The organism is Rhizobium sp. 10N414 (genome assembly GCF_056394785.1).
The window spans coordinates 1-56,694 of record NZ_JBFTIN010000012.1 but is presented as its reverse complement, the minus strand read 5'-3'; the positions used below and the strand labels follow the sequence as shown (position 1 = coordinate 56,694).

The 56,694-nt window shown below is 59.7% G+C and carries 54 protein-coding genes and 3 pseudogenes (1 of these 57 only partly in view); 25 read left to right on the top strand and 32 right to left on the bottom strand.

What is annotated here, in order from left to right:
• From AC1DE4_RS13525 to AC1DE4_RS13510, 4 genes are all read right to left on the bottom strand, one after another.
• On the bottom strand, positions 1–866 hold the 5' portion of the coding sequence (locus AC1DE4_RS13525) for an ABC transporter ATP-binding protein (RefSeq protein ID WP_477881627.1). 235 nt of this gene lie to the left of the window's left edge; 866 of the gene's 1,101 nt are visible here — the first part of the coding sequence; its start codon is at positions 864–866; the stop codon falls past the left edge of the window.
• 13 nt (positions 867–879) lie between these two features.
• Positions 880–1,710, bottom strand: coding sequence for a carbohydrate ABC transporter permease (locus AC1DE4_RS13520; protein ID WP_018857924.1), 831 nt, complete (start codon positions 1,708–1,710; stop codon positions 880–882).
• Positions 1,710–2,618, bottom strand: coding sequence for a carbohydrate ABC transporter permease (locus AC1DE4_RS13515; RefSeq protein WP_477881625.1), 909 nt, complete (start codon positions 2,616–2,618; stop codon positions 1,710–1,712). The genes AC1DE4_RS13520 and AC1DE4_RS13515 overlap by 1 nt, the downstream gene beginning before the upstream one ends.
• Positions 2,619–2,696: 78 nt before the next feature.
• Positions 2,697–4,061, bottom strand: a complete 1,365-nt coding sequence (locus tag AC1DE4_RS13510) for an extracellular solute-binding protein (protein WP_477881623.1) — start codon at positions 4,059–4,061, stop codon at positions 2,697–2,699.
• Between the two features lie 274 nt (positions 4,062–4,335).
• Here AC1DE4_RS13510 and AC1DE4_RS13505 point away from each other — a divergent pair, with 274 nt between their 5' ends.
• Complete coding sequence (locus tag AC1DE4_RS13505) at positions 4,336–5,373, top strand: LacI family DNA-binding transcriptional regulator (RefSeq protein ID WP_477881621.1); 1,038 nt, start codon at positions 4,336–4,338, stop codon at positions 5,371–5,373.
• A gap of 29 nt (positions 5,374–5,402) precedes the next feature.
• A complete protein-coding gene (locus AC1DE4_RS13500) occupies positions 5,403–7,340 on the top strand; it encodes a DUF5054 domain-containing protein (RefSeq protein ID WP_477881619.1) in 1,938 nt (645 codons plus the stop codon).
• 3 nt (positions 7,341–7,343) lie between these two features.
• Here the strand turns inward: AC1DE4_RS13500 and AC1DE4_RS13495 are convergent, their stop codons facing one another.
• Positions 7,344–7,745: a DUF4172 domain-containing protein gene (locus AC1DE4_RS13495; protein WP_477881617.1), complete on the bottom strand. Its 402-nt coding sequence runs from the start codon at positions 7,743–7,745 to the stop codon at positions 7,344–7,346.
• 407 nt (positions 7,746–8,152) lie between these two features.
• Between AC1DE4_RS13495 and AC1DE4_RS13490 the strand changes: the two genes are divergently transcribed.
• Both AC1DE4_RS13490 and AC1DE4_RS13485 read left to right on the top strand, forming a co-directional pair.
• Entirely contained in the window at positions 8,153–8,407 is a 255-nt protein-coding gene (locus tag AC1DE4_RS13490) for a type II toxin-antitoxin system prevent-host-death family antitoxin (protein ID WP_025661968.1), read from the top strand.
• The gene (locus AC1DE4_RS13485) at positions 8,404–8,826 is read left to right on the top strand and encodes a PIN domain-containing protein (RefSeq protein ID WP_477881614.1); all 423 of its coding nucleotides are present in this window, start codon (positions 8,404–8,406) and stop codon (positions 8,824–8,826) included. The genes AC1DE4_RS13490 and AC1DE4_RS13485 overlap by 4 nt, the downstream gene beginning before the upstream one ends.
• A 45-nt stretch (positions 8,827–8,871) precedes the next feature.
• On the opposite strand, the gene AC1DE4_RS13480 is transcribed toward AC1DE4_RS13485, so the two are convergent.
• Positions 8,872–9,057, bottom strand: a complete 186-nt coding sequence (locus AC1DE4_RS13480) for a hypothetical protein (RefSeq protein WP_477881612.1) — start codon at positions 9,055–9,057, stop codon at positions 8,872–8,874.
• Between the two features lie 392 nt (positions 9,058–9,449).
• A complete protein-coding gene (locus AC1DE4_RS13475) occupies positions 9,450–10,136 on the bottom strand; it encodes a FadR/GntR family transcriptional regulator (protein WP_018857933.1) in 687 nt (228 codons plus the stop codon).
• 163 nt (positions 10,137–10,299) lie between these two features.
• Between AC1DE4_RS13475 and AC1DE4_RS13470 the strand changes: the two genes are divergently transcribed.
• From AC1DE4_RS13470 to AC1DE4_RS13440, 7 genes and pseudogenes are all read left to right on the top strand, one after another.
• A complete protein-coding gene (locus AC1DE4_RS13470) occupies positions 10,300–11,094 on the top strand; it encodes a transporter substrate-binding domain-containing protein (RefSeq protein ID WP_018116614.1) in 795 nt (264 codons plus the stop codon).
• 70 nt (positions 11,095–11,164) lie between these two features.
• Positions 11,165–11,839 (top strand): amino acid ABC transporter permease, encoded by a 675-nt coding sequence (locus tag AC1DE4_RS13465; RefSeq protein WP_018116615.1) that lies wholly within the window; start codon positions 11,165–11,167, stop codon positions 11,837–11,839.
• Positions 11,836–12,573, top strand: coding sequence for an amino acid ABC transporter ATP-binding protein (locus AC1DE4_RS13460; protein WP_477881609.1), 738 nt, complete (start codon positions 11,836–11,838; stop codon positions 12,571–12,573). The genes AC1DE4_RS13465 and AC1DE4_RS13460 overlap by 4 nt, the downstream gene beginning before the upstream one ends.
• A 28-nt stretch (positions 12,574–12,601) precedes the next feature.
• Positions 12,602–13,873, top strand: a complete 1,272-nt coding sequence (locus tag AC1DE4_RS13455; protein ID WP_113471638.1) for a cysteine desulfurase-like protein — start codon at positions 12,602–12,604, stop codon at positions 13,871–13,873.
• Positions 13,873–15,285 (top strand): annotated as a pseudogene (gene hydA / locus AC1DE4_RS13450) (dihydropyrimidinase). Before AC1DE4_RS13455 ends, hydA begins: the two are co-directional and overlap by 1 nt.
• A 332-nt stretch (positions 15,286–15,617) precedes the next feature.
• Entirely contained in the window at positions 15,618–16,043 is a 426-nt protein-coding gene (locus tag AC1DE4_RS13445; protein ID WP_477881798.1) for a BA14K family protein, read from the top strand.
• Positions 16,044–16,472: 429 nt separating this feature from the next.
• Positions 16,473–17,579 carry a Fic family protein gene (locus tag AC1DE4_RS13440; RefSeq protein WP_477881607.1) on the top strand — a complete coding sequence of 369 codons (1,107 nt, stop codon included), beginning with the start codon at positions 16,473–16,475 and terminating at the stop codon, positions 17,577–17,579.
• Positions 17,580–17,808: 229 nt separating this feature from the next.
• On the opposite strand, the gene AC1DE4_RS13435 is transcribed toward AC1DE4_RS13440, so the two are convergent.
• From AC1DE4_RS13435 to AC1DE4_RS13400, 8 genes and pseudogenes are all read right to left on the bottom strand, one after another.
• Positions 17,809–18,423: a hypothetical protein gene (locus AC1DE4_RS13435; protein WP_477881605.1), complete on the bottom strand. Its 615-nt coding sequence runs from the start codon at positions 18,421–18,423 to the stop codon at positions 17,809–17,811.
• Positions 18,424–18,438: 15 nt separating this feature from the next.
• Positions 18,439–18,678 carry a hypothetical protein gene (locus tag AC1DE4_RS13430; protein ID WP_477881603.1) on the bottom strand — a complete coding sequence of 80 codons (240 nt, stop codon included), beginning with the start codon at positions 18,676–18,678 and terminating at the stop codon, positions 18,439–18,441.
• Positions 18,675–19,244 carry a hypothetical protein gene (locus AC1DE4_RS13425; RefSeq protein WP_477881601.1) on the bottom strand — a complete coding sequence of 190 codons (570 nt, stop codon included), beginning with the start codon at positions 19,242–19,244 and terminating at the stop codon, positions 18,675–18,677. Before AC1DE4_RS13425 ends, AC1DE4_RS13430 begins: the two co-directional genes overlap by 4 nt.
• Positions 19,245–19,983: 739 nt before the next feature.
• Positions 19,984–20,290 (bottom strand): annotated as a pseudogene (locus AC1DE4_RS13420) (ATP-dependent DNA ligase); the annotation flags it as partial.
• A 97-nt stretch (positions 20,291–20,387) separates the two neighbouring features.
• Positions 20,388–21,308 (bottom strand): FAD:protein FMN transferase, encoded by a 921-nt coding sequence (locus AC1DE4_RS13415; RefSeq protein ID WP_477881599.1) that lies wholly within the window; start codon positions 21,306–21,308, stop codon positions 20,388–20,390.
• Between the two features lies 1 nt (position 21,309).
• On the bottom strand, positions 21,310–23,508 hold the full coding sequence (locus AC1DE4_RS13410; protein WP_477881597.1) for a PepSY domain-containing protein: 2,199 nt from the start codon (positions 23,506–23,508) through the stop codon (positions 21,310–21,312).
• A gap of 18 nt (positions 23,509–23,526) precedes the next feature.
• Complete coding sequence (locus AC1DE4_RS13405) at positions 23,527–23,997, bottom strand: DUF2271 domain-containing protein (RefSeq protein WP_025662080.1); 471 nt, start codon at positions 23,995–23,997, stop codon at positions 23,527–23,529.
• A 35-nt stretch (positions 23,998–24,032) separates the two neighbouring features.
• The gene (locus tag AC1DE4_RS13400; protein WP_477881595.1) at positions 24,033–24,347 is read right to left on the bottom strand and encodes a hypothetical protein; all 315 of its coding nucleotides are present in this window, start codon (positions 24,345–24,347) and stop codon (positions 24,033–24,035) included.
• Positions 24,348–24,503: 156 nt separating this feature from the next.
• On the opposite strand from AC1DE4_RS13400, the gene AC1DE4_RS13395 reads away from it, so the two are divergent.
• Both AC1DE4_RS13395 and AC1DE4_RS13390 read left to right on the top strand, forming a co-directional pair.
• The gene (locus AC1DE4_RS13395; RefSeq protein ID WP_169682996.1) at positions 24,504–25,163 is read left to right on the top strand and encodes a response regulator transcription factor; all 660 of its coding nucleotides are present in this window, start codon (positions 24,504–24,506) and stop codon (positions 25,161–25,163) included.
• On the top strand, positions 25,160–26,362 hold the full coding sequence (locus tag AC1DE4_RS13390) for a histidine kinase dimerization/phospho-acceptor domain-containing protein (protein ID WP_477881594.1): 1,203 nt from the start codon (positions 25,160–25,162) through the stop codon (positions 26,360–26,362). Before AC1DE4_RS13395 ends, AC1DE4_RS13390 begins: the two co-directional genes overlap by 4 nt.
• Positions 26,363–27,092: 730 nt before the next feature.
• Here AC1DE4_RS13390 and AC1DE4_RS13385 read toward each other — a convergent pair.
• The 8 genes from AC1DE4_RS13385 to AC1DE4_RS13350 form a co-directional block, all read right to left on the bottom strand.
• A complete protein-coding gene (locus AC1DE4_RS13385; protein WP_477881592.1) occupies positions 27,093–27,527 on the bottom strand; it encodes a pseudoazurin in 435 nt (144 codons plus the stop codon).
• Between the two features lie 75 nt (positions 27,528–27,602).
• Complete coding sequence (locus AC1DE4_RS13380; RefSeq protein WP_477881589.1) at positions 27,603–28,589, bottom strand: FAD:protein FMN transferase; 987 nt, start codon at positions 28,587–28,589, stop codon at positions 27,603–27,605.
• On the bottom strand, positions 28,582–29,148 hold the full coding sequence (locus tag AC1DE4_RS13375; protein WP_477881587.1) for a nitrous oxide reductase accessory protein NosL: 567 nt from the start codon (positions 29,146–29,148) through the stop codon (positions 28,582–28,584). Before AC1DE4_RS13375 ends, AC1DE4_RS13380 begins: the two co-directional genes overlap by 8 nt.
• A complete protein-coding gene (locus AC1DE4_RS13370) occupies positions 29,145–29,972 on the bottom strand; it encodes an ABC transporter permease (protein WP_477881585.1) in 828 nt (275 codons plus the stop codon). Before AC1DE4_RS13370 ends, AC1DE4_RS13375 begins: the two co-directional genes overlap by 4 nt.
• Entirely contained in the window at positions 29,969–30,886 is a 918-nt protein-coding gene (locus AC1DE4_RS13365) for an ABC transporter ATP-binding protein (RefSeq protein WP_477881583.1), read from the bottom strand. Before AC1DE4_RS13365 ends, AC1DE4_RS13370 begins: the two co-directional genes overlap by 4 nt.
• On the bottom strand, positions 30,883–32,250 hold the full coding sequence (locus AC1DE4_RS13360; RefSeq protein ID WP_477881795.1) for a nitrous oxide reductase family maturation protein NosD: 1,368 nt from the start codon (positions 32,248–32,250) through the stop codon (positions 30,883–30,885). The genes AC1DE4_RS13365 and AC1DE4_RS13360 overlap by 4 nt, the downstream gene beginning before the upstream one ends.
• Complete coding sequence (gene nosZ / locus AC1DE4_RS13355) at positions 32,250–34,163, bottom strand: TAT-dependent nitrous-oxide reductase (protein WP_477881581.1); 1,914 nt, start codon at positions 34,161–34,163, stop codon at positions 32,250–32,252. The genes AC1DE4_RS13360 and nosZ overlap by 1 nt, the downstream gene beginning before the upstream one ends.
• Before the next feature lie 41 nt (positions 34,164–34,204).
• Positions 34,205–36,415, bottom strand: coding sequence for a NosR/NirI family protein (locus AC1DE4_RS13350; protein ID WP_246779293.1), 2,211 nt, complete (start codon positions 36,413–36,415; stop codon positions 34,205–34,207).
• Positions 36,416–36,599: 184 nt separating this feature from the next.
• Here AC1DE4_RS13350 and AC1DE4_RS13345 point away from each other — a divergent pair, with 184 nt between their 5' ends.
• Positions 36,600–37,448, top strand: coding sequence for a ferritin-like domain-containing protein (locus AC1DE4_RS13345; RefSeq protein ID WP_192241789.1), 849 nt, complete (start codon positions 36,600–36,602; stop codon positions 37,446–37,448).
• 232 nt (positions 37,449–37,680) lie between these two features.
• Here the strand turns inward: AC1DE4_RS13345 and AC1DE4_RS13340 are convergent, their stop codons facing one another.
• Both AC1DE4_RS13340 and AC1DE4_RS13335 read right to left on the bottom strand, forming a co-directional pair.
• Complete coding sequence (locus tag AC1DE4_RS13340) at positions 37,681–37,824, bottom strand: DUF1127 domain-containing protein (RefSeq protein ID WP_477881579.1); 144 nt, start codon at positions 37,822–37,824, stop codon at positions 37,681–37,683.
• Positions 37,825–38,138: 314 nt separating this feature from the next.
• Complete coding sequence (locus AC1DE4_RS13335; RefSeq protein WP_192241787.1) at positions 38,139–38,384, bottom strand: hypothetical protein; 246 nt, start codon at positions 38,382–38,384, stop codon at positions 38,139–38,141.
• 328 nt (positions 38,385–38,712) lie between these two features.
• Between AC1DE4_RS13335 and AC1DE4_RS13330 the strand changes: the two are divergent.
• A pseudogene (locus AC1DE4_RS13330) lies at positions 38,713–38,916 on the top strand (integrase core domain-containing protein); the annotation flags it as partial.
• Positions 38,917–39,035: 119 nt separating this feature from the next.
• On the opposite strand, the gene AC1DE4_RS13325 reads toward AC1DE4_RS13330, so the two are convergent.
• From AC1DE4_RS13325 to AC1DE4_RS13305, 5 genes are all read right to left on the bottom strand, one after another.
• Positions 39,036–40,133: an ABC transporter ATP-binding protein gene (locus tag AC1DE4_RS13325; RefSeq protein WP_029792829.1), complete on the bottom strand. Its 1,098-nt coding sequence runs from the start codon at positions 40,131–40,133 to the stop codon at positions 39,036–39,038.
• Between the two features lie 9 nt (positions 40,134–40,142).
• Positions 40,143–42,074, bottom strand: a complete 1,932-nt coding sequence (locus tag AC1DE4_RS13320; RefSeq protein ID WP_192241786.1) for a glycoside hydrolase family 127 protein — start codon at positions 42,072–42,074, stop codon at positions 40,143–40,145.
• A 29-nt stretch (positions 42,075–42,103) separates the two neighbouring features.
• Positions 42,104–42,973 (bottom strand): ABC transporter permease subunit, encoded by an 870-nt coding sequence (locus AC1DE4_RS13315; RefSeq protein WP_029792511.1) that lies wholly within the window; start codon positions 42,971–42,973, stop codon positions 42,104–42,106.
• Complete coding sequence (locus tag AC1DE4_RS13310) at positions 42,973–43,899, bottom strand: carbohydrate ABC transporter permease (RefSeq protein ID WP_246779292.1); 927 nt, start codon at positions 43,897–43,899, stop codon at positions 42,973–42,975. The genes AC1DE4_RS13315 and AC1DE4_RS13310 overlap by 1 nt, the downstream gene beginning before the upstream one ends.
• Positions 43,900–43,971: 72 nt before the next feature.
• Positions 43,972–45,216, bottom strand: coding sequence for an ABC transporter substrate-binding protein (locus AC1DE4_RS13305; RefSeq protein ID WP_029792513.1), 1,245 nt, complete (start codon positions 45,214–45,216; stop codon positions 43,972–43,974).
• A 180-nt stretch (positions 45,217–45,396) separates the two neighbouring features.
• Between AC1DE4_RS13305 and AC1DE4_RS13300 the strand changes: the two genes are divergently transcribed.
• The 7 genes from AC1DE4_RS13300 to AC1DE4_RS13270 all read left to right on the top strand — a co-directional run bounded on the left by AC1DE4_RS13300 (position 45,397) and on the right by AC1DE4_RS13270 (position 52,343).
• The gene (locus AC1DE4_RS13300) at positions 45,397–46,392 is read left to right on the top strand and encodes a LacI family DNA-binding transcriptional regulator (protein ID WP_029792514.1); all 996 of its coding nucleotides are present in this window, start codon (positions 45,397–45,399) and stop codon (positions 46,390–46,392) included.
• A 256-nt stretch (positions 46,393–46,648) separates the two neighbouring features.
• Positions 46,649–47,671 (top strand): LacI family DNA-binding transcriptional regulator, encoded by a 1,023-nt coding sequence (locus tag AC1DE4_RS13295; protein WP_029792517.1) that lies wholly within the window; start codon positions 46,649–46,651, stop codon positions 47,669–47,671.
• A 38-nt stretch (positions 47,672–47,709) separates the two neighbouring features.
• On the top strand, positions 47,710–48,657 hold the full coding sequence (locus AC1DE4_RS13290; protein WP_025661799.1) for an ABC transporter substrate-binding protein: 948 nt from the start codon (positions 47,710–47,712) through the stop codon (positions 48,655–48,657).
• Positions 48,654–49,472, top strand: a complete 819-nt coding sequence (locus tag AC1DE4_RS13285) for an ATP-binding cassette domain-containing protein (RefSeq protein ID WP_025661800.1) — start codon at positions 48,654–48,656, stop codon at positions 49,470–49,472. The genes AC1DE4_RS13290 and AC1DE4_RS13285 overlap by 4 nt, the downstream gene beginning before the upstream one ends.
• Positions 49,469–50,470: an ABC transporter permease gene (locus AC1DE4_RS13280; RefSeq protein WP_192241784.1), complete on the top strand. Its 1,002-nt coding sequence runs from the start codon at positions 49,469–49,471 to the stop codon at positions 50,468–50,470. Before AC1DE4_RS13285 ends, AC1DE4_RS13280 begins: the two co-directional genes overlap by 4 nt.
• A 7-nt stretch (positions 50,471–50,477) precedes the next feature.
• On the top strand, positions 50,478–51,542 hold the full coding sequence (locus AC1DE4_RS13275) for a phosphotriesterase family protein (RefSeq protein WP_192241783.1): 1,065 nt from the start codon (positions 50,478–50,480) through the stop codon (positions 51,540–51,542).
• 30 nt (positions 51,543–51,572) lie between these two features.
• Positions 51,573–52,343 carry a glutamine amidotransferase gene (locus AC1DE4_RS13270; protein ID WP_477881573.1) on the top strand — a complete coding sequence of 257 codons (771 nt, stop codon included), beginning with the start codon at positions 51,573–51,575 and terminating at the stop codon, positions 52,341–52,343.
• Positions 52,344–52,367: 24 nt separating this feature from the next.
• On the opposite strand, the gene AC1DE4_RS13265 is transcribed toward AC1DE4_RS13270, so the two are convergent.
• The gene (locus tag AC1DE4_RS13265; protein WP_477881571.1) at positions 52,368–53,279 is read right to left on the bottom strand and encodes a ribokinase; all 912 of its coding nucleotides are present in this window, start codon (positions 53,277–53,279) and stop codon (positions 52,368–52,370) included.
• Positions 53,280–53,304: 25 nt separating this feature from the next.
• Here AC1DE4_RS13265 and AC1DE4_RS13260 point away from each other — a divergent pair, with 25 nt between their 5' ends.
• Genes AC1DE4_RS13260 through AC1DE4_RS13250 form a run of 3 tightly spaced genes read left to right on the top strand, consistent with a single transcriptional unit; the run spans position 53,305 to position 56,056 of the window.
• On the top strand, positions 53,305–54,147 hold the full coding sequence (locus tag AC1DE4_RS13260) for a BtpA/SgcQ family protein (protein ID WP_025661805.1): 843 nt from the start codon (positions 53,305–53,307) through the stop codon (positions 54,145–54,147).
• Between the two features lies 1 nt (position 54,148).
• Positions 54,149–54,793, top strand: coding sequence for a thiaminase II/PqqC family protein (locus AC1DE4_RS13255; protein WP_029792523.1), 645 nt, complete (start codon positions 54,149–54,151; stop codon positions 54,791–54,793).
• Positions 54,794–54,802: 9 nt separating this feature from the next.
• On the top strand, positions 54,803–56,056 hold the full coding sequence (locus AC1DE4_RS13250) for a Zn-dependent hydrolase (protein WP_477881568.1): 1,254 nt from the start codon (positions 54,803–54,805) through the stop codon (positions 56,054–56,056).
• Positions 56,057–56,554: 498 nt separating this feature from the next.
• Here AC1DE4_RS13250 and AC1DE4_RS13245 read toward each other — a convergent pair.
• Positions 56,555–56,694: transposase domain-containing protein (locus tag AC1DE4_RS13245; protein WP_477881099.1), on the bottom strand; the 140-nt coding region annotated here is incomplete at its 5' end.

Sequence of the window (56,694 nt, the reverse complement as noted above, 5' to 3'; positions counted from 1 at the left end):
AGGTGTTCCGGGCGAATTCCGAGCGTCATCTTGCCTTTCGCCGCAGCCTTGGCGATGGCATCGGACACAGGGAGGCTGGGCAGGGTCAGGCCGTCCGCGCGCAACCGCAGTTGCCCGCCATCGACCATTGCCGCCACCGGCACGAGGTTCATCGGTGGATTGCCGACAAAATTTGCCACGAATGTCGTAGCCGGCCGGCGATAAATCTCGATTGGCGGCGCAAACTGCACGATCCGGCCCTTGTCCATGACGGCGATGCGGGTCGCAAGCGCCATGGCCTCGGCCTGATCGTGGGTCACGTAGACGGCGGTCATGCCCATGTCGCGCTGCAGGTGGTTGAGGAAACCGCGGGCCTCGAGGCGGAGCTTGGCATCGAGGTTTGAAAGCGGCTCGTCGAAGAGATAGACCTGGCTCGGATAGACGAGCGCACGAGCAAGCGAGGTGCGCTGCTGTTGGCCGCCGGAAATCTGACTCGGCAGTCGCCTCATCAGGTCACCGATCTTCAGGACGTCGGCCACTTCTCTGGCGCGTGCATGTCGCTTGTCCTCGGTCTCGCCGCGCACCTTCAGCGGATAGGCGATATTGTCGGCGAGATTCATATGCGGATAAAGCGCATAGTCCTGAAAGACCATCGAGATCTGCCGATCCTTGGGATGCAGATAGGTGACGTCCTTGCCGCCGATCAAGACCTTGCCGGCGGAGGGAGTTTCAAGGCCGGCAATCATTCGCAGGCTGGTCGTCTTGCCGCAGCCGGAAGGGCCGAGCAGGCAGACGAATTCGCCATCGGCGATCGAGAAGCTGATGTCCGGCACCGCGGTAAACGAACCGAATGTTTTGGAGACGTTCTGGAATTCGACTGAAGCCATGAGAAAGGTCCAATTACGACTTGATGCCGCCGAAGAACCGGAAGCCAAACTTCCAGTTGACGAATAGGTAAAGCACAATGACGGGCAGCGAGTAGATGAGCGAATAGGCGGCGAGCAACGTGACAATCGGCGTACCGGCCTCCGAATAGAAGGAATAGATGGCGACCGAAGCCGGCATCAGCGTATCCTTGCGCAGCAGGATGAACGGGATGAGGAAACTTCCCCAGATGTTCACGAAGGCCCAGACGACGACCACGACGATCCCGGGCCGGATGACCGGTAGCGCCACATCGAAAAAGGCCTGGATCGGTGAGGCGCCGGCCACCATGGCGCTTTCCTCATAGGATCGCGGAATGGCGTCGATGAAGTCACGCAGGATGAACATGGCGGTCGGCAACAGCCCGCCAGCGAACACCAGGATGACGGCGAGATGCGTGTCAATCAGTCCGATTGCCGAGATGATCAGGAAGATCGGCACCATGGCTGCCGAGCCGGACACGACCGAGGAGAAAAGCAGGAGGATATAGGTGACCGCGCCCTTGCCGGGAATGGACGATCGCGACAGCGCGTAGGCCGCAAGTGTGGCCGCGCCGCCGACCAGAATGACACCCCCAAAGGCCTGGATCAGGCTGTTCAAGAGCGCGTGCATCGCGAAGCTGTTCTGGAACACGGTCACGAAATTGGACAGCGTGAACGGCGACGGAATGGCAAGGCCGAGTTCGGCACGCGCATTGAACGGCGCGAAGATGAACCACACAAGCGGCAGGGCGAAGACCACGCCGATCAGCGAGGCGACGACCGAAAAGACCGCGCGGCGCATATAGATGCTGCGGGAAATCTGCATCACTCGGCCTCCGCCTTCTTCTTCTTGGCGATTTGCAGGTAGATAAGCGCGAAGGCGAGGTTGATCAGCATGATGATTACACCGACTGCCGCGCCGCGACCGAATTCGAAGTCCTTGAAGGCAACCCGGTAGGTGTAGATCGACAGCAGCTCGGTCCGGTATGAGGGGCCGCCGCTGGTCAGCAGGAAGGGCGTGAAGACGTTGAATGTCCACATTGTGATAAGGATGAGATCTGTCACCACATGGCCGCGTATCAGCGGCAGGGCGATATCGCGCAGTTTCTGCCACGAGCTCGCACCGGCAACATCGGCCGCCTGAAAATAGCTCGGCGGTATCGACTGGAAGGCGGAGTTGAACAACATCATGGAGAAGGCCGCGCCCCGCCAGGTGTTGAAGACCACGATGACCCAGAAAGGCTGTTGCAGCAGCAAGTCGCCCGGCGGCAGACCGAGGCCGCGCATGATCATGTTCAGTGTACCATTGTCGTAATCGAGAAAGGCGAACCAGGCGAAGCCGATCACCACTTCCGGCAGGATCCAGGCCGCAATGACAGCCGTCTGCAGGAAATTCTTGAGCGTCGGCGAGACGGACTGGCTGAGCCAGGCAAGGATGAGCCCGAGCAAGGCCTGGCCGATCAGTGCCGAAAATAACACGAACTGGACCGTCAGGATCAGCGAAAAGCCGAACTGGCCGCGCGTAAAGAACGTCGCGGGGTTGAACAGCGTAAAATAGTTCTGCAGCCCGACAAAATCGGGATCGAGGGCCGTGCGGCCGAGTAGCGTTTTGTTTGTGAAGGAAACGACGATCACCCAGAAGAACGGGATGATGACGAAAACGCCGACCAGCGCGGCGGCGGGGGCGAGAAACACCGCGCCCGCGCGCGTGGAAAGCAGGGAGAATTTTTTCATGCGCGATTACCCCGTGGCAGCGCCTGCCGCGACGCGGAGGCCGGACCTTGCCGACCGGCCTCCGTTTGATTTTGGTGATCAGAGACGGCTGATCGTGTTCTCTTGGCCAACGATGGCGGTGACTGCTTCCTTGTACTGCTTCATCGCGTCTTCCGGTGTCAGTTCGCCTGAAACGACGGCCTCGGTCATGCGCTGGATTTCGGCGGAGACCTTGTTGTAGTTGGCGTCGTTCGGTCGGGCTGTCGTGAACGGCAGCAGCGTCTTGGCGGTTTCGGTCAGGAACGGCGAATTCGGGATCGCGACATCGTCGCGAATGCGGATGGCCGGCTGGATATCCTGAAAGGCGGTGAGCTGTTCCTGGCTGTTCATGAAGGAGAGCAGCGCCCAGGACTCTTGCGGCGCGTCCGTATGCGGATTGATGACGAAACCCGTACCGCCGGAAATGGTGACGAAATCCTGGCCGCGCAGGCCCCGGCCCGGCTGTTCGGACGGCATCTTCTTCCAAGTCATCACATTGTCGCGGTCCGCGACCGCAAATTCCGCGCCCGGCTTGGTAACGGAACGATAGAACCAGTCGCTTTCGATCAACATCGCCGTCTTGCCATCGCGAAAGTTCGCGAAGGTGCGATTGCGGCCATCGCCAAGCATCTGGGCGCGTTGATCGCCAAGCTTGTCGTCGACATAGACGGTCTTGTAGAGATTGAGCGTGTCCAGAATGCCCTGGCTCGAAACGATATATTTGCCGCTCTCGTCAGTCACCTGCTCGCCAGTGCCGAGCAAAGCCATCCAGTAGCCCTGCATCGTGGTGGCTTCGCCCATCGAGACGCCGGCATTGATCTGTAGCGGGAAACTCGCTGGATCAGCCGCCTTCAGCTTACGGGCGGCGTCGAGCAGTTCGGCCCAGGACTTCGGCTGCCAGCCGTCAGCGTCAATACCTGCCTTCTTGAACAGGTCCTTGCGTACGAAAATCATACGGGCATCGGTGCCGAGCGCGATGCCATAGGGCTTGCCCTGATAGCTCATCAGCGCCTTGGTGCCGTCGGAAATATGGCCCCAGCCATCCCATTTTTCGACATCGGTGCCGCCGATCTCATCGAGTGGCTTCAGGAGGCCGCCCTGAACGAAGCTCGGAATGAGGAAGCCGTCGAAGCCGGAAACATCGGCGCCAGCGCCGCTGGAAAAGTCCAGCGCGAGCTGCTGGGTCAGCTGCTCGTCAGCTCCGCCGAATTGATTGAGCTTGACGGTGACATCCTTGCCGTCTGCCTTCATCTTGGCGGTAAAGGCGGGAATGACCTTCTTCTCGATCCATTCCGCCATGCCGCTGTTGACGCCGCCGATGACGCAGCGGCAGGTGATGTTGAGTTCCGTCGCTGCCATGGCCTGGCTCGACAGCGCAATCACCGCCGAAGCGCCCAGCAACAGAAAACGTATGCTCTTGCGCATGTGAATTCCTCCCGAATTGGTCCGTTACCGGACAAGTTGGTTCGGTGCATTCGGACCGCCGGAACCCTCCTCCCGGCGTGCCTCGCCTCACCCGGCCCTTAGAGTGAACACGTTTTCACTTTTGTCAACAGTGCCTTCGAGACGAGAAATCAATTTTGACTCCACAAATTCGCAAGTTGCGCGGTTGCCAGCAGGAATCGCATCGCCGGCCCCTTGACGCACTATTGTTTAGGTCCCAAAATAGTGAACACGTTTTCATTTTGTTGATGCATTGATGACCGCACGAAATGACAGAAAGAGCGCCCGTACGACGGCGGATCTCGTGGCCCGAGAAGCGAATGTCTCGCGCGTCGCCGTGTCCCGCGCTTTCAATCCGAATGCATCGTTGAAGCCGGAAAAGCGCGACCGAATCCTGCAGATTGCCCGCGAACTGAATTACACGCCGGACATGGCGGCCCGATCGCTTGTCACCCGCCGCTCGCATCTGGTTGGCATGATCGTGCCTGATGTCTGTTCACCCTGGGAAAGCCAGGAGATCGACGCGCTGACGACGGCGCTGCAGGCCGAAGGCTTCGCGACCTTGCTGTTCAAGGCCAAGGCCGATTTCAGCATGGACCAGACACTGCTTACCTACATGCGCGGCTTCAACCCCGATTCTGTGATCGCCTTCACGGAAAATGTCGATGCCGACGTATTGACCGGCTTTCTCGACCGCGCCGTGCCGATCTATGTGATCTACGACGACGGTGCGCAATTTGCGGACACATCCTCCAGCCTTTACGACCGGCTGGTGGTGCGCCAGCGGGACGGTATCGAGCAGGCTGTTGCGCTGCTGCAGGGGTACGGTGTGCGTCGCGTTGCCTATCTCGGCGGCAAGCGCCAGTCGCTCGCCAACCGCGAGCGCGAGCGGATGATCACCAAAATCCTCGTCGAGCGCGGTATGCCGCCGCCGACAGTCATCGATGGCGACTATACCTACGATACCGCCTATCGCGCCACGCTCGACCTTTTCCGGGTTGAGGACGGTGCGGACGCGATCTTTGCCGCCAATGACGTCGGTGCCTTCGGGGCGATTGATGCCCTGCGCCACGATCTTGGCCTTTCGGTGCCGGGCGACGTCAAGGTCATCGGATTCGACGACATTCCGCAGTCGCACTGGAAAGCTTACAATCTCACCACCGTCCGGATCGATCTCGAGGACCGCGTCCGCGCCCTCGTTCGCCTCATTCTCCGGCGTCTCAGGAATCCCGACGACGGTCCATTGACCGAAACGCTCGGCACCCGGCTCGTCGTGCGTGGCACAGTGGGTTGATTGAAATTGATCGGCTGATTGAAATGGAAATGACAGAAAAGCGCGTCCATCTGGTCTTCAAGACGCATCTCGACATCGGCTTCACCGATCACGCGGAAAAGGTCCGCAAACAGTATCACGACCGGTTCATTCCACAGGCAATCGAGACGGGCGCGCACTTCTTCGCCGAGAACCCGGATGAGCCGCGCTTCATCTGGACGACTGGCGCCTGGCTGATCTGGGATCACCTGAATTCCCGCTCGCCGGCAGAGGTGAAGCGTCTGGAACAGGCGATAGAGCACGGTCTCATCCGCTGGCACGGCCTGCCCTACACGACGCATACGGAACTGATGTCCCCGGCGCTTTTCCGTGCCGGCCTCTCCTATTCGCAGGAACTCGACCGCCGTTTCGGCAAGACGACGATCGCCGCCAAGATGACCGATGTGCCGGGTCATACGCTCGGGATGGTGCCGATGCTCGCCGAGGCCGGCATTCGTTTCTTGCATCTGGGCGTCAACACAGCCTCTCCACCACCGAACGTGCCGGATGTCTTCCGCTGGCGAGCCCCGGGCGGCGAGGAGATCGTTGTCATGTACCAGCGTTCCTATGGCGAGACCTATTTTCCGGAAGGCATGAGCGACGCGCTGAGCTTTGCCCATACCAGCGACAACATCGGCCCGCAGAGCGTGGCTCAGACTGTGGACGTCTATCGCGAGATGCGCCACAAGGCGCCAGATGCTGTCATACGCGCCGCGACACTCGAAGATTACGGCGCAATCCTCTGGGATGCCCGCGAACAGTTCCCGGTGCTCGATATCGAACTCGGCGACAGCTGGATCCACGGAAGCGCCACGGATCCCCAAAAGACCGCCCGGTTCCTCGCATTGCAACGCCAGTATGACCGTTTCGCTGACGACGGACTGACACCGAGCCGGCTCGCATTCGGGCGCGGCCTGGCGATGGTCGCCGAACACACGTGCGGCGTTGACATCAAGACCTATCTCCGGGACGACAAGGCCTGGTCGCGGAAGGACTTCGAAGTTGTGCGGGCATCCGACTACCGGTTTGCCTATTCGGAAGCTTCCTGGGCCGAGCAACGGGCCTATATAGACAAGGCTGTCTCGATGTTGGGGTCTGATGACCGGAAGATTGCCGAAGCGGCCATTTCCAGGCTCGCCGTACCCGCCCTGCCAGCGATTTCGGCTCGGGCCGGAACGATCAGTGCCGGCCGATGGGAAGCTCATGTCGACCCGGTAACCGGAGATCTCACGGCCCTTGTCACGCCCGCCGGGCGTACGATTGAAGGCCGAACTGACACGGAGGGACGACATTCTCTGGTCGCATACCGCTACGAGAGCTACGACGCCACCGACATGGCGCGGCATATGGACACCTATCTGACGCATCGGCAGGAATGGGCGATCCTCGACCACGACAAGCCGGGTCTTGCTGCTTCTGGAGCCGGTCTCTCCAAGGTCTTCGTGCCGGTGCTGACGGCTGCAGAGGGATCCTCCGCCGTCCTCTCCATGCCCAAACAGGCAAACGGGCAGTATGGCGCGCCGCCGATTTTGTCGCTGCATATGGAGGAGGGGGAGGGGTTGATTCTGGCGTTCGTGTTGCGCGGCAAGCCCGCGAACCGAATGCCGGAGGCAAGTTTCCTGTCTTTCACGCCGGCCGGCGCATCAGACTGGAGTTTCAACAAGATGGGCCTCTGGCACTCATCGGAGCGCATTGCCGAAAGTGGCGGGGCACAGCTTCAGGCGGTCGCTGCCGCGCGCGAGGCCTCCACTTTGACGATCGAGCCGCTGGATACGCCGCTAGTGGCACCGCAGAGCTGGGACTTCATGACCTTCTGCAAGACGCGCCCGAGCTTTGCCGAAGGCATCCGCTTCAATCTGCACAACAATAAGTGGGGAACCAATTTCCCCATGTGGTGCGAGGGCGATATCGTCGCCCGCTTCCGGATCACGGAATCCACCGGATACTGAAGACTACAAAGTGAGAAACTGGTTCGGGGCCGGTCGGAAAAGGGCCGCATGCCATTGAAACAGCCGCTCCGTCGTCAGTGGTTCCGAGCAATCGATTGTGGCATCGAGCGTGATATGGACGATGCCCTCAACCGAGCGGTCGGGCGTCACGAATCCGTCGATATCGATACCGAGTCGTCGTGCCAGCGACGACCGCACCTGTTGTTCATCCAGCCGCTCTCCCTCGATCGCCGACGACCTGACGACGTCGTCGGTTAGCGCTCGCAGAAAGGTCGCCTCGCGCGTACGAAAGCCGAGCCCCTCCGCACGGCCGATGAGGCGCCCCTGATCGAGTCGTACGGTTGCAAGTCTTGATGCAAGGTTATCGAGTTTCCATTCAAATCGCGGCCACAGACTGCCATACATGGGTCATGTCTCAAGATAGGGTACAAATGCGGAGAATGGCACGCATAATCTCCGCATTTATGCGGAGATTGCTGTTGGTAGTCTCCGCATCTTACTACTGCACGTCATTTCGACCGACAGCGTCCGGCCTCACTCTGACAACGAATGTCTATGGCCCGGTGCGAGCAAAACGAACTCCAGCACCTTTGAGCGTCCGTCGGTCAGCGGAAACACTAGGCTTGGTAAATCTAGAACTTGGAAATCCGTGAGTCCCGTTACAGGTCATTGTCTAGCCTGGACAATTTGTTGTCAGAGGAAAACAAAACAAAGGGTCATCGGTTCCAACCCGTTTAAGGCGGCTAACTTGGATATTGCTCCACATTCAACCGTATTCCATATGTAGGTATGTTCCTACATGGAGGAATTCTATGAGCATCACAAGTTTGTCTAGCCGAGAGTTGAACCACGACGTGAGTAGGGCAAAGAAGGCTGCAAAAAAAGGACCTGTAGTTATTACAGATCGCGGGAAGCCGTCACATGTGTTGATGACGTACAGCGAATTCGTGCGCCTGACCGGCAAGCGCCGCAATCTCGTCGATGCTCTTTCAATGCCTGGTTTGTCGACGATCGAATTGGATCCGCCGAGAGCCGAAATTGCACCTCGCGAGGTCGATCTGTCTTGAAATACCTGCTGGATACAAACGTCCTCTCCGAGTTGCGAAAAGTTGGAGACGGTAAAGCAGACGCCAATGTGACAAAGTGGGTCGGGGCGCAAGATTCCAATGACTTGTTCATTTCCGCGATTACGATCCTGGAAATTGAGCGCGGGATATTAACCATCCAACGTCGCGACGCCGCCAAGGGCTCTCGCTTGCGAGGATGGATGGATAGTCGTGTTCGTCCTGAATTCGCCGAGCGAGTTCTGCCAATCGATGACGCGATAGCGACGCGTTGTGCCCACTTACATATTCCAGACCGCCGCAACGAGGCTGCTGCTTTGATCGCCGCTACCGCGCTGGTTCACGGTTTAACTGTAGTCACGCGTAATGTTCAGGATTTCGATGATACGGGCGTGATCGTCGTCGACCCGTGGCAAGACTGAACTCGGCGCGGGCACCCGCTAGGGATGTCCTTTTAATTCCTTAGATCACCCCAGCGTTTTTTGTGATCGCCAGAGGCTGGATACCCCCTCAGGCGCGATCCGGCCGATAGCACGCCAAGCACCCTTGAATTCGTCGATTTCGGTGATCAGCGACAGGATTTCGGGCGTGATCCGCACGGTCGCCGTGTTTAGAAATTCCAAATTCCCATCCAATTCTTGGGACACTGTCATGTACTATTTATCCATCCGTTTCCATCCAATTTCCACGAGATAGTTTGTCAGGTCTGTCAGTTGATCGCGAGCTAGATGACTGGCCAGACTTCACTCGAGCGGATTCTGACTTTTGCAGGAGGACGACAGCTATCAGAAATTCGAGACAGTCCTCCTATGTCATTGGCAAGGAACTGGCGGCCGAGGACGAGGACTGGGCTTTCTAAGCCTCTGACGTCTCTAAGAGTTCGGATGAGATCGACGCGAAACAACAGCGGGCCGTAGGTTCGACCCCGCTCTAGACCAGGCGAGTCGTGCCCGCGATATATGGCCGGCGGTTGACGCGGCTCGCGTTGCTTGTAGGGGGCACCTCTGCTCGATCGAAACCGTCATGATGGCCGCGCCACTGAAGTTCACGGGTTCAGCCCCGCGCAGCGCGCCGTGTTGAGTACATGCGTTTCCATTTCAAGGCGGGCGCGTGCCGCATCATTGTCGCTTAGAGCCGCAATGATGCGGCGATGCTCGGCGATGGAGGCCTGCATGCGCGCGGGCTCTGTGATCGGAATCGGTTGGCGCTGCGTTTCCGTCAGCTGCTCGCGCACGACTTGGTAAAGCGCCCGCAGCATGGCATTGCTGCAGGCAGACGCAATGATGCCGTGGAATTCGAGATCGGCTTCGACATTGGCCAGCAGATCCTGTTTGGCCCAGCAATCCTCCATCTGCTTCGTTGCCGCTTCCATCGCCTGCAGCTGATTGCCGGTGAGGCGTCCGGCGGCGAGTGCGGCGATATTGCCCTCAAGCATGATGCGCGTCTGGAAGACGTCGAAGACCGAATAGGTGTCGGAGTAGCGCCAAGGTGCCATATTGCTTCCCGGGGCGCCAGGGTCGGCAACAAAGGTGCCTCGGCCGGCTTCGGTTTTGATCAAGCCCAGAGTTTCGAGAGTCAGCAGCGCTTCGCGTAGCGAGGCCCGGCTGATGCCGAGCTTCAGGGAAAAATCACGCTGCGACGGAATCTTCTGACCGGCGGCGAGTTCGCCGCTCTGGATCATGTCCTGTATCAGTCGGGCCGCCGATTGCGGCACCAAAGTCCTGTTCAGCATTCTTGCGCTTCTCCGACATCTGATCGGTGCGTCTGGTTCGCCCCGTACATTTAAATCCATCACGCGCTTGCAAATGACAAGATACCATGATTGATTTGGCCTGACTGGTCAGACCGGTTAGACCATTAGCAAAAATACGCGCCATAAAACAAGGGGAACCTAGATGCGTCATTTTTCCTTTCTGAAGACTGCGGTGATTTCGGGCGTTCTCGCCTTCGCCAGCCATGCATCCCTTGCCGCCGATCTTTCCGTCGGCGCCAATATCGGCAATGTGCCATGGGAATTCCAGGACGAAACCGGCAAGACCGTCGGCTTTGAAGTCGATCTCATCACCGAAATTGCCAAGCGCCTCAACAAGTCCGTCGAATTCGTCAACATCCCGTTCAACGGCCTCTTTTCTGCCGTCCAGTCGGGCCGAATCAACATGGCCGTCTCGTCGATCACCATCACCGAGAAGCGCCTGGAATCGGTTAGCTTTGCCCAGCCCTACTATGACAGCGACCAGTCGCTTACTGTCATGGCTACCGCCGGCATCAAGGATCTCTCCGGCATGAGCGGCAAGGTGGTTGGCGTCGACACGGGTTCGACTGGCGACGTGTGGGCAACCACCAACACCGCCAAATACAGCCTCGGCGAAATCCGCCGCTTCGAAGGCCTGCAACCGGCCATGCTCGATCTCGCTGCCGGCCGCATCGACGGCTATATCAGCGATATTCCGGCGCTTCAGTATTACGTAAAGGACAAGCCGACAATCAAGGTCGTCGAGCGTATCCCGACCGGCGAAAAATACTCGATCATGTTCAACAAGGGCGACCCGTTGGCCAAGCAGGTCAACGACGTGATTACGACACTGAAGGGCGAGGGCTTCATCGCCAAGCTGCACGAAACCTGGTTCGGCGCGAAGGCCGAGGATACGACCTCTACAATCAAGGTCGCCGACATGCCTGCTGCTAAGTAAGGCCGGATGGTTCAGGCCACGGATGGCGGCTTGTCCGCCATCCGCCCCACAACGACCGACCGGTGCCTAAATGGATATCTTTACGACCTTTTTTAATCTGGCGGTGCTGGAGCGCTCTTTTCCGCTGCTCCTCTCCGGCCTCTGGATCACCCTCGAACTTGGCGTCGTCAGCATCGTTGGCGGCCTGGCGGGTGGGTTGATCCTCGCGCTCCTGCGCCTCTATGGCGCGACGTTTCTCCAAGCGCTTGCCAAGATCTATATCGACATCTTCCGCTCAATTCCACTGCTAGTGCTGCTCATCGTGATCTACTATGCCTTGCCTTTCGTCGGCATCCGGCTCTCGCCGTTCCTTTCGGCCGCCGCTGCCTTGACGATCGTTTCGACGGCTTACACGGCGGAGATCTTTCGCGCCGGCATCGAAGCCATTCCGCGCGGCCAGTTCGAGGCCTCGGAAGCGCTCGGACTTTCCTATCGTCACATGATGGTGGAAATCATTCTGCCGCAGGCGATCAAGATCGTCATTCCGCCGCTGACGAACAACTGCATCAACGTGATGAAGGATACGGCGCTGGCGTCCGTTGTCGCCATGCCCGATTTGCTGAAGCAGGCAACGCAGGCGCAGGCATTGATGGCAAATCCCTCGCCGCTCATTGGCGCAGCCATCATCTACGTCGCGTTCCTGTGGCCGCTGGTCAGCATCGTTGCCCGTCTCGAAAAACGCTTCAGTGCCGGGAGGCGTCGATGAAAACCATTGTCAATATCCACAACCTCAACAAGTCTTATGGCAATTTCCAGGTCCTTCACGGCATCGATCTGGCAATCGGCGAAGGCGAGGTCGTGTGCGTCATCGGCCCCTCGGGCTCCGGTAAATCGACGCTGATCCGCTGCATCAACCACCTGGAGAGCTTCGCAAACGACAGCCACATCGAGGTCGATGGCATCAAGGTGGAGCGCGGGCGCAATCTGGCGCAAGTGCGCGCAGAAGTCGGAATGGTGTTCCAGTCCTTCAACCTCTTCCCGCATCTGACGGTCATGAAGAACATCATGATCGCGCCGATGCGGGTACGCGGCACACCGCCTGATGAGGCCGCCCGCAAGGCGCGCGAACTACTTGCCCGCGTCGGTATCACCGAGCAGGCGGAGAAGTATCCGGAACAGCTGTCCGGCGGCCAGCAGCAGCGAGTGGCGATCGCCCGCGCGCTGGCGATGGAGCCGCGCGTACTGCTCTTCGACGAGCCCACCTCGGCGCTCGACCCGGAGATGGTGGGCGAAGTGCTCGACGTCATGCGCACGCTCGCCGGCACCGGCGTCACCATGATCGTGGTTACGCATGAGATGGGCTTTGCCCGTCAGGTCGCCGACCGTGTCATTTTCATGGATGGCGGCCGGATAGTGGAAGCCGGCACACCCGCCGAGATATTCGACAATCCGCGGGAGGAGCGCACGAAGAGCTTCCTGCGCGCCGTTCTCAATCACTGACAATAAAGACAAGGTTCCGGAGGACCACATGGAGACGCAACGCCCACTCGACATCGACTTTGTCAGGAGCCAGTTCCCGGGGCTTCAGCATGGATGGACGTTTTTCGACAATGCCGGAGGCTCGCAGATCCTGAAGCGCGCGGTCGAGCGTATCAATACGTTCCTCTATGACAAGAACGTCCAGATCGGCGGCAGCTACGACGTGTCGCAGCAGGCGGCGAAGGCGTTGATGGAAAGCCGCGTCGCCGCCACGCATCTGGTGAACGCCGCGCGACCGGAAGAAATCATCTTCGGGAGCTCGACCACGGTGCTGCTGCAGAATCTGGCGCGCGCCATGCGCAGCCAGCTTTCGGCCGGCGACGAGATCATAGTTACCATTTCGGACCACGAGTCCAATATCGGGCCTTGGGACGGGCTGCGCGACATGGGCGTCGTCGTCAAGTTCTGGCCGCTCGACACCAAGACCTATGAGCTCGACCTTGCCGATCTCGAACCACTGATGAGCGAGAAGACAAGGCTCGTCTGCGTCACCCATGTCTCCAATATTCTCGGCGCCATCAATCCGATCGCCGATATCGCGGCCATGGTGCATGCGCGCGGCGCCCGTATCTGTGTCGATGCCGTCGCCTATGCGCCGCATCGCGCCGTCGATGTCCGAGCGATGGATGTCGATTATTACGTCTTCAGCTTCTACAAGACTTACGGCCCGCACTACGCGATGATGTACGGCAAATATGATTATCTTCTGGAGCTCGATCCGCTTTATCACTTCTTCTATGGGCGCGACAAGGTTCCGGGAAAGCTGGAGCCGGGCAATCCGAACTACGAGCTCGCCTATTCGGTCACGGGCATCGTCGATTATCTCTGCGAACTCGGCGCAAAATCCGGCGCCTCGGGCTCGCCGCGTCAACTGATCCTTGCGGCCTTCGAGGCGATCACCATTCAGGAAAACGCGCTGACGGATCGGCTGCTAACCTATCTGCGCAGCCGCAACGATTGCCGCATCATCGGCGAGACGGCAAACCGCAATGGCCGGCGTATCCCGACGATCAGCTTCGTCTTCGAGGGGCGCAATTCGGAAGATATCTGCAAGGCCATGGACGCCTATAAGATCGCAATCCGTTTTGGCGATTTCCACGCGCGGCGGCTTGGCGACCATGTTGGCCTGCCGCAGTACAATGGCGCCGTGCGCGTTTCCATGGTGCATTACAACACGGTTGCCGAGGTCGATGGACTGATTGCAGCGCTTGATGAAATCTTGGGGCGCGACAATGCGGGCCTGAACAAGGGGGCTGCCTGATGCATTTCGATACCATCATCAAGAACGGCACAGTCTTCACCGCGAGCGATACGTTTCGTAGCGATGTCGGGATTCGCGATGGAAAGATCGCTGCGCTGGCCGCTGGTCTTGATGATGCCGATGAGATCATCGATGCCACCGGCCTCTATGTCATGCCCGGCGGCATCGACAGCCATGTCCATATCGCCCAACCCTCGGGCGACGGGATCGTCATGGCCGACGATTTCGCGAGCGGTACCCTTTCGGCCGCCTTTGGCGGGAACACGACGATCCTGCCTTTCTGCCTGCAGGAAAAGGGCACGACGCTGCGTGAATCGCTGAAGGATTACCATGCCAAGGCCGATGGCCAGTGCCATATCGACGTATCGTTTCATCTGATCCTCAGCGATCCCACGGCCTATGTGCTCGGGCAGGAGCTTCCGGCGCTTGTCGAGGATGGCTATACCTCGCTCAAGGTCTTCATGACCTATGAGAACCTTCGCCTGCGCGACGACCAGATCCTCGATACATTGGACAGCGCCCGCCGTTCCGGCGCGCTCGTCATGGTCCATTGCGAGAATGAAGACGCAATCCGCTATCTGATCGGCAAACATGAGCGGAATGGCGATCTGGCGCCGAAATTCCACGCGCTGAGCAGGCCTGCCGCGGCCGAGCGCGAGGCGACGCATCGGCCGCTTTCGCTTGCCGAAATCGTCGATACGTCGATTGTCATCGTCCATGTCTCGAACCGCCAGGCGATGGAAGAAATCGAGCGGGCCCGCAAGCGCGGCGGCAAGGTCGCGGGCGAAACCTGCCCGCAATATCTGCTGTTGACGGCAGACGATCTCGATGCTGCCGAGCTTGAGGGCGCGAAATTCGTTTGCTCGCCGCCGCCGCGGGACAAGGAAAGCCAGATTGCCTGCTGGGAAGGCCTGCAGAATGGCACGTTCGAACTTTTCTCGTCCGATCATTGCCCCTTCCGTTACGAGGATGAGGGAGGCAAGCTCAACGAGAAGGGCAAGCGGAATTTCCGTTGGATTCCAAACGGCATTCCCGGCGTCGAGACGCGGTTGCCCATTCTGTTTTCGGAAGGGGTGAGCAAAGGCCGGATCGATATCAACCGCTTTGTGGCGCTGTCATCCACCAATCATGCCAAGCAATATGGCCTCTATCCGTAGAAGGGCACGATCGCGATCGGCTCGGATGCCGATATTGCCCTCTGGGATCCGTCGAAGAAGGTGACCATCACCAACGACATCCTGCATCACGGCGCCGATTACACACCCTATGAAGGTCTTGAGGTCCAGGGCTGGCCCGTGCGCGTCATCCTGCGTGGCGCGACCATCGTTAATGGAGAGGCGTTCACCGGCGCTGCGGGTCAGGGTGCCTATCTTCGCCGGGCGAAAGTTGGCGTCGTATCGCAAAATAGATAAATGCGAAAACGCTCTTTGGTTTTGCGTAGCTTGGCGAAGTATGGTGGTTGAAAGCTGGAGAGCGGCTAAGGGTGCTACCGCAGAACCATAGCCCTTTCCCGTTCTCGGCGTTTTCGCATTTTGGGGGAAGCCGATGCAGGTCTTTGCCTTGGCACGAAAGCGGCCATCGAAGGCGCAACTGTTGTAGAGAAGTCTGCCAAGGTGCATTTCATCATCGGCTGGTCGCGTGCAAGGTGGCCAAGGATCGCTTCGGGAGCACCTATTTGCTTGTAGCTACACGGAACGATTGTCGTCATACTACGCTCAACGTCGGTTGAGGAGCAATGCAGACCATGGACAAGTTAGGCCCGGTAGCGTTTGGACTGATCATAAGCGTTCTCGGCATCACACCAGCTCAAGCGTTTCCGGCAATTAGTCCACCCGGGATCCAATTGCCGCAGCAAACAGAAACCGTGCAATGGCGTCACGGAGGCGGCGGCCCATACGGCGATTACGGTGTGATCGTCGGCGGCGCATTAACACGGCCTCACTACGGTCCCTACGGGGCTACATATTACGGCTCGTTCTACGGGTATCAGCGCCGGCCAGATAGCTCTTATTGGCCGTACCGCGGGTATGAACCGTCAGTTGCCTATGAGGGCGGCGGCCATGTGAGTTGGTGCTATGCGCGCTATCGTACGTACAGGGCATTCGACAATACGTTCCAGCCTTACTACGGCCCCCGTCGCGAATGTGTCGGACCATATCGATGGCGCTAATCGCCTATCTCCTACCGCCAGGTGCCCCTAGTCTACGTCTCGAACGCCCTTCTGACGGATTCGAGCGTCATTGCGGCGATGCCGTTCGCCCCTCTGCGCCCTGTTCGATCCGGAATTCATTGCAGATCGCATTGAGGACTAAGCGTCATTTGCGTAGGTACATTGCTGCGCCCGCCGTTTCGGTGGCGGCCCGAAGCCGCTTGTCTCTAGTCCACAAGGCTGCACGGCATCGAGTTAGCGTCGGTGACCTTCCGCGTTAGACCTCACGTGCCATCGAGAATACCTGCGCGCTAGGATGGCAGGGGCGGCTTCCTGTCGATCGTCGTTGTTTGGGTAGGGCACGTGAGGTTTGCGGCTGAGCGATAGGCAAACTTGCCATAGCTCATCAATATGGATAGTCATGAGTTATAGAAAGGTGGTCTATAGCTCATGCAATGGAACTGGCAGAACGCCGATTGGCCGCGTTTCAGGTGCGACACTGCAAGCTTGATCCCGTTGGAGCAGAAATTTCTGCAATCCGCCGGCGAGGTCATCGGTGCTGTTCGGCATTTCAATGAGGATGACAGTAGTCAGCTTCGTATTGAACTGCTGAGTGACGAGGCGATCAAAACCTCAGAGATCGAGGGAGAGTTTCTCGATCGCGCAAGCGTCCAATCATCACTCCGCCGACAGTTCGGGCTCAACACAGATGACCGACAGGTTCGCCCCCAAGAGCGGGGGATCGCCGAGATGATGGCGGATGTCTATCGAAACTGGCATCAGCCGTTGCATCATGAGGAGCTGTTCCATTGGCACTCAATGCTGATTGCAGGAAATCGAAACATTGAAACGGTGGGCGCTTACCGCCAGCATGCCGACGCCATGCAGATCGTCTCAGGCAGACTGGACAAACCGACAATACATTTTGAGGCTCCCCCATCTCGCCAGGTTGCCGCTGAGATGGAAGGCTTCACCGCATGGTTCAATCAATCCGGACCAAGCGGTCAAACACCACTTCAGGCTTTAACGCGCGCAGCGGTCGGCCATCTTTACTTTGAAAGCATACATCCATTTGAAGATGGCAACGGCCGCATTGGGCGCGCGCTCGCCGAGAAGTCGCTGGCTCAAAACATAGGGCAGCCCAGCCTGATCTCACTTGCCTTCACAATCGAGAAAAACCGAAAGGCCTATTATTCCGAACTTGAGCGCCACCAGCGTACACTCGATATCACTGGTTGGGTCCTTTTTTTCTCAGAAACGATCTTGGCCGCCCAACAGGCGACGCTTGAGCGCATAAATTTCTACATTCAGAAAGCAAAATTTTACGATCGGTTTAGAGGCAACCTGAACGAGCGGCAGGAAAAGGTAATCGCGCGCATTTTCAAAGAGGGGATAGCGGGTTTTAAGGGAGGCTTAAGCGCCGAGAACTACATTTCAATTACAGCCACATCCCGCGCCACAGCTACACGCGACCTTCAGCAACTCGTAGAGATCGGCGCCCTTACGCGCACAGGCGAACGTCGGCATACCCGTTACGCGCTGCTGCTGCGGAACTAAATTCGCCGTGTGTGCTGTTTTGCGGCGCGATTTGCGCTCAAAGCTTCGGCCTGCTCGATCATCGGGGTATCCAGCAGCAACGACGACCATTTAACTCGAAGGGTTTTCAGGCCGAATGTTGAACGCTATGGCATGCGATATAGAAGGACACCTTCGGAGAATTGCTCCGACAGCCAGCGCTCCAACGGTGGAAGCCATCACGGTCAAAACCCGGTTGCTGGCATGGGCTTTAGTCCACACGACGGAGATAGAGGCCAGAAACTGCGTCCAGCGCGACCCGGCCCTCGTCTGTCTTTTCTGTCCGATTAATGCTCATAACCAACACGCTGCAATCGTCCTGGTCGTCACTCGCCTCTCTTTTCCCCGTGCCCATGAAGGCGATCTGTTGATCGCGATTTAATTCGGCCCAGAAACCATCGGTAGCTACAACAAGGCTGCCCACTGATGCGTCGATCTTTTCAATCGTCGGCGCGACGAATTCTTTGGCGCGGAAACTGCAGGTCAGACGGTGGCGCGTCCGGGACTTTGCGATGAAGGCACGCACATCATCACCCGCGGCGGAAATCTCGGCGAGGAGTTCCTCGCGGCCATCGACTATCAGGAGAAGATCTTCCGCATCCCGGCTGTAGTAGAGGTCGTCATTGCCGCGCCCCTGGAAGGCTTCAAGTTTGGTCGCCACGAAGATAGGAGGCGTCAGAACCCTGATTTCGAGCCCATCATCGAAGGCGTGCGGTTGGGCGGTATCGAGCCCGGTCGTGTACCAGCGATTGCTGAAGCCAAGTATCTTTTCATCATCGGGCATGAAATCAACTTTAAGAGACCCAAGCCGCATGCGGCAGATCACGGCCTCGTCCGCGGCCTAAACAAAGCCAAGCGCGCGCAGTTCGTCCAGGAGACTGACCCATTCGGCAAGTCCGGCTAGATCGACAATCAGATCGATGTCATCTGTGGATCGCACTCCCTCAAGTGTCACGGGATCGGTGATGAACAATGCCGTGGTACATCCACCCACGAATACCAGTCGATTCCGAAGATCGTCGCCAAGGGCGACTGCGACCGTCTTCAACATCTCCAGCAATTGCGTACGTATCTCGGTCATTTCGCGAGCAGCCTTGATTTGAGGTGATCGCTCGCAAGTCCGGCCTCTCTTTGGTTGCCGAGCCTGATGGCATCGACCAAGGCGAGATACTCATAGAGATGTTGATCCTTCAAGGCTGCCTCAGGCACGGTTTTGAAGAGGGGATTAACGGATTGCCCCATCTCCTTGCCGGACGCGTAAGGCCACACATAGTTGAAGCTTCCCCCGCTGATGAGTAGTCCTTCAAGCATCGGTGCCGCAAATGCTGTCGGGATGCCTCGCTGCATTGCTCCGGGATTTGCGGGAAAGACGAATTTCAGCCCATGGACGATGAAATTGAATAGATTGCGTCGGTGTGGCCGTGGCTCATTCTTGGCATTGTCTTTTCTGGCAATGCCGGAGGCGACGCTTCTTTTGATGGATTGGGCAATTTCGGTCTTGCTAATGCCGGTAAGGCTCTCCAGATTACGAACCGCATAGGGATCTCCGCCGATTGACTCCAATCGCAGTTGGTCGGAGCCCTTTTCCAGCTCCTGATCCTGCAAGCTGATCAGTTTCAGCAGGACGACAATATCCTGACTTTTCATCTCATTCGTCCTTTGTCCTAGGACTGAGGACAGTCAGCGAGCTTTTCTTATTTTGTCAAATATAATCAATGTCATTTCTTAAGGGCCGGAATTGGAAGCCCACTCTGGCCGCGACGATATTGTCGACATCGCACGATCGCTGGCAAGAGCGGGGCGGTAGGGAGCTGAGTGGGTCGATCATACCGTCGTCGAGGTTATGAACGACGCTACTCATCCGAAATTGGGCAGGACCAACGGGGTTTCACTGGTCCTTGGAACGCACAAGCGCGCAGCGAAAAATCAGCCTATGCTCCTATCGCGGTTGATGCTTCAGCCCGTGGGCCGTGTATCCGCACGCGCCGAGCCGCACAGATGCGAAGATCATGTCGATTGGCATTTAAGCAAACCGAGCAATACTGAGGCCATGACCAGGTAATGAGGGGCGCACCGGGGCGGAAATCAAAAGGCACGCAAGCACGTCATTGGGCAACCTTGACAACGACGCGACGGCGAATGCAATCTGGTCGCACTCTGGTGGGTGGGGAGGCTGGAATGGCCGAACGAGACACGGCTACCGGTACGCTCGCTGCGACGGCCCCTCCGAAAAGCCGTTCGTGGTCGTTCCACCGTCCGTCGCTTTGCCCAAGGGCGGCGGCGCCATCCGCGGCATCGGTGAGAAGTTCGCAACTAACCCGGTGACGGGCACGGGTACCCTGAGCGTGCCGCTGGCCCTGAGCCCTGGCCGCTCGGGTTTCGGACCTTCGCTCGCCTTGGCGTCATGGCCGTTGAGATAGACGAGATCGAAGGCACAAAGGATGGCGTCAGAGGCCCGGTTGCCAGGCGTCTTGCCGGAGGCGCCTAACGACTTTCAGCAGCCCGAAATCCGGTCGCCCCTCGCCGTCAAGCATCACGGCCTCGCTATCGATGGCCATCGTCGCCGGCCCAAGCGCCCGGGCAGCTTCAGCAATTGCCGGAAACCGATGCGTCCAGTCATGGCCACGACGGGTCAGGATCCTGACGCCTTGCGGTTCGATATGCACCGCCAGGCGGTAGCCATCYCATYTCAGCGAGCCGCCAGACCCGAGAGCAAGGGTTCCTTCAGTGCTATTGGCTCATTTCACGGCTCATAACKGTTGAGCTTTTAAGATGGCTGTTTCGCGCTGATCAGCGTGAAAACAGGCCGCATCCGATTCCTTTCGACTGGCCGTGCTCGAGGAAGAGAACAGGCAGACCAAGCGTTTCGGCGAGCGCAAGACCACGTGCTTCGCCGAGAACCATCATCGCCGTCGCCCAGGCGTCGGCGCTCATACAATCGCAGGCGATCACGGTAGCGGACGCGGGMGGATGCCTGAGCGGCATGCCRAGGTGCGGGTCCATGGTGTGCGACAGACGGCGGCCGYCGACATCGATCCAGTGCCGATAGTCGCCTGACGTYGCAACGGCGGCATCTTCTAGCACGAGGACGGAATGCGCGGCACGCGTTTCCASGTTTGGCATTTCGACGGCGACGGTCCAGCCGCGACCGTCGGGCTGTGTGCCAAGCGCTCGCAGTTCGCCGTCGATGGCGAACAGGCCGGCTTCGATACCGAGCTGGCGCGCAGCCCGGGTCAGTTGATCGACGCCATAACCCTTAGCGATGCCATTGAGATCGAAGCACATCTCTGAGTGCTTGCGGGCGCGTCCGGCGGCCTTGTCTAGCTCCAGAACATCATAGGCSGGGCTGCGTCTCGCTAGACGGGCGGTCTTGATCCGGCCCTCGCTTGCGTCCGCCGGGCCGAAACCCCAGGCGGAGACGGCGTCACCCATGCCGATATCGAAAGCGCCGCCCGAGGCCTGGCCGATTTTAAGACCCGTTCCCAGCACAGTAAGCAGGCTGTCGGGCAGAGAAACCCATTCACCGGGCTTTGCGGCACTCAAGCGGCTAAGGTCGCTTTCAGGCCGCCAGGTGGACATTTGTTCGTCGACTTCCGTCACGGCGTCGGCCATCGCCTTGCGGGCGCGGTGGACATCGAAATCCGATGGCATGTGAAAGAGGGCTGACCAGCGCGTGCCCATAGTCGGACCGTTCATCGCGTAGCGCGTCATGTCAGTACACGTCCTCGGCATAGCGACCATTGGCTTTCAGGACCGCGAGGTTGAAACCCTGTGGCGCGAGAATGTCGGCGAGCACGGTTGCAACAGCCGCCGCCATGTCCCGACTCCCGCAGATGAGAACCTGACCGCCCGCAGCGATAAGCTTGCCGATTCGCTCGGCATCCTTGCACAGGATATCCTGCACATAGACCGGGTTGGCGGTTCGCGAGAAAGCGGTCGAGACCGAGGTCAGCCGGCCGTCCTTGTTCCAGTTGGAAAGTTCCTCCGCGTAGAGCGCATCGCTAGCTGGATGGCGGGTTCCGAAATAGAGATGCATGGGACGGCATCCCCGGTTTCCGCGGGCAAAGCCGGCTAGCGGACCGATCCCCGCGCCAGCGCCGATGAGGATGACGGGCTTGCGTCCGCGCGCCGGACGGAACGCCGGGTTTGGACGCACGAAGGCCGCAATAGTCTCGCCCGGTTCCAGCGCGGTGAGTTGGTTGGAGCAAAGCCCTCCGACTTGCTTGCGGACACAGATTTCGAGAAAGCCATCTTTCATACCGGAAGCAAGCGAGTAGAATCGCGGCAGATCCGAGCCTTGTGGCACGATGCCGATCAGGTCTCCGGCCTCAAACCGCGAGAAGCCCTTGCCCGTTAGACGCTGCCAAAGCGATATCTTCGGAAGGGCAAAGCGCAGGATGGCGGTTGTCGCCTGTACGCTTGCTCCATAATCGCGGCGAGATATGAGCGGCAATCTCCAGGTCTTGGGAGCGGTCGGTTGGTGGTTCAGCTCGAAAACGAGGCCAAGCGTTTCAGCCAGGCGCCGCCCCCAGCGGGCGAAATCCTGTGGCGATTGTCGATCTACCGTGTCGAAGGGGCTAAGGACGGCCCAGCCCTTGTCCTCAGCGATCCTCGCGATCTCGGTGGCGAAACCGCAGAAGGCCGGGAAGCTGCGATCGCCGAAACCGAGCACGGCGAGCGGCAGGCCGGGCATTGCCGGCACACGCTCGAAGCGTTCGACGAATTCCTTGGAGGCTGCAGGCGCCGTGCCATCGCCATAGGTGGCGGCGAACAGAATGACACGCCGCGCCTTTGGCCAGTGGGCCGGCTCGAAATTGGACATCGGGCCGACATGAACGCAAAGACCCTGTGCGGAAAGAGCAGTCTGCAGCGTATTGGCGAAGCCCCAGGTCGTTCCGTTCTCACTGCCGACTAGCAGGATCGTATCGGCCTCGTCGGCGGCAACCGAGGCTGCCTTGGGGTTGCGGCGCCCCCTCAGCCAGACAATCATGCCAGTCCAGCCAAGGACGGGTACCGCAAGCGCAGAGAACCCGAGGACGAGCCCAAGCCACGCCACGCCGCGCCCGGTGTGCAGCATGGTCATGAGGCGCGTGACCTTGTCGACCCAGCCGGCGTCAGACCAAGCCAGCAGCGCACCGTTGCCCTGGTCGATGTAAGCTTCTCCTCCTGTTATCTTGAGTGTGAAAACGTCCGTTGAGTCGCCGGTGGCAGGGAAGTTAAGCGAGAGCAGGTCATCGACCATAGTCTCTTGAAGCAGGGCGACAGAGGTAAGGGCCACGCCGGTCTTGCCGCTGACGTTGGCCGGGAAGGCCGGCGCATTCGCGCCTTCCGGCAATAGCCCGAAAACAGCAGCCGTCATCCAGAACGCGGTGAGCGCGGAGAGGAAGAGGCCGGGCAGGGCAAGGCGTGAGACGACGGCGTGTAAGCGTCCATCGCCGTAGCCGCGAACGGATGTCAGGACGGACCGCCAGCCGCCGGCGCGCCGCGCCATCAGGAATAGCCCGGAGATTGCAAGGGCAAGCACAACCGCTGCACTGCCAGCAGTTATGAAGCGTCCGGGATCGTCCAAGAAAAGCGAACGATGAAGATTGGTCAACCAACGCTCCAGCTCCGAGGTGCCGGCGCTGCCGACCGGCTGGCCAGTGGCAGGGTCGATGACAGCGGAGGCGGGTTGGTCGCCTTCGTAGTAATAGGCGGTGATCCGCCCAGACGGCGCGCGCCTGATCTGTTCGACCGTAGGTTCTGACGCCTGGACTCGCGTGGCGAGTTCCGCGACGCTGATACGCTGCGCCGCAGGTGTGGTGAGCGCCTCTGCGGCTGGGAAGATCGAGAGTGCGGCGCCGCTCAGCGCGACGACGGTGAGAAGGACGGTAGCGATCAGTCCGAAGCAGCGGTGGAGCGAGCGACTCATAACAGGCGTCCCTTCTCCTCAACGCACGTAGGTGAAGGCGGCGATGTAGCGCGTACCTTTCACGTTCTGGCCCGAGCCGCCCGACGTCAGCGGCACCACGATCTCATTCGGACTGTCGCGCATGTCCTCCACGGCGGAATCGATGTGAAGCTGATAGCCGGCATCGAACAGCGTATCGGCAAGGTCGACCGTGACCTTAAGCGAACGACCCGCCCCAACGCTGGCGCCCGTAATGCCGTTGATCTCGCCGATGTCACCGCCGGTGGCACGGTACCAGCCGCCGAGATGCTCGTAGTATCTAGTCTTGCCGCCCGCCATCCAGAGACTGCCGACATACTTGCCTTGCGCATCGGTGACGTAATAGGCAACGTAGGCGCCATCGCCGCCGTAGCTGCGCATGTTGGTGGTGAAGGTCACCTCGCGGGCCATGGCGAGGCCGGGAACGGTAAGGGCCGTAGTGACAGCAAGCAGGGCAATGAAGGACTTCATTCTCATCGATCGTCTCCTTGGTCGGACTTGGCGGTTCAGTTCGTCTGGGCGCGCGGCTTGGAGCCAGGCGTGAACAGGCCGTTGCTAGGCGGGGTGGCGTTCTGCTGCTGCAAGACGCCGCCTCGACCGCAGGAATTTTCATCCTCGTCTTCGCAGTCGTCGGCGGCGTAGCGGCCATTGTCGTCGTGACGGAGGCGATGTTCCTGGTGATCATCGTCCTCGTTCTCTTGATACCCGGCCAGTATGGCCCCGGCGGTCTTCGCTGCGGGGAACGGCATCGCGAGACTGCCCAGGGGGGCGAGAAAGCCTATGCCGGCGCACGCGGCCAGAAGAAGTTTGCGGTATGTCATAAGTGATCTCCAGTTGGGCATCTGACGGGGATTTCGGGCTGATCAATTGCGTCCTAAGCTGACCGCCACCTGACAATTGGCGCGACAGCGCTTCAGGTTCCCGTAAGCTGGCGGGTGGACTACGGGGCCAAAGAGAGGCAGAGAGGAAAGATTGCGATGCGGGTTCTGCTGATCGAGGACGATACGGCGCTTGGTGCGGCCATTCGCGACCAGATCGCCGCCGATGGGCATTCCGTCGATTGGGTCAACCGGCTCGACCAGGCAGGCGATGCGATCGTTGCGGCTGCCTATGATCTGGTGCTGCTCGATCTGATGCTGCCCGATGGGCTCGGCGTTCCCTTCCTGAAGGGATTGCGCGGGCGGGGCGACGTGACGCCGGTTATGATCCTAACAGCGCTCGATCAGGTCTCTGACCGTATTGCCGGACTGAACGCCGGCGCTGATGATTACATGGTGAAGCCCTTCGACCTTGCAGAACTATCGGCCCGCATCGGATCGGTGGCGCGCCGTTATGCCGGCAACCCAAATCCGAACATCACGCTCGGTCCGCTCGCCATCGATCTCGCGGCCAGAAGCGTCGCGTTGAATGGCAAGCCCGTTGCTCTTACGGCGCGAGAATGGGTCCTGTTTGAGGCCTTTCTGCAACGTCCCTCCCAGCTCCTATCAAAGGCACAGCTCGAGGAGCGGCTCTATTCCTTCGATACGGAAATCGACAGCAACGCCATCGAGGTCCATGTCAGCCGGTTGCGCAAGAAACTCGGCGCTCATGTGATCGAGACCGAGCGCGGCCTCGGTTATCGGCTGGGGCAACCGTGAAGATCGGCGCTTCGCTTCAGACGCGCCTGGCACTTGCCATCGGGCTTTCAGTGACGCTTCTGTGGTTGGCGGCGGCGGCGCTCACGGCGCACCGGCTTGGCGGGGAAATGCAAGAGGTGTTCGACGACGGGCTAAAGGCCACGGCGCTGCGCGTTTTGCCAATTGCTCGGCACGACCTGCATGAAGGCGACGGACGTGGCGATCCTGTCGAACATGATGGTAACGAGGAAGGCGACGATGGCGAGAGGCGCATCGGGCGCGAGGCGCGATATGGCGAGGACGTAACTTTTGTCGTGCGYGACCGMAACGGGARGGTTCTTCTCGCCTCCGCAGGYGCGGATGCCTCCATCTTTCCGCCGTTTGTCAAGCCGGGTTTTCTGCGCACCGAAACGCACCAACTCTATTACGATGCTAGCGTCGATGGCGGCCTGACGATTGCCGTTGCCGAACCGCTSGATCGTCGYACGGAGCTTTCCCGCAAGATGCTGCTGGGGCTTCTGCTGCCGTTGATCGTGATGATCCCATTCAGTCTTCTCGCAATCGTTCTGGCGGTGCGCCGTTCCTTGCGCCCTGTACGCTTGCTTCGACAAGAGCTTGCCCGCCGCGGTGCGCAGGACCTGTCGCCCCTACCAGATGGCGGTCTGCCRAGCGAGCTTCGCCCGATCTCGGCRGGCGTCAATCARTTGCTGGACCGTCTGACGGCGGCGTTCAATGCCGAGCGCGCCTTTGCAGCGAACGCGGCGCACGAGCTGCGCACGCCGGTTGCAGGCGCGATCGCGCAGGCTCAGCGCATTCGGACTGAAACYGGCGAGGAATTRACGGGCCAGCGGGCAACRGAGATAGARACCACGCTGAAGCGACTGATGCGCACGTCGGAAAAGTTGATGCAACTCGCCCGCGCCGAAGGAGGACGGCTGCAAACAGACGAGCCCTCCGATCTGAGACCTGTCCTGGAGATGATCGTCGAGGGTTTCACGCGGACTGGAGAGGGACGGATCCTGCTGACCCTTCCGGAAGAACCGGTTCTTTCCAGGTTAGACCCCGACGCCGTTGGCATTCTGTTTCGAAACCTGATTGAAAATGCGCTGAAACACGGGGCTCAGAATGGTTTAGGGCTTGGGATTCTCCATCGTAAAGGCAATCGCCGACCGCACAGGCATGAGTTTGAAAGTCGTTTCCCCGAGGCCGCTCAAGCATGAAGGCGTACAGATCCAGGTAACGCTGCCTCTCGCCTGACTTTCGCGGGAACCGACAAAAAGAGATGGATAAAAGAGCTGCTGGCCCCGATCGAGTTTTGACCTTCAGGAGGCTTCAATGGTATGCAAAGAAAGCTCGCCTCCCCGGTGGGCGTCGTGCGGTCAGAGCGTCTCTTCAAAAGAATGACCCAGATAGTGCGAACGAGGGTATTACCCGGCTGAAACTGAAGAGATATCCTCGAATTCCTTGCAGGCGGGCGTTGCTTGTGAGAGGGGCTGTGCGAGGCTGATCCTCAGAACCCATCATCCTTGCATATCCCTTCTAAGGCCATACTGCGACGGCGGCCGCGCCCTCTGCGTCGGATATGGTCGGCGGCGCCTCGATCGGGGCCACTTATGTGCTGCATGGTGACAACCCGACGCCCCCCGACACGTTCGCTATGATAGACCGGGACAATTTCCATAATTTCGAGAGTTCGAAATCGATAGGTTACTCCATAGGAAACTAGGCGTGGGCAAGTTTTCGGGTTCCGACCACACGGGCGAACTTCAATCCACCATCGCTACTATTGGTGTGATGGCTGCGGCAGTAAGACCAGCGTGTGGTCGAGGATGTTTTGTGCGACAATACCCAAGACGATGGGCTGCCATGAGGTGCACGATCACAGGTCAACGACAGCCCGGGCGACTGCGCCTTGAACAGCTTCTGCTGCCGACCTTAAAAGCTGAAGGATTATAGCTGCGAAAGCGCCTTGTCGACGCGCTCGCGAGCCTTGTTCGGCAGCTTTCCGGACTTGATAGCCTCAAGGTTTGCGGGGGTGTCACCCACCACCACAACCTCGACCATGCCCATAGAAAAATGCGGCGTGCACTTGATCACGTAAGCTCCCGGTACGGTGAAGGTCTGCTTCAGGTTCTCATTGACCTTGCTCTTGAAGGCTTCGGCGCCTTCGGGAATCATATCCTTTACGGTTTCGGCATTGTGCCCCTTGTCCATCGGCACAAAGGTCACAGTGTCGCCCGGCTTGATCTTAGTGAGTGCGGGCTCGAATACCATCACTCCGTCGGCCCCTTTGTTCATCATGTGAACCTCGAAATCGGCAGCTGCAGCCGGAACAGCGGTTGCCGCAAGCATAGTTGCCGCGGTCAGATTTTTCAGAAGGCGCATGATCACGTACTCCTCTCGTGGTTGGTTGTTTGAGCTAGGGAAAAAGCGAGCGCGAGCCGTCGCGCCACCTCAGGCTCACGTTTCGAAACGGTGATGGCCGCCGTCCGCCCGGACGAGGTCGACCTGCACGTCTGGTCTGCGGTCAATCACCGATCGAATACTGGTCTCGTGCATCAAGCTGAATGCCGTCGACAAAGCATCTGCAGTGGTCGCATTGTCGGCGATGACCGTCACGCGCCTGTACAATGCAGCGGCTCCTCCGGTGTGAGGGTCGAGAATATGACCGAAGTGCTGTGCCTCATCGAAATGGAAGCCCGTCGCACTCGAGGTTGCGACTGCCTTGTTGGTGACTTCGAGAACCACGTCGGGAGACTCGTCCTGTCGCTCTGCGAGGCCGATCCGCCACGGCGTACCATTCTCCCTCGAACCTATCGCACGGCTTTCTCCCATGTCGACCAGACTGCTAGTCACCCCGGCCCCTCTCAGCAATTCCACGATCCTGTCCGTGATGTAGCCTTGGGCAATGCCATTCAAAGTCACTGCCATCTTAGGTCGGGTCAGGATAATGCGATCCCTATTGAAATCGATGCCGTCGAAGCCCACGGCGTCGAGCGCATTTCTGATCTTTTCGGCCGACGGGCCGGAGGGATCAGCTTCCGGCTGCATGAAGTGGTCGCGATATAAAGACCACAGTGGCTGCACAGTGGGATCGAATGCACCGCCGCTCATGGTCCAATATTCCTGGCAGGAGCCAAGCAAGGTCACCAGATCACGCGGAGGCGCGACCAGAGCACGGACCCTGTTCAATTCGGACAACGAGGATTCGTCGCGATAGAGACTGAACACGGCTTCCAGCCGGGCAACCTCGGCAACGACCGCATCGATCAACCGCGTGGCATGAACCTGGTTTTCGTGATTTAGAATAAGCGTTGCCGGTGCGCCGAGGGCTTGCCCGCTCCACCTGATGACTGTCGCCGTAGGTTCCGCACTGGTCAGAAGGGGCAAGCCCGCCGTTGCGGCGATAATCGCAATAGCCCGGCGGCGAGTGTATCCTCTAGCCATGACCATGCCCTTCCAACTTCTTCTCGGGGTTTGTGGGGGTGGTCGTGTCGGCATCGGTACCGCCTGAACCCAGCACGTAGGCCTGAGGGACATCACTGAATGCGACGACACGCCCGCCGTTCTTGACGGAAAATTGCCGTGCCGCTTCCTCCGTGGAGAAGGGGACCGCCTCTTCCGCCCCCATGCCACCCCGCACGGAACTACTGATGACGTAAAAGGCCTTTCGTGCGTCGATCCAGTTCGTCTCACCTGGCCTTTCCCAACTCGGTGCCTTGCTCATGTCGGATACATAGATTGCCGCGATGTCCTTCGGCTCTTCCGGTAGCATTGTGAAGGCCAGCGCGTCGCGGGCAGACGAGAACCAGATGGGTTCGGCGACTTGTGCATCGAGAATGATCTGGCCTTTCGGCCCGGGGTGTTCGAGCACGTTCATTCCGCAGTACCTGCCCACCGCTTCCGACGTCAGCGCGAACGGCGGCGGAGAGGCCCGTTGCTCCTCCCTGCACCCTCCAAGCAAAAAGGCCGACAGCAGTATCCCGACCACAAAAGCGCGTGTCATAGCTCCCTCCTCGAAAATACGACCGCGGCAAGCACGAGCGGCAATATGGTCCACGCGACAAGCGCTACGATCATCAGTACGGCGTTAAGTCCGGAATGCTTTGCGACGCCGCCCAGGCCGGAAAGAGCGCTTGCGTCTCCAGACCCGAGGTTGAGCATCCGGTAGACGTCGGTTGGATTGAGCAGCAAAAACGTGTCCAGAAGACCGGAGGGAAGAGCGTGCCCCGCAGCCGCGACGAGTGCGCCGAGCAACGCCATGTCATAAATCAGGACGAATAGTAGCCAGATTCCGATGGCTATGCCGCCCGCCGTGCTCCGCTCGCTGACAATCGTGCTTGCCAGGTATCCGATAGCGACGAACACCGCACCCAAAAGCACGGACGACCCGATCATGGCGAGAAAGGCACGCCAACTGGCGGCGTCAATGTCAGGACTTGTGATCGCGAGGGCTAATGCGGCGGCACCGTAGCCGCAGAGTGTCGCGAAGGCGAGGATGGCGACATGCCCGAAAAACTTGCCGAGAATAACCTGATTGCGCCCGACCGGATAGCTTAAAAGCAGCTGCATGGTGCCGCGTTCCATCTCGCCCACGATCGCGTCGTGCGAGAGCAGGAGCGCGATCAACGGCACGAGAAAAATGGTGAGGCTGGATAGACTGACGATGACCACGTCGAGCTGGTTGACCCCGACGTTACCCGTCGGCGCGCTGCCCAGCGCAGTGAGGGTGAGCGCCAATGCTGCAAGGAGAAGTGTTGCCCCGAGCACCCACCGATTGCGCAATCCTTCCAGAATTTCCTTGCGGGCTACGATAAGGATGTTCTTCATTCGGCCGCCTTCCGCCCGCCAAGGAAATGGGCATAGAGATCGTCCAGTGTCGGCTCTACGAGGTGCACCCCGGCTACCTCCGCAGGATTGGCCGTGACCTCTCGAAGGAGTGCGACTTTGTCTTCCACCGTCACCTCGGTCTCGACCGTGTCGACACCTGTCTTCCTCCAGCCACTTCCAAATTTCCAGTCGACCGGCGAACCACCGCCCGCAAGTTTCACGCTTACGCGGGTGGGCAAATGCGCAAGGGTTCGCAAAGTTTCCAGCGATCCATCGGCGACCTTCACGCCTTCGTTGACGATCACCACACGATTGGCGCGTCCTTCGAGTTCCGTGAGCGCGTGCGAGGAAAGAAGGACCGTGGTTCCAGCGGAGCGCAGTTCGTGCAGGATATCGTAAAATCGTCGGCGAAGAGCCGGATCGAGGCCGCTCGTAGGCTCGTCCAGGAGCAGGACCCGCGGCTGGCCAAGCAGCGCCTGTGCCAGACCAAGTCTCTGCCGCATGCCCTTTGAATAGGTCCGGACCGGACGGTCGGCCGCAACCGCAGCCAGTCCAACCCGCTCAAGAAGCTCCGGCACCACGGAAACCTCAACCCGTTTCAGTCGCGCGTAGAAAGCCAGGGTTTCCCGTCCCGTCAAGGCCATGTGAAAGGATACGCTTTCCGGCAGGTAGCCGAGCCGCCTCCGAACCTCAAAATCGCCCTTGGCTGGGTCTTCGCCGAGAACAAGCACGTTGCCCGCGGAGGGGCGGATCAGGCCGAGCATAAGCTTGATCAGTGTCGTCTTGCCGGCTCCGTTGTGGCCGACAAGCGCGACGGTTTCCCCTTCGTTGAGCTCGAAAGTAACGTCCTTGACCGCCTGGACGTTTCCATAACGCTTGGCGACGCCTGAAATTGCTGCCGTCGGTGCGGTCATTGCACCGGCTCCTTTTGGGGGGGAGGTGCCATTAGGGGATGGCTGTCAACGACGCCCCCCGGCAGTAAGGCCGGGAACTGAGCCTGAGCCCAGCGGATGACCTGGACTGCGGGGCTGGTGGCCAGCACCTTCGCTTGGGGAGAGGTCCACATCACCTTGTCCATGACATCGTTCGGGCGGTAGGCGTTGTCGGCGATCCCGTCTCCATCGAGGTCGAACGCCGGATTGTCGCTCCAGTAGTTGCCACGGCCGTCCGCCGACCAATCGAGATACCGGGTTCCCACGTATTTGACCTGAGTGCGATTATTGATAAAGGCGTTTTCGCTCATAGAGTTGCCTTCTGATCCGGCCGTAAAGTGAATACCGATCGAACAACCTTCAAACCTGTTGCCCCTCAGTCGGTTGTTGTTGGCGTTGTAGATGAAAACGCACTTCTCCGGGCCCAGTCGCTCGCCCGAGAGGCTGACGTCGGGGATCACTGGACTATCGTCTGAAGGCATTTTGTCAGTGGGGTCGCGGTTCCCGGCCGTTGTCCAGCGGCTCTGGGGCTGCATCCGCCCGATGACGGTGTTCTCCTCAATCTGCGATCCGTTGGCGAAGTTCAGCACGAGGCCATGATCGCGGTCTCCGTCAGACACATTGCCGATGATTTTCAGCTTGTTTGAGAACATGAGCGCGTAGCCGACTGCGTTCCCAGAAGACGTGTTGCCGCTGATCTCACTGTTGTTGGTGTACATGTAGTGAATCGCGAAACGAACGTCATGGAAGTTGTTGCCGCTGAACACATTGCGCTTGCTCGCGATGGTGAAGATGCCATCGCGGCCGAAGCTGACGTCGTTGCCGACGATCTTGGCACCCGGTGCATTCCAAACCGCGATGCCGTTGCCCAATTCGCTCAGGTGGCCCCTCTTCAGGCCGATGACCGTGTTGTTGCGGACCAAAGAATCGGTCGCCCCGTGGACGTAGATGCCGTAGAGGTTTCCAGTGACCTTGTTCCGTTCGATGAGCGCACCTTTCGCGTTCTCGGTCGCGAACACGCCCGAGTCCGCGCCTTCGAGGTTCGTGCCCGATCCGCTGATCTCAAGGCCCCGGAGAACGACGCCCGCCGCGTCTATGGTAACGACGGTGCCTTTTCCGTCGCCTATGATCGCAGCCCCCGGCTCCCCTTCCACCGTCACAGGCTTGACGATCTTCACGGGACCCTTGTGCTTGCCTGGTTGCAGGGTAATGCGGTCCCTCGGCGATGCCGCCTCTAGGATCGCTGCCAGGTTATCGGCAGGTGTGACCATCCGCTCTGCGGCCTCGGCGGGGATGGCGATGGCGACCCAGAACGCCACCATCGCTATGATCGTCACGCGCACCATCATACCGACTTAGGTTCGACCATCATGCGACCTTTCATTTCCATGTGCATCGCATGGCAGAACCACGTGCAATAATACCAGTAGACACCGGGCTTGGCCGCCTTGAAGGTCACCGATGCCGTCGCCTGCGGCCCGATCTCCATGTTGATGCCGTAGTTGACGATGCAGAAGCCGTGCGTCAGGTCCTCGACCTCGTCGATATTGGTGACGTATACGGTCACCTCGTCGCCCTCCTTGACGGTGAAGGACGTCAGCCCGAACGCGGGAGCCGCGGACGTCATGTAAACCCGAACCTTGTCACCATCGCGAATGATTTCGGAGTCCACCATGAGGTCGATATTGTCCTTTTTGGCCTGAGCGACTGCGTCGGCGAAGAATGGGTCTTCGCGCTTCCACACATGGAGCGGATTGATCTTGGACGCATGCACGATCGTCGCGTCGTGCGGCTCGGCGAAGGAGGGGCCGTCGTGAACGAGCACCATTTCGTCGCCCGAGATGTCAATGAGCTGATCGCTCTCCGGCTTCAGTGGGCCGGCGTTGAGGTAGCGGTCCTTCGAGAACTTGTTGAGCGAGATGAGCCACTTGCCGTCAGCCTCCTTGGTCTGACCCATCGAGGAGTGGTTGTGTCCCGGCTGGTAGTGGACGTCCAGCTTCTGGCGGATAGGATTGACCTTCTCGCCTTTGAACGCCCGAATGGCGTCCTCGATGTTCCACTTGCACACTTGGCTGTCGAGGAACAGCGTGGTGTAGGCGTTTCCCCTCCCGTCGTAAGCCGTGTGCAGCGGCCCAAGCCCAAGTTCAGTTTCGGCGACGACTGTGTCGCGCGGCTCGATCTTGTCGTCGAAGAGGTCGTCGAACTTGCGCACGTCGAACACCGTGACGGTCGGTGAGAGCTTGCCGTTGGCCACGAAGTGGATGCCGTCCGGGGCCGTGTTTATACCATGGGGACTGTTCGGGACCGGAATGTAGCGGGTGTACTTCGAACCGTGGGAGCCATCGATTACTGGAACGCCGCCGATTTCCTTGAAGTCACCGTTGGCGACCGCTTCTTCGATGCGTTTGAGGTTAAACACCACGACCCAGTCCAGGTCCTTGCTCATCATCTCTTCGAGGGTCACGCCGCCCTCTGAGTTGTAGCAGGTGGAATAGCAGTACTTGCCTTGATAGTCGGCATCGACGTTGTCGAGGTTGCCGTCCACGATGACCTGCCAGGCGACTTTCATCGTCTCGCCATCGACCGCGGTGAAGATGGAGCGGTACTGCTTCGGATCGYCCAGTACTTTGCCGTCGTTGGGGATCGGGACACCGTCTTCGCCATTGCAGAACACGTAGCCGGTCTTGGGGAACTTCTGGACGCGCAGGCCGTGCACGGTGTGCTGGTTTGGAAGCTCGATGATCTTGTCGCACTTCATGACGTCAAGGCGAATACGGCAGACCCGCGTGTTGGACTTGTCGTTGGCGAAGAGATAGCGGCCGTCGTAGGTGCCGTCCGTGAAGGATGGGTGCGGGTGGTGAAGGTCACCGTTCTGGTAGACGCCACCGCGGTCTTTGAGAAACTCCACCGTCTCCGGCCGCATGTTCTCCGTAAGCACCTTCAGGCTCTCGTTCGTCTGACCCCATCCCGTGGCACTGCAACGGTTGAACACAGGAATGCGCATGATTTCGCGCATCGATGGAACACCGACGATGCGGACTTCGCCTGACTGGCCGCTCGAGAAGAAGGTGTAGTATTCGTCGAGCTCGCCAGGTTTGACCTCCCACTTTGCGCGTTCCTGGGCCATCGCTGGAGATGCCCCACCCGAAAGGCCCAACGCACCGCTGGCCGTCGCCGCTCCTGCGGCCGCAGCCACGGCAGTGGTCCCCAGCAGTTGACGTCTGTTGAAAAGGGGCAGGTTTTTGTCTTCATTCGACATGGTATTTGCCTCCTGGGGTGCGGCCCGCATACGTCGCGTGCCTATTTGACCGGTTCTCCATTATGAGTAACGAGCGTCTTTGGTGGTTTATTTTCTCCTCTCGATTCCGGAGTTGACAGCGCCATGAACTTTTCTCGCTTGAGCCGTACCTGGATCATGTGGGGACAGCGCTGGTCGTCATGGTAGAGTTCCTGGCAGTGCATGCAGTAGATGCACTCGTTGACGTTGATGGGGCCTTCAGGGTGTATCGCTTGCACCGGACATTCCTTCGCGCAACGCTGGCAGGGCGTTCCACATTCGGGCCAGCGCTTCAACCATTCGAACGTCCGGATACGACCTGGAATGGCAAGTGCCGCCCCAAGCGGGCAGAGGTAGCGGCAGTAGAACCGCTCGATAAAGAGGCTGGCCACGAGGAGTAGCAAAGCGAAGACAACGAATGGCCAGTCACGGATGAACTTCAGGATGATCGCGGTCTTGAACGGCTCGATCTCCGAGAGCATCTCCGCATAGGCCATCGAATAGAACGACATTCCGAAAAGCCCAAGGAAGGTCATGTATTTGATTGGCCAAAGACGCTCGTGAAGTCCCCACGGAACTTTCACCTGGGGTATTCTGAGGCGCTTCGCAGCCTGGCTCAGCAGCTCCTGCAGCGCACCGAACGGGCAGAGCCATCCGCAGTACGGACCGCGCCCCCAAAACAGCAGACCGGCCGCCACCGCGGCCCAAAGGATGAAAATCAACGGTGCCGCGAGGAAGAACTCCCAACTGAAATTGGTGACCAGCGCGTTCGTGAATGTTAGGACGTTGACAACCGACAGCTGGGCGTTTGCGTACCATCCGAGCCAGACGAGGGTGAAAACGAGATACCCGGTACGGATCCATCCGAACAGCTTCGGACGTTTGACCAGCCAGTCCTGGAAGAAGAAGATTGCCGTCAGGACGAGGAGCGCAGCGACGATGATCGCAATCGAGGCTCTGTTCATACCCCACATGCGCTTCCACAGCGGAGGCTCGCCGGGTTCCGGTTTCGCTTCCGCCGGATCGCTCTTCCCGGCGGCGGCGACCGGGACCTGCTCTTGCGAGGAGGTCTGCGTCACGGTGTAGTAGGTGGACGGAAGGGCGTATGGGATCGTATAGGGGATGACGGACTTGTCGCGCGCGCCCGTGCTGCTGCGTTGCACGAGCATTTCCAGCTCCCACGGCTCGGTCACCTCGAAGGAGAATTCCGGCGGCACAACGAACAGCGCTATCTCCCTCAGGCGTGGTGCGTCCGACGGCGCGAGAGCCGCGATCCTCGTATGGTCGCGATCGCGAAATCGCAAACCTTGCCCGCTCTGTAGCAATTCGACGCGATCGAAGATGCCGCCGCGGACGTAGGCGGAGCCTTTAAAGGAGTATGCCCCGTCTCCGGCCACGAGGATCGCGGACTGTCCCGGCTTGAGCTGGGTGGCGAGGCGCTGATACGCGACATCTCCAAGGAGCGTCTTGCCGATTGCGGGGACGCTCACAGGCGCAATGTATAGATCGATGAAACGGTCTTCCGGGTTCGCGGTTTCCGGGTGCGAAGCCGCTTCCGGATGTGAGGCCTCTTCAAAGGCCTTCGAAACCTCGCCAACCGTCAACCGCAGGCTCCGGACCGAGCCGTCACCGAGGAGGGTCTGCCAGTCGCTCGCCTGGTCTCTCGAAAGGTCGAGCGTTTTGACAACTGAAACAGGTCTAACACCTGCCGGACCGCTCGCGCCCAGGCGCTTGCTCCGGATGAGGTTGACGGCGGAGCGAACGACGCTGTCGCCCATGACGAGCACCGTGACGGTCGCTCCACTGACGATATCCACCTCCGGCGGGCGCTCAGCCCCGGAGGCTACCCTTCCAAGGTCTTTGCCGATAATCGAATTCAAGGCGGCGACGACTTTGGCCTGGGGAATTCCGACGAGGACGATCGGCTCGTGGTGTTCTATGAGCTTGAAGCCCCTGATAATTCCGGACGGATCGATGCCAACTGCGATGTGGATCGGCTTACCAGAATAGCCAACCGAACTGGTAAAATCGGAATTGAGGTAGACATACCCAAGCAGAACGTCACCTCGATAGACCGGCGCGATGGGGGGGTCTCCCACGGTGTCGCCGAAGCGGTCGGCACCCTCGAAAAGCTCGCTTGGCTGAACTCTTTCAAGAAAGGTGGGAAGCTGCCCGGCTGCGAATGCGGGGGTTGTGGACGAGAGGCCGACGAACGCGACCGCAAGCACGAGCATGCTTGCTAACCATGACGACCGAACTTTCTTTGAAAAGTTCATTGCGCTGGCCTTGGATTTCTTTGCAGTTCCGAGATGAGAATGTATCCTAACCTCGGCCGAAGACAACTCCTCGTTGGAAAAACGTACGCGTTTCTAATGGGCCTATATCCGGCAAGGGGAAGGCCTAACAGGAGTGGACTGCATGCCAGCAAAGACCTCCGATCCTTGGCATCTAGCGTCGTTGGACGAGCTTTTGGCGCTTGGTCGTGCCATGGAACAGGAAGCAATAGAAGGTTACCTCGCCCTCGGTCTTAGAATGACGGAGATGGGACACCCCGAGCTTGCGGCAGTGTTCGATGCGCTGGTCGCCGAGGAACAGGGGCACTTGAGCAAAGTGAATGAATGGGAGAAAGCACTCGGATGCAAAACACTTGCGGTTTCCGCCTATCCCCCGGAACACCTGTTCGATGACGAAGGAGCTGGGAAAGTGGCTCCCGAGATGTTGAGCGCCTACCGCGCTTTCTCGATAGCCGTTCGCAACGAGGAACGCGCGTTCGTGTTCTGGTCCTACGTCTCGGCCCATGCCGGGTCGGACGACGTTAGAGATGCAGCCGAACGAATGGCCCGGGAGGAACTCGGCCATGTTGCAACATTGAGACGCGAGCGACGACTGGCATTTCACCGGGAACGAGATCAAACTCTAACGGTCGACAAAGGCGATTTGCCGATGCTTGAGCAGATATTGTCTGGACAGCTCAGATCGTTGACGGAACTATCAAGGACAGACGGAGGCGACGACCTCCTGGCTCTTTCAAAAGAAGCCGAGCTGAGGTCGAAATCGATGCGAGAATTCCCGCTACTTACCACTCCGCGCCCGGGGAAGGCGACACGAAAGGCGGTTGAAAGTGCTCTGCCGCTCTGCGAATTCCTAGCAGACTGCTACCTCGACATCGGAGATCGCGCGGCCGACGAGAAAGACGCCGGTCGGGCCCGCGAGTTCGCCTCGCAGGTCATTCACTGCCTCCGGGCTCTTCGAGGGCGCCAACTCTAGTATGATACGAGGGACGTTCGATCCGAAACTAGAATTCTTCCACAGAGGATGAACGGAAGATGGTGACGCCGTAGGCCACCGTCCATTGGAGCGTGATATTTTGCCCAAAGAGTAGGCGGAGCCATGAGGTGAGGGCGATACGCGGGGCGCTTTGGCGCTATCCATCACTAGCAAAACAAAAGCGCCCGCCTGGTAGGACGAGCGCTTCAAACTGCACATTGTCTTCGCGGACTTAGCGAGCGCCAGTTTTTGCGATCCGCTCGATTTCGCCGCGATTGATGCCAAGGTCATGGAGTGAGCGATTGCTCATGCGGCCCAGTTCGGAGACCGTCTGACGATACTTGCGCCAATTGTTAAAAGAGCGTGCGATGTTCATGATAAATCCCCTTTCCTGGGTTTTCGAAGTCAGCTGCCAGTCCGTGGCGCTTCGATTACTTCGATGTCGCTTATATATGATTGGTCAGACCAATTTTGCAGCGCGAAGATTGGATCTCAACTATGCGTAGATTGCATGTCGCGCGGTGAAAAGAGGTGTGACGTCTGCGCACTGGAAAGCGCAAAATCGACCGTGACCGTCACTAAAGCCGACAAAGACCTATCCTAGAAAAGTGCCCCGCCGTGAAGCGGGGCAAGGCCAGGGCTCCTGAGTGTCACATCGTCGGATGTGAGCGAAGCTGAAAACGTCGGCCGTTATGCCTTGGTTCCATCTCGATTGAGATCGAGCCCCCGCGCGGCATCGACAATATGCTTCAGCTGGCCGACGTCGCGTACGCCCTGCTGATAAAGCTCTATGGTGATTGCACCAATGCGATCTGCCTCCTCGGAGCCAGGCTCTATTCCGAACTCGTCGCAGATCGCGTCCAGAACAACGTGGCATTTGCGCAGGTCATCCGAATTCAAAGGCTCATCGTGGCGACTGAAGTTTTTGCGAGACATCACAACATCCTCCATGAAGAACATCTCGGTTGCCATCGCTAAAGAGGCCCCGCCAAGAAAGCGGGGCAAGCTCTGGGACTTAGGAAAGGTCGAGGCAAACCGCCTCTGGCCGATAAATGCGATTACCGGCCTTTTGTTCCGGCCGTGATCGAAGGTGCTTGTCGTCCAGCGGTTCCGTCAATGGCGGCTCCAAGCCGTACATATCCGCCGTATCGAACATGGTCGCACCGAGTTCCAGCGCGCTCCAGCGTTGCGCGGGATTCGATCTCGTCGGTTGCTCCATAGAAGTCGCTCATGCCCATACAGCCGAGGCCCTGCGCCCCGATCATGGGGCCGTCACGGCCAATCGGTTCGGAGCGGGGCCGTCTTCCCCATCAACGGCAAGTTCCGGGCTGAGTGCCTCAACGCCCACTGGTTCATGAGCCTTGACGACGCCCGCTTGAAGATGGAGGAGTTCCGGCCACACAGCGCGATTGGCAACAAGGTGCCGATTTCGCTGATGAACGGCTCATCGGCACCCCCGCCGAACTGAGCCTTAATCCCGGAAAATTCCAGCTCCCGCTGGCCCAAAATCGGGTAGCACTTCAAAAAACCGCTGGAGCGAACCTAAAACTGGATAAAACCTGGGGGCAAGGTCAATTCCTGATGTCATTAGGACGAAAGCGAACGGCCCCCAGCCGGATCGAAAAGATGCATGCGGTTCATGTTGAAGGAAAGCGGCATACGCGAACCTGGACGCGGCTCACTTTCCGGATCGACATTGGCGCAAAGGCTCACCGGCCCGATATCGAAGTAGATCATCGTCTCCGGTCCCAGCGGCTCAACGAGATCGATATTCGCCTCGACCGTTTCGAAGCCGGGTTTTGGTGTCAGACTCGATATCGATTCAGGCCGGATACCGAACACGACCGGGTTGCCTGCATGTGGCCGGTACTCCGCGGTCCGGGATGCGGGAACTGCAAGCTGGCTTCCGTCGTCGAGAACGACAACCAACCCGTCACCAACGCTCTCAAGCCTCGCGTTCAGGAAGTTCATCGACGGTGAGCCGATGAAGCCTGCTACGAACTGGCTGACAGGACGATGGTATAGTTCCTGCGGCGGACCCGCCTGTTCGATGATCCCGCCGCTCATGACGACGACACGGTCGGCCATCGTCATCGCTTCGACCTGGTCATGGGTGACATAAACAGTCGTGGTCGGAAGCAATTGATGCAGTCGCTTGATCTCAGTGCGCATCTGAACGCGCAGCTTGGCGTCAAGATTGGAAAGCGGCTCGTCGAATAGGAAGACCTTCGGGTTGCGTACGATGGCGCGCCCCATGGCGACACGCTGACGCTGCCCGCCCGAAAGCTGGCCGGGGCGCCGCGACAGAAGTTCCGTGATATGCAGCGTCTCGGCGGCGCGGTTGATGCGCTCGTCGATCTGCGCCTTCGGCAACTTCTGCTGTTCCAGGCAGAAGGAGATGTTCTCCCGGACACTCATATGCGGATAGAGCGCATAGTTCTGGAAGACCATGGCAATATCGCGCTTGCCTGGGCCGAGCCGATTGACGACCTGATCGCCGATGACGATATCGCCACCGGTGATATGTTCCAGGCCGGCGATCATGCGCAGCGTCGTAGATTTGCCGCAGCCCGACGGACCGACGAAGACGACAAACTCGTTGTCCTCGATCGCGAGGTTGATGCCGCGCACGGCTTCGTAGATGCCGTAGGATTTGACTACATTGCGAAGTTCAAGGCGAGCCATCGTGTTCCCCTACTTCTCGTGCAGCCAGACGGCCATGGCGCCCGGCTCTCTGTTTGCCCACAGGTGGTACGGGATCGCCTTGAAGCGCGTCGGCTTCAGCACCGGCGGTTGTGTGCGATAGAGCGTTTCCTGCCAGTCGGATGCATCCGCTTCTAACGCATCACCTTCAAGCACGGTCGCCCCACCAAGAAGCGTCTCGTCGAAGCTGACGGCGATCTCGCCCTGCGCCGGCAGTCTCAACCGTTGTGGTTCGGTGCCAAGATCGGCCTCCTCCACGCAGAAGATCACCGGGCCGCGCCGAAGTGCAAAGCGGCCGTTGTCTTCAGTCGCCGCGGGATGGGCGTAAAGGCGGTCGACCGGCATATCGAAAGCCAGCCTGACCGTATCGCCGTCCTTCCATTCCCGTTCGATCGCGGCGTAGCCCTTGGTGACATCGAGCTTGATGGCCTCGCCATTGGCGAAGACACGCGCGTCTCGGCACCAGCCTGGAATGCGAAACCGCAAGGTGAAGCGCTTTGCCTGATCGAGGCCAAGCGAGATGGCGACGTCGCCGTTCCACGGATATTGGCTCTTCTGCCGCAGGCGCAGGAAGGCGTTGCCGAGGGAAAGCTCGGCCGTGTTCTCACCATAGAGATGGATCGCCACCTCATCGGCCTTCGTGGAATAGAAATACTCGCCGAGCGACGTGATGAACCGGGCGATGTTGGTCGGGCAGCAAGGGCAGTAATGCCACTTCCAGCGACGATTTTGCCCATGGCTCTCCAGGACGTTCTCGTAGAAGTAATGTTCGCCGTCGCGCGAAATTCCGGAAAGGGCGCCGTTGTAGAGCACCGTCTCGAGCTTGTCGGTGAATTTGCTGTCGAGCTCGATCTGGGCCATGCGGTGGCTGAAGAAGCCGAGCGCGACAGCCGCACAGGTCTCGGCATAGGCGGTCTCGTTCGGCAGATCGTACTCGCGTGTGAAGCCTTCGTTGGACGCCGATGGGCCAAGCCCGCCGGTGACATAAAGCTGGCGCCCGACAAGATTGTCGAACAGCCGGTCACAGGCGCTCTTCAGGCTTTCATCGTCGTTTTCGAAGGCAAGATCCGCCATGGCGGAGAACAGGTACATCGCGCGGACGGCATGACCGACCACTTGGGTCTGTTCCCGCACCGGCATGTGGGCCTGGCTGTAGGCGTAAGTCTGGAACACGTAGCTTGCGGGATCCTCGCCACGCTTGCGCGCTTCATTGTCGTAGTAGGAAGGCATCTGGCCGCGCTCGTCGACAAAGTAGCTCGCCAGCTTCAGGTGGCGCGGATCCTTGGTCACACGGTAAAGCTTGACGAGTGCGAGCTCGATCTCCTCGTGTGCGTCGTAACCGCGAAGCTTGCCGGGCTCGCGACCGAAGGTATCGATGATATGATCGACCGCGCGGATCATCACGTCAAGGAAGCGACGCTTTCCCGTCGCTTCGAAATAGGCGACGGCTCCCTCCAGGAGATGGCCCATCGAATACATCTCATGGAGATCGCGCAGGTTGGTCCAACGGTTCTCCGGCTCGCGGCGGATGAACCAGCTGTTCAGATAGCCATCTGCCATCTGGCCGTGCTCAAGTTTCTCGACGATCGCATCGATCTTCGCCTCGACATCAGGATTGGGATTATTCTTCAGCGTGTAGCTCGCTGCCTCGATCCACTTGCCGAAATCGGAATCGAAGAAGTGCTGCATCGACAGGCCGCTCGGCTGGATAGGACGAGCAAGCGGACCGGCTGGCTTGTCGAAATCGAGGACTTCGAGGAAGCCTTCCTCGTCCAGCCGCATGTGCTGCGTCGGAATGGTGACGTCGCGGACGGTTTCCGTCCAGCTTTTCCAGAAACCGCCGTCGAACGTGACGCGGGCGTGGTCGGCCGGGATGTAGCGGTCGATCGGCAACCGCGGCTGTGCTTTCGGGGCATTAGACATGAAGACTCCTTGAGCGGGCGGACCGCTTCTCATTTCACGGCGCCGGCCGTCAGGCCGCGCACATAGTAGCGTTGCAGAAGAAGGAAGAGGATGATGCAGGGGATCATGGTGACCGCGATGCCAGCCTGCAATGCGCCCCAATCGATGATGCCGTAGAGGCCCGACGACACGTTCACCAGCATGATTGGCAGGGTGAACTTGTTCTGGTCCGACAGGAAAATAAGGGCGGCCAGGAACTCGTTCCACGAATTTAGGAAGGCAAACATCGCCACCGTCGCTACGCCGGGCAAGGCGATCGGCAACATGATCCGCCGCAGGATCGTTGCCTGCGAGGCGCCATCGATCCGCGCCGCCTCGATCAGCGCCTTGGGCACGGCATCAAAGGCATTGCGCATCATGAAGACGGAAAACGGCAGCTGGAACGTGACATAGATCAGAATAAGCCCGAACAGGCTGTTCTGAAGGCTGAGCATCTTCAGGATCAGGAACAGCGGCGTCAGGATCGACTGAAACGGGATCATCATCGTCGCCATGATCAGGACGAACAGCATCGACTGGCCGGGGAACTTGAACTTGGAGAAACCGTAGCCCGCAGGAACCGAGACGATGACGGTCAGCAGCACCGTCCCGACCGCGATCAGCACGGAGTTGCCCGCATAGACGTACCATCCGGCACCGACATTCTCGAGACGACGGTAGTTTTCCAGCGAGAACGTCTTCGAGAACAGCGCAGCCGGATTGGCGAGCGCTTCCGCAGCCGGCTTGAACGAATTCGCCAGCGACCAGACGATCGGCATGATGAAGAAGATCGCAAACAGGATCGAAGCGAGCAGGAAGAGCAGATAGCCGGCTTGGCCGCCGCGTGGGTTGCCGCTTGGATTGGATTGGGTGGAGGTCATCAGCCTTCCTCCGCGCGTTCGCGCAACAGCACGAATTGAATGGCACTAATGGCAACCAGAACGACCAGCAGCGCAAAGGAGAGCGCAGAGCCGTAACCGAGCCGGTAGGACGAGAAGGATGCGAGGTAGATCGAGAACACAGCCGAAATCGTGCTGTTTTCGGGGCCGCCTTGCGTGATGATGAAGAACTGGTCGAAGGCGAGCATTGACGAGGTGACGTTAAGAACCAGGGCCAGGACCAGCGAATTGCGCATGAGCGGCAGCGTGATCCGGCGAAAACGACTGAACACGCTGGCGCCGTCGATCTTGGCTGCCTCAATCACGTCGTTGGAAATGCCCTGCAGACCGGTCAGCAGAATGACCATGGTGAAGCCGGCGGTCTTCCAGACGACCATCAGGATGATCACCGCAAGCGCGGGCCAAAAGCTCTCAAGCGGCCGCGGTGCTGCGCTGATAAGGCCGATGCCGCGCAGGACCTGGGCAAAGACGCCGCTGTCGGGGTTGAGCAACCACATCCAGAGCGTGGATGCCGCGCCGAAGCCGATGACAACGGGCATGAAGAAGATCGTTCGGAAGACGCCGGCAGATCGAAACGGGCGATCGACGAGCAGCGCCAACGGAAAGGCCACAGCAAAGATCGCGGCCGTTACCAGCACCGTGTATAGCATGGTAAAGCCCAGCGAGTGCCAGAGCTGCATATCACCAAGGAGTTCATCGTAATTGGCAAAGCCGATGAATTTCTTACGCCCAAGCAGGGGCCAGTTGTAGAAGCTCATCCATATCGTCATGGCGAGCGGAACAAGAAACAGCACCAGGATAAACAGGAAGCCGGGCAGGATGAATGCCAGTCCGAGCCAGCCCTGTGGCTCCGGTTCCCCGGCGATCGGCAGCTTCATATCCTTTGTCGGGTTATCGACCACTATCATTCCTCGAAGAACTCGAAATGCGCATCAGCGATTGGACAAGTGCGGGGCGAAAGGCCGCCCCGCACTCAGCTGTTACGGGTTTGTGCGATCGAGGATCTTGGTGAAGTCGTCCTGTGCCTTCTTGATCGATTCATCGACGTCATCGCCGAAGATCGTGCCCTGGATCAGATTGAGGAACGGGCCGGTGCGGCTGACGAACAGCTCGTCGGACGAGAACGTGTAAGGCGTGCGGGCCTTCGCCAGGATGTCATAGGCTATGAGGTTACGCTGATCGAACTTCGCGTAGGCTTCCTTGGCGAGATCCGTACGCGACGGCATGCCGGATTCCTGCGTGATGTAGACCTGCTGCTCGGGCTCCATGTAGAACTTCACGAAGTCGAGGGCGACCTTCTTCTTCTCCTCGCTGAGGCCCTTGATGAGCGCCAGCGTATCGCCGCCGGCAAAGCTAGACGCACCGCCCTTCGGGCCGGGGATCGGAGCAACTGCGAACTTCACATCCGGATACTTGCTGGTGAGCAAGTTGACGATATAGGAGCCGGTCATGAGGATGCCGACCTTGCCCGATGCGAAGGCCTCGACGGCATTGTTGCCGTTGCCCGAGCGCGAGGTCGGGTGGATGGCGCCAGACTTCCACATGTCGCGGTAAGCCGCAACGGTATCACGCAATGCCGGTGTATCGACGGTGGCGGCGCGGCCGTCATCGCTCAGCACATCGGCGCCAGCGCCCCATAGATGTGGCAGGAAGTCGTAGATCAGCCAGCTGCCGGAATTGGCGACGAAATAGAAGCCGTAGGTTTCTTTGTCCAGCGCATGGATCTTCTTGGCGTCGGCAGCAATCTCTTCGAGCGAGGCCGGCGCCTTGTCCGAATCGAGACCGGCCTTCGTGAAGAGGTCGGTGTTGTAGGCAATGATCGAAGCGTCAGGCAATGCGGGCACGCCGTACACCTTGCCATCGTAGGTCGCCAGGCGAATATGCGAGGGGCTCAGTGCGGCGGCGTATGGAAGACCCTTTACGAAGTCGCTGATGTCTTCAAGGCTGTCGTTTGCGGCAAAGGTCGGGAGATAGATGAGGTCGAGGACTGCGCCGTCGGGCGCCGCGCCGCCGGCGATCGCTGCACCGAGCTTTGGCACCATCTGTTCAGCGGTGATCTGGGTTACGTTGACCTTGTCGGAATGGGCGGCGTTGTATTTTTCAGCAAGCCCTTGGAGCACTGCCCCCGATGACGTACGCACCCATAGCGTGATTTCTTCAGCGCTGGCGAGGCAAGTGCTCGCCAATAGTGCAACAGCTGCAATCGTAGTTTTTAGACCGTACATGCGGGTTCCCCTTCTCTTATGCGAGGCTCCAGGACCTCAAGACGAAGGCAACGTTAGATGAGAAAATATTCCATGTCGACATGACCGCGCCGCAAACCGAACGAGTTTTTGATAAAACCTTTTATCTCCTATATTTTTTCTGTTAAAAGGTTTTAGCAAGTAGGCTAGGAGTGAGCGAATTTGAACGATTCAGACCATAGGCGCCGGACAATTCGCGACGTGGCGAAAGCTGCGGGTGTCAGCATTTCGACCGCCTCGAACGCTTTGAACGGGACGGGGCGAACCAACGCCGAGACGCGTGAAAAGGTCAAACGGATTGCCGACGAACTTGGCTTTCGGCCGAATGCGCTCGCGCGTGGGTTGTTGACTAAGCGCAGCCATGCCATCGGGATGCTGACGAACGACACCTATGGTCGACTGACGCTCCCAATGGCGGCCGGCGTCTCAGAAATCCTCGTCGACCACGGAGTCTCGCTCTTCCTCTGCGCGACCAACAATGACCCGCGGCTCGCCAAGCTCCATCTCGATGCGTTGCTGGACCGCCAGGTCGACGGGATCATCTTCACCGCCACGCGGATCGATCTCGAGCCGCCGCCCGAACTCCTGAAACTCAGGATACCGGTTATCTACGCATTCGCGCAGGGACCTGCAGATAGATTGAGCTTCCATCCTGATGATGCCCAGGGTGCGCGCATTGCCGTGCAACATCTCCAGACCCTGGGCAGGTCACGCATCCTGCACATCACCGGCGTGCAGAACTACCTCGCCGCCCGGATCCGTGCGGATGCCTATAGGGAACTTGTGGGCTCATCCGGCCAAGTGATGTTCGGCGAGTGGTCCGAAGAATGGGGACACTCAGCAATTGATGCTGTCTATTCGCAATCAGGCCCAAAACCTGATGCAATCTTCTGTGGAAGCGACGAAATTGCGCGCGGCGTCATCGATGCGCTTCGCGACCGGGGTGTGTCGATCCCTGACGACGTCGCCGTCGTTGGGTTCGATAACTGGGAGGTCGTCTCGAAGCAAACACGACCACCGCTCACGACGATCGACATGGAACTCAAGGAAATCGGGCATCGTGCGGGCCTCGCGATCCTCGCGCTTTCGCGCCGCGAAAAGCTGGAGCCGGGCATCGTTCGGCTTCCTTGCAGCATCGCGGCACGAGGCTCCGCGTGACACATGAAAACGCCCGGTTGCCAAGCTTGCGGGCTAAATTAGATCCTGCGCGCTAAAGACCACCCGCGAACGCGCTTCGAGCCCCGAGGTCTATCACGGATTGTTCGCCATCGACCTTGGCTAATGCGGAAGCGGGCCTTTCGCCTAATTTTTCTTCGTGCCCAATTTTCACGCTTGACAGCGGGATTGCGGGTGTCATTGTAAAGCGGTTTAGTAAATCGCTTTACAAGCTTAGCTATCCTGTCAGGGAGACATGATGTCCAGCAAGCGTGCTACAAGCCTGAAGGATGTCGCCGATGCCGCTGGCGTATCGGTAGCGACGGTATCACGGCTTCTGAACGGTTCGCTTCAACTTCCCCCTGAAACCAAAGAGCGCATCGACAAGGCAATCCGGGAACTTCGCTACGAGCCGAACCCGCATGCGCGCCGTCTGAGCCGCGGCCGTTCGGAGACGATCGGTCTTGTGGTGCCGGATATTGCCAATCCGTTCTTCGCAACGCTTGTTGCTGCTGTAGAGCACGAGGCGGATAAGCGCGGCCTCGCCCTGTCGCTGCATGCGACGCTCAACCGCCCTGGCCGTGAGATCTCATATGTGACGGGGCTTGCGCGCAACCATGTTGATGGCCTCATCTTCGTTACCAACCATCCAGACGACGGCGAACTGGCAGCAGTGATCAACCAGGCTGGCAAGGTCGTCATCGTCGACGAAGACGTGCCGAATGCGATAGTGCCGAAACTCTTCGCCGATAACGAGGAGGGTGGCTATCTCGCGGGTCGGCATCTAGCAGACCATGGGCATAGGCACATCGTCTACATCGGCGGCCCACAGGAAATGATCAGCACACGCCGCCGCTTCCTCGGACTGGAACGCGCGCTTTTGGAGCGGGGAGAGCCGTTCCAGGTGACACGCTACGAGGGCAGCTTCACGGTGGAATTTGGCCGGCAGGCGGCGCGCCGTTTTATCGATGAGGGCAAGCAGGCGACGGGCATCTTTGCCAGTTCGGACGAAATAGCGATCGGCTTGATCGAAGTGCTGCTTGCCGAGGGCGTCTCGGTTCCCGGCGAGGTTTCGGTGATCGGGTTCGACGACGTCGGACCGCTACATCTTTTTGCACCGCCGCTGACCGCCATACGCCAGCCCGTCCGGGCGCTTGGCGAACGCGCCTTGGCGCTGCTTCTCGAAACAAACTGGCAGGAGCCCGAGACCTTGCGCTCCGAGGAACTGCTGCCGGTCGAAATCGTCGTGCGGAACTCCGTTGCACCGCCGTCGAAACAATAAAAAAGCAACGAAGATGAACCTAACCAGAGGAACAAGACATGACTATTCTGACACGCAGGACGTTTACGACTGCACTCGCGACCACGGTCTTTGCGGGTATCTCGTTCGGGAGTGCCTTCGCCGCTGAAAAGACCTTCGCGCTTGTGCAGATCAACCAGCAGGCGCTGTTCTTCAACCAGATGAACGAAGGCGCGCAAAAGGCGGCCGACGCGGCCGGCGCCAAGCTGGTGATCTTCAACGCCAACAACGACCCGGCCGCGCAAAACAGCGCCATCGAAACCTATATCCAGCAGAAGGTCGACGGCCTCGCGGTCGTTGCCATCGACGTTAATGGCATCATGCCGGCCGTGCAGCAGGCCGCCGCCGCGGGCATTCCCGTTGTCGCCATCGATGCGATTCTCCCGGAGGGCCCGCAGAAGGCGCAGATCGGCGTCGACAATGCCAAGGCCGGTGCCGACATGGGCAAGTTCTTCCTCGACTATGTGAAAAGTAACATGGGCGGCAAGGTGAAGTATGGCGTTGTCGGCGCACTGAACTCCTTCATCCAGAATGTCCGCCAGGAAGGCTTCGAAAAGACCGTCAAAAGTGTCGAAGGCGTCACCACCGCCGGCGTCGTCGATGGACAGAACATCCAGGACAACGCGCTGGCCGCCGCTGAAAACCTTATCACCGGCAACCCCGACATGAACGCAGTTTACGCCACCGGCGAGCCAGCGCTGATGGGCGCCATCGCCGCTGTCGAAAGCCAGGGCAAGCAGTCTGATGTCAAGATCTTCGGGTGGGATCTGACCGCCCAGGCAATCGCCGGCATCGACGCGGGCTACGTCACCGCCGTGATCCAGCAGGATCCCTCCGCCATGGGTGCGGCGGCCGTCGATGCCCTGAAGAAGATCTCGGACGGCGGCAGCGTCGAGAAGACGATCTCGGTGCCGATCACTATCGTCACCAAGGAGAATGTCGAACCTTACCGGGCCGTTTTCAAATGATCTCTGACAGACAGCACCCAACCGCTGTCGCAGGATCCGGGGGCGGAGAAATCCTCCCCCGGCAGTCCGGCGAAGGCGGCAATCGCCAGCCCCGCATTTCCCTGAAGGGCATCCGCAAGAACTTCGGCTCGCATCAGGCGCTGCGCGGCGTCGATCTCGACATTTATCCCGGCGAATGCCTGGGATTGGTCGGCGACAACGCAGCCGGCAAGTCGACGCTGACCAAGGTCATCTCCGGTACCTATATCCCCGATGACGGCACGATCGCCGTCGACGGACATGAGGTTCGCTTCAGCGGACCGGCCGACGCCCGCGATAGGAATATCGAAATGGTGTTTCAGGACCTCAGCCTGTGCGACCATGTCGATGTGGTCGGCAATCTGTTTCTGGGCCGCGAACTGACCAAGGGACCGTTCCTCGACCGCGCGCGCATGCTGACCGAGGCCCGCGCCATGCTGGATGCGCTCGAGATCCGCATCCCACGACTTGGTGCTAAGGTGGAGAAACTGTCAGGCGGTCAGCGGCAGGCGATCGCTATCGCGCGCGCCGCCTCCTTCAATCCGAAGGTGCTGATCATGGACGAGCCGACATCGGCTCTTGCCGTCGCGGAAGTCGAGGCCGTGCTCAACCTGATCAACCGCGTCAAGGCCAAAGGGGTCTCTGTCATCCTGATCACCCACCGTCTGCAGGATCTCTTCCGTGTCTGCGACCGTATCGCCGTCATGTACGAAGGCACCAAGGTCGCCGAACGCGATATCGCCAAGACCGACCTGCAGGATCTTGTGCAGCTCATCGTCGGAGGGCAGAAGCATTGAGCGCCTATACCGAACGCGCGGCCGGATCGCCGGTCGCGGACTTCCTTTCCGAACACGCGCAGGTGCTGTCGATCACCGCGTTCTTCCTCGCTTGCCTCGTCTTCTTCTCCGCCACCACGGACACGTTCCTGACGCTCGGCAATATCCTCAACGTCGTGCGCCAGGCGGCTCCCATCCTGGTTGTCGCGGTCGCGATGACGCTTGTCATCATCACCGGCGGCATCGATCTTTCCGTCGGTTCGCAGGTGGCGCTGGTCAATGCGGTGGCGGCAATCATCATGGCCATGGGCTATCCATGGCCGACTGTAGTGATCGGCATGATCGCCTTTGGCGCGCTGATGGGCATCGCCCAGGGCTGGTTCATTGCCTATCAGGGCATCCCGGCCTTCATCGTCACGCTCGCGGGCCTCTCCATTCTGCGAGGTTTCGCGCTGTGGCTGACGCAGGGATATTCGATCCCGATCAAGGATGCGCCCGGCTTCTTCTGGCTCGGCCGGGGCGAGTTCCTCGGGCTTCCGGTTCCGGCGCTGATAGCCGTGCTTGTAACCGTGGTCGGCTACGTTGTGATCGCCTACACGAAATACGGCCGGCAGGTCGTCGCGGTCGGCTCCAATCTCGAGGCCGCACGCCGTGTCGGCATGCCGGCGAAATGGATCGTTGCCTCGGTCTACATGGTGTCAGGGATTGCCTGCGCATTGGCCGGACTTCTGATCGCTGCCCGTCTCGGCTCCGGCTCGTCCAACGCAGCCGTCGGGTTCGAACTGCAGGTCATCGCGGCCGTGGTGCTCGGCGGCACATCGCTGATGGGCGGACGCGGCAGCATTCTCGGCACGGTGCTCGGGACACTCACCATCGCCGTCATCGGCAATGGGCTGATCCTGATGCACATCTCGCCCTTCTTCACGCAGATCGTGACGGGCGCCATCATCCTCGTGGCAATCTGGCTCAACACCAAGATCTTTACCACTAACTTCCGCTTCGGCGGAAAGAAGAAGTGAGGTCGGCATGAGCGAACTTTCAGAAGCCCATGTGCGTTCGGGCAAGGTGATGACGGTAGCGGGGGCAATCCCTGCTTCCGCTCTCGGCATCACGCTGATGCACGAGCATATCCTCAACGACTGCCGCTGCTGGTGGCATGCACCGAAGACGCCGGAGCGCCAGTACCTCTCCGAGAGCTTCGTCTGCATGGAGATCCTGAGCGAGCTGCGCCAGGATCCCTTCGTCAACAAGCACAACATTACGCTGGATGATGAGCCGCTGGCCATCACCGAGCTCAAGGATTTCGCCGCACATGGCGGCCACACCGTTGTCGAGCCGACCTGCCAGGGCATCGGTCGAGATCCCCGGGCACTGAAGCGGATATCGCAGGCTTCCGGGCTCAATATTATCATGGGCGCCGGCTACTATCTTGGCTCGTCGCATCCGGCAAAGGTCGCCGGCATGACGATCGACCAGATCGCCGACGAGATTGTTCAGGAAGCAACCGCCGGCGTAGATGGCACTGACATCAAGGTCGGATTAATCGGCGAGATCGGGGTGTCCTCGGATTTCACCGATCAGGAAGAGAAGTCACTGAGGGCGGCGGCGCGGGCGCAGGCGCGCACCGGTCTTCCGCTGATGGTGCATCTGCCCGGCTGGTTCCGGCTCGGCCACAAGGTGCTTGATATCGCCGCGGTGGAGGGAGCGGAGCTTCGCCACACCGTGCTCTGCCACATGAACCCGTCGCATGACGACCTTGCCTATCAGGGCGAGCTCGCCTCGCGCGGTGCCTTCCTGGAATACGACATGATCGGCATGGATTTCTTCTACGCCGACCAGCAGGTGCAGTGCCCGAGCGACGAGGAGGCGGCGCGCGCCATCGTCAAGCTGGTGGAGCAGGGGCATATCGATCGCATCCTCCTTTCCCACGACGTCTTCCTGAAGATGATGCTGACGCGCTACGGAGGCAATGGCTATGCCTACATTCTCAAGCACTTCTTGCCGCGGCTGAAGCGACACGGGCTGACCGATCAACAGCTCGATATTCTCATGTGCGACAATCCGAGATCGGTATTCGAGGCCAAGGCCTGACCGCAGAACGTTTATAGAAATGGAAAGACCATGACAAAAAAAGTCCTCCTCGTCGGCGAGAGCTGGGTCAGCTCCGCCACCCATTACAAAGGCTTCGACCAGTTCGGAAGCGTCACCTTCCATCTCGGCGCCGAGCCGCTGGTAAAGGCGCTCGAAGGCAGTGAGTACGAGCTGACCTACATGCCGGCCCATGAGGCAGTTGAAAAATTCCCCTTCGATATGGCGGGTCTCGACGTCTATGACGTGATCATCCTGTCGGATATCGGCGCGAACTCGCTGCTGCTGCCGCCCGCTGTCTGGCTGCATTCGAAGACGGTGCCGAACCGGTTGAAGCTCATCAAGGCCTGGGTGGAAAAGGGCGGCGGCCTGTTGATGGTCGGCGGCTATTTCTCCTTCCAAGGCATCGACGGCAAGGCGCGTTGGCGCCGCACGCCGGTCGAGGATGTGCTCCCCGTCACCTGCCTGCCATATGACGACCGCGTCGAGATTCCAGAAGGCACGGGAGCTGTCATCACCAAGGCGGACCACCCGACGGTTGCCGGCATGGGCGGTGAATGGCCGCTGCTGCTCGGCGTCAACGAGGTGGAGGTGCGCGACCGCGCCGACGTCGAAGTCGTCGCCCGCCTGCCGGATGATCAGGGCGGCCATCCGCTGCTCGTCACCGGAACGTTCAAAAAGGGGCGCAGCGCGGCGTGGACATCCGATATCGGCCCGCACTGGCTGTCGCCCGCCTTCTGCGAATGGGAAGGCTACGGCCGCCTGTGGAAGAATATCCTCGGCTGGCTGAGCGACAAGCGCTGAGGCGTCGATGGTCCTTGGCGCGCTTCAGCGCGCCAGGATCGCCTGCAGCTCCTCGGTGGTCGGGAAGGCCGAGCGGGTACCGCGGCGGCTGACTGTCAGGGCGGAGGCGGAGGCGGCGTGGCCGATGGCGCGGGGGTCGAGCTCGACGCCGCGCAACGCGGCGGAAGCCAGCGCCACCGCCATGAAGGTGTCACCGGCGCCTGTTGTGTCGATGGCCTTGGTGGACACGGCCGGAATGGTGGCGATAGCGGCCCCACGGCTTGCCAGCAGGGCGCCGTCGCCGCCGAGCGTCAGAACGACGTGGCGCACGCCCGATTGCAGCAGCTTTTCGGTCGCGGCCGTGTCGGATGAACCGGTGAGGCTCTCCGCCTCGCCTCGGTTCAGGAATGCGATGTCGACCAGCGGCCAGAAGTCGCCGAAATAGGGCCTGAGGGGCGAGGGGTTGAAGGCGGTAACGAGGTCGCGGCGGCGGGCTTCCTGGAGCAGGCCAAGCGTGGTTGCCTCGCTGAGATTGCCCTGCAGGACAATGAGGTCGCCTGACACGGCGGTGTCGAGCGCGGCGATGGCCTCTCCCGGCGTCAGTGATCCGGCTGAATCGGTGGTGGTGACGATGGCGTTTTCGCCATCAGGCGTGGTGAAGATGATGGAGAAGTCGCTGGAACGGCCGGCAAGCGCAATCAGCTTGGCCTCGACCGGTTCCGGCGCCAGTTGATCGCGAATGGTCTGGGCGCGGAAATCCTCGCCCACGGCCGCAACGAGGGTGGTGGGGAGGCCCGTGCGGGCCATGACCACGGCCTGGTTCGCACCCTTGCCGCCAAGGTCGCGCGTTTCTTCGCGGCCAAGGATCGAAGCCCCGGCTTCCGGCATGGTCGACACGGATATGGTTTCGTCGACGGCGACGTTACCGATGACATGAGCACGAACATTGGCAGGCATGGCTGGCCTTCGAAAGGAAATGAAAATGCAGACGATTTCGGATAACAATTCAAGCGCCATAAGGGAAATATTCGGCACTGACAAGGCGCTGATCGGGATGATCCATTGCTCGCCCTTTCCCGGCGCCCCGCGCTACCGCGGCGCGACTGTCGATGCAATCTACGATGTCGCGATGCGCGATGCCGAGGCACTGATCGAGGGCGGCCTGCATGGCCTGATCATCGAAAACCACGGCGATATTCCCTTCTCGAAGCCCGAGGATATCGGCCCCGAGACATCCGCCTTCATGTCCGTCGTCACCGACCGGATCAGACGGGCGACCGGCATCCCGATGGGCATCAACGTGCTTGCAAACGCCCCAATCCCGGCCTTCGCCATCGCCATGGCCGGCGGCGCCAGGTTTATCCGTGTAAACCAGTGGGCCAACGCCTATGTCGCCAACGAGGGCTTTATGGAAGGTCGCGCGGCCGAAGCGATGCGCTACCGCTCGGCTCTGCGTGCCGAGCACATCAAGGTCTTCGCCGACAGCCATGTGAAGCATGGCGCGCACGCGATCACCGCCGACCGGACGATCGAAGAACTGACCCGCGATCTCGCCTTCTTCGACGCTGATGTGGTGATTGCCACCGGCCAGCGCACCGGCAATTCGGCGACCGTGGAGGAGATCGAGACGATCGGCGCCGCGACCCATCTGCCGCTGCTCGTCGGCTCTGGCGTTACGAAGGAAAATATCGTCGAGATCCTGAAGCGGACGAACGGCGTCATCGTCGCGTCCTCGCTCAAGGAAGGCGGCGTCTGGTGGAATCCTGTGGAGCTCTCCCGCGTCAAGGCCTTCGTCGAAGCCGCGCGTCCCGGTCTGGAAGGCTGATATGAGCGAGACACTGTCCGAGCAGATCCTGCGTGAAAATGCCGCCGTCTTCGATGCGATGGTAACCCATCGTTTCGTCAAGGACATCGAGGCAAACCGGCTCTCGAAGGAAGTCTTCGAACGCTACCTCGTTTTCGAGGGCGCCTTCGTCGATACCGCCATCTCGATCTTTGCCTTTGCAGCCGCCAAGGCAGAGACGATCGCCCAGAAGCGCTGGCTGATCGGCGTTCTCGATGCGCTGGCCAACCAGCAGATCGCCTATTTCGAAAAGACCTTCGCCGAGCGCGGTATTGATCCCGCGGCCTACAACACGGCGGTCCCCGAAGTGGCGGCGTTCCGCGACGACATGCTGGCGATCTCTCGGGATGGTGGCTACCTCGACACGGTCGCCGCCATGTTTGCCGCCGAGTGGATGTACTGGACCTGGTCGAAGAAGGCCACCCGTTACGAGGTGAGCGATCCGCTACTCAAGGAGTGGGTGGACCTGCACGCGCATGAGGACTTCGCCGCCCAGGCGATGTGGCTGAAGGCAGAGCTCGATGACGCCGGCGAGGGCATGAGCCTGGAGGAACGTTCCCGCCTCAGCGGCATCTTCGGCCGCGCGCAGGCGCTGGAGATCGCCTTCCACGACGCTCCTTATCTCTGAGGTGAAACCATGCTCGATATAGACGGCGATCGTCTCAACGCCCGGCTCGAAACCTTCGCCGCCATCGGCGGCACGGCGAAGGGCGGCGTCAATCGCCAGGCGCTGACAGAAGGCGACCGCCGGGCGCGGCGGCTTCTGGCCGAGCTTGCCTGGGCGAGGGGATTCCTCGTCTTTCAGGACCCGATGGCCAACCTCTTCATCCGACGCAAGGGCCGGGACGATACGCTCGCGCCGGTGATCATCGGCAGTCATCTCGACAGCCAGCCGGCCGGTGGTCGGTTCGACGGCGCGCTTGGGACGCTGTCCGCTTTCGAGGTGCTGGAGAGCCTGGAGGACGCGGGGATCGAGACGGCGCGTCCCGTTGTCGTCGTCTCCTGGACCAACGAGGAGGGGTGCCGCTTTGCACCGGGATGCATGGGATCCATGGCCTTTTCGGCGGGTGAGATCCCGGCCGCCTGGCAGGGCAAGATCGCCACCGATGGCGCAGGCTTTGCCGAGGAACTGGCGCTGACGATTGCGAGCCTGCCGGAGGCCGAGATGCTGCCGCTCGGCTTTCCGGTTCACGCCTATATCGAAGTCCATATCGAGCAGGGGCCCTCTCTCGAGGCGAACGACATTCCGATCGGCGTGGTAAAGGGTATCCAGGGCACGCGTTGGCTGGATGTGTCGGTTACGGGGCAGACGGCCCATGCCGGCACGACTGGACTGTCGTACCGCCGCGACCCACTGCGCGCGCTGACCGCGGCGCTGTCTGGCCTCTACGAGGCGGTGATGCCAGCCGATCCGGACGCGCGGTTTACGGTTGGGCGGATCTCAGCCGAGCCTGGCTCGGTCAATGCGATCCCGGACAAGGTCCACTGCACAGTCGATATGCGTCATCCAGAGCCATCGCGGCTGGATGATATCGAACGGCTCGTGACATCGCGAATAGCGGAGGAAGCGAAGCGGCAGGGATGCACGACTGAGATCGCCCGATCGTTCGATATGGCGCCCTGCGTCTTTTCCGACGCATTGCAGCGGGCAATCGAGCAGGCAGTAGCTGCGCGCGGGGTCAAAAACACGGTAATGCTATCAGGGGCCTTTCACGATGCTCTATTCGTTAATCGCGTTGCGCCGGCAGCGATGATCTTCGTTCCGTGCCGCGATGGGCTCAGTCACAACGAGGCCGAGTATGTCGAGCCTGCGCATGCCGTCATCGGCTGTGATGTGTTGGCACAGGCGACGCTTGCAATTGCCTGCGAGGGCGAAAATCGGCGCTCATGAGTTTGGATTGAAATATTTTCAATTCGGCCAATTTGAAGGATTACTTCCAAGGATTGATCGACAATCCGAGTTTGCCGCATAAAGTTAGACAAACTTTGGAATGCCGTTTCTTTGTAGTTCGCGAAACGAGCCCATACGCTTGAAGCGCTTCAATTGGCAGGCGCGCGATGGGCGACGCCCGGAGCGAGGTGAAGCAACGTCATATGAAAATTGCACGAGACCGATCCTGCATATGACAAGGGTGTCGCCGACGCTCTCGCAAAACTTGGATCGCTCTAGCGAACGAAATTCGGGGCAGCCTCGGCTGTCTCGTCCTGCCTGTCGTAATGCAGTGAGCCGTCACGGCGGAGCTGTGATGCGTAACGAAATCCAAACTGACATGATCGGCCGCCGCGTGGCCTGATCTTCGCTCCTCTTGGCCATATCTGGGCGCTGGTCGGAGGCAAGGCCGAGGGGATGTCACCAGCGGCGTAATCCTGTCGCATATATCGTAAGCGGTCAGCCGATGGCGTGGGACTTGAAGTTCCACGGCATGAGCGCCTCGAGCTCAGATACAGGCCAGCCTTGAGCGATGCGGGTCAGGGTCTGGGAGAGCCAGTCGAGTGGATCGACGTTGTTCATCTTGGCTGTCTGCAAGA

Bases quoted from the DNA above. Each gene is read 5' to 3' on its own strand.
- AC1DE4_RS13310 (WP_246779292.1), bottom strand. From the start codon at position 43,899: ATGATAGTGGTCGATAACCCGACAAAGGATATGAAGCTGCCGATCGCC.
- AC1DE4_RS13315 (WP_029792511.1), bottom strand. From the start codon at position 42,973: ATGACCTCCACCCAATCCAATCCAAGCGGCAACCCACGCGGCGGCCAA.
- AC1DE4_RS13340 (WP_477881579.1), bottom strand. From the start codon at position 37,824: ATGAACATCGCACGCTCTTTTAACAATTGGCGCAAGTATCGTCAGACG.
- AC1DE4_RS13490 (WP_025661968.1), top strand. From the start codon at position 8,153: ATGAGCATCACAAGTTTGTCTAGCCGAGAGTTGAACCACGACGTGAGT.
- AC1DE4_RS13495 (WP_477881617.1), bottom strand. From the start codon at position 7,745: ATGTATGGCAGTCTGTGGCCGCGATTTGAATGGAAACTCGATAACCTT.
- AC1DE4_RS13255 (WP_029792523.1), top strand. From the start codon at position 54,149: ATGAGCGAGACACTGTCCGAGCAGATCCTGCGTGAAAATGCCGCCGTC.
- AC1DE4_RS13425 (WP_477881601.1), bottom strand. From the start codon at position 19,244: ATGAAAAGTCAGGATATTGTCGTCCTGCTGAAACTGATCAGCTTGCAG.
- AC1DE4_RS13260 (WP_025661805.1), top strand. From the start codon at position 53,305: ATGCAGACGATTTCGGATAACAATTCAAGCGCCATAAGGGAAATATTC.
- AC1DE4_RS13510 (WP_477881623.1), bottom strand. From the start codon at position 4,061: ATGCGCAAGAGCATACGTTTTCTGTTGCTGGGCGCTTCGGCGGTGATT.
- AC1DE4_RS13365 (WP_477881583.1), bottom strand. From the start codon at position 30,886: ATGACCGCACCGACGGCAGCAATTTCAGGCGTCGCCAAGCGTTATGGA.
- AC1DE4_RS13270 (WP_477881573.1), top strand. From the start codon at position 51,573: ATGACAAAAAAAGTCCTCCTCGTCGGCGAGAGCTGGGTCAGCTCCGCC.
- AC1DE4_RS13520 (WP_018857924.1), bottom strand. From the start codon at position 1,710: ATGCAGATTTCCCGCAGCATCTATATGCGCCGCGCGGTCTTTTCGGTC.
- AC1DE4_RS13440 (WP_477881607.1), top strand. From the start codon at position 16,473: ATGCAATGGAACTGGCAGAACGCCGATTGGCCGCGTTTCAGGTGCGAC.
- AC1DE4_RS13445 (WP_477881798.1), top strand. From the start codon at position 15,618: ATGGACAAGTTAGGCCCGGTAGCGTTTGGACTGATCATAAGCGTTCTC.
- AC1DE4_RS13305 (WP_029792513.1), bottom strand. From the start codon at position 45,216: ATGTACGGTCTAAAAACTACGATTGCAGCTGTTGCACTATTGGCGAGC.
- AC1DE4_RS13345 (WP_192241789.1), top strand. From the start codon at position 36,600: ATGCCAGCAAAGACCTCCGATCCTTGGCATCTAGCGTCGTTGGACGAG.
- AC1DE4_RS13275 (WP_192241783.1), top strand. From the start codon at position 50,478: ATGAGCGAACTTTCAGAAGCCCATGTGCGTTCGGGCAAGGTGATGACG.
- AC1DE4_RS13405 (WP_025662080.1), bottom strand. From the start codon at position 23,997: ATGAAGTCCTTCATTGCCCTGCTTGCTGTCACTACGGCCCTTACCGTT.
- AC1DE4_RS13375 (WP_477881587.1), bottom strand. From the start codon at position 29,148: ATGACACGCGCTTTTGTGGTCGGGATACTGCTGTCGGCCTTTTTGCTT.
- AC1DE4_RS13400 (WP_477881595.1), bottom strand. From the start codon at position 24,347: ATGACATACCGCAAACTTCTTCTGGCCGCGTGCGCCGGCATAGGCTTT.
- AC1DE4_RS13335 (WP_192241787.1), bottom strand. From the start codon at position 38,384: ATGTCTCGCAAAAACTTCAGTCGCCACGATGAGCCTTTGAATTCGGAT.
- AC1DE4_RS13265 (WP_477881571.1), bottom strand. From the start codon at position 53,279: ATGCCTGCCAATGTTCGTGCTCATGTCATCGGTAACGTCGCCGTCGAC.
- AC1DE4_RS13360 (WP_477881795.1), bottom strand. From the start codon at position 32,250: ATGGTGCGCGTGACGATCATAGCGATGGTGGCGTTCTGGGTCGCCATC.
- AC1DE4_RS13455 (WP_113471638.1), top strand. From the start codon at position 12,602: ATGGAGACGCAACGCCCACTCGACATCGACTTTGTCAGGAGCCAGTTC.
- AC1DE4_RS13515 (WP_477881625.1), bottom strand. From the start codon at position 2,618: ATGAAAAAATTCTCCCTGCTTTCCACGCGCGCGGGCGCGGTGTTTCTC.
- AC1DE4_RS13410 (WP_477881597.1), bottom strand. From the start codon at position 23,508: ATGAGTCGCTCGCTCCACCGCTGCTTCGGACTGATCGCTACCGTCCTT.
- AC1DE4_RS13295 (WP_029792517.1), top strand. From the start codon at position 46,649: ATGTCCAGCAAGCGTGCTACAAGCCTGAAGGATGTCGCCGATGCCGCT.
- AC1DE4_RS13480 (WP_477881612.1), bottom strand. From the start codon at position 9,057: ATGACAGTGTCCCAAGAATTGGATGGGAATTTGGAATTTCTAAACACG.
- AC1DE4_RS13320 (WP_192241786.1), bottom strand. From the start codon at position 42,074: ATGTCTAATGCCCCGAAAGCACAGCCGCGGTTGCCGATCGACCGCTAC.
- AC1DE4_RS13430 (WP_477881603.1), bottom strand. From the start codon at position 18,678: ATGACCGAGATACGTACGCAATTGCTGGAGATGTTGAAGACGGTCGCA.
- AC1DE4_RS13460 (WP_477881609.1), top strand. From the start codon at position 11,836: ATGAAAACCATTGTCAATATCCACAACCTCAACAAGTCTTATGGCAAT.
- AC1DE4_RS13350 (WP_246779293.1), bottom strand. From the start codon at position 36,415: ATGCTCGTGCTTGCGGTCGCGTTCGTCGGCCTCTCGTCCACAACCCCC.
- AC1DE4_RS13505 (WP_477881621.1), top strand. From the start codon at position 4,336: ATGACCGCACGAAATGACAGAAAGAGCGCCCGTACGACGGCGGATCTC.
- AC1DE4_RS13250 (WP_477881568.1), top strand. From the start codon at position 54,803: ATGCTCGATATAGACGGCGATCGTCTCAACGCCCGGCTCGAAACCTTC.
- AC1DE4_RS13475 (WP_018857933.1), bottom strand. From the start codon at position 10,136: ATGCTGAACAGGACTTTGGTGCCGCAATCGGCGGCCCGACTGATACAG.
- AC1DE4_RS13395 (WP_169682996.1), top strand. From the start codon at position 24,504: ATGCGGGTTCTGCTGATCGAGGACGATACGGCGCTTGGTGCGGCCATT.
- AC1DE4_RS13380 (WP_477881589.1), bottom strand. From the start codon at position 28,589: ATGGCTAGAGGATACACTCGCCGCCGGGCTATTGCGATTATCGCCGCA.
- AC1DE4_RS13470 (WP_018116614.1), top strand. From the start codon at position 10,300: ATGCGTCATTTTTCCTTTCTGAAGACTGCGGTGATTTCGGGCGTTCTC.
- AC1DE4_RS13325 (WP_029792829.1), bottom strand. From the start codon at position 40,133: ATGGCTCGCCTTGAACTTCGCAATGTAGTCAAATCCTACGGCATCTAC.
- AC1DE4_RS13290 (WP_025661799.1), top strand. From the start codon at position 47,710: ATGACTATTCTGACACGCAGGACGTTTACGACTGCACTCGCGACCACG.
- AC1DE4_RS13285 (WP_025661800.1), top strand. From the start codon at position 48,654: ATGATCTCTGACAGACAGCACCCAACCGCTGTCGCAGGATCCGGGGGC.
- AC1DE4_RS13465 (WP_018116615.1), top strand. From the start codon at position 11,165: ATGGATATCTTTACGACCTTTTTTAATCTGGCGGTGCTGGAGCGCTCT.
- AC1DE4_RS13500 (WP_477881619.1), top strand. From the start codon at position 5,403: ATGACAGAAAAGCGCGTCCATCTGGTCTTCAAGACGCATCTCGACATC.
- AC1DE4_RS13385 (WP_477881592.1), bottom strand. From the start codon at position 27,527: ATGCGCCTTCTGAAAAATCTGACCGCGGCAACTATGCTTGCGGCAACC.
- AC1DE4_RS13370 (WP_477881585.1), bottom strand. From the start codon at position 29,972: ATGAAGAACATCCTTATCGTAGCCCGCAAGGAAATTCTGGAAGGATTG.